Annotated in this window: 63 protein-coding genes and 1 pseudogene (1 of these 64 cut by a window edge); 12 read left to right on the forward strand and 52 right to left on the reverse strand. The window is 66.0% G+C overall.

The window, feature by feature from the left end; genetic code table 11:
- Nucleotides 1-140 precede the first annotated feature (140 nt).
- Entirely contained in the window at nucleotides 141-1,010 is an 870-nt protein-coding gene (locus tag CH249_RS17295; protein ID WP_032393912.1) for a 1,4-dihydroxy-2-naphthoate polyprenyltransferase, read from the forward strand.
- Here the strand turns inward: CH249_RS17295 and CH249_RS17300 are convergent.
- From CH249_RS17300 to CH249_RS17315, 4 genes are all read right to left on the reverse strand, one after another.
- Entirely contained in the window at nucleotides 1,007-1,387 is a 381-nt protein-coding gene (locus tag CH249_RS17300) for a phage holin family protein (RefSeq protein WP_032393911.1), read from the reverse strand. The genes CH249_RS17295 and CH249_RS17300 overlap by 4 nt on opposite strands.
- A 32-nt stretch (nucleotides 1,388-1,419) precedes the next feature.
- Nucleotides 1,420-1,929 carry a Clp protease N-terminal domain-containing protein gene (locus CH249_RS17305; RefSeq protein WP_094646867.1) on the reverse strand — a complete coding sequence of 170 codons (510 nt, stop codon included), beginning with the start codon at nucleotides 1,927-1,929 and terminating at the stop codon, nucleotides 1,420-1,422.
- Nucleotides 1,930-1,935: 6 nt separating this feature from the next.
- The gene (locus CH249_RS17310; RefSeq protein ID WP_032393909.1) at nucleotides 1,936-2,151 is read right to left on the reverse strand and encodes a hypothetical protein; all 216 of its coding nucleotides are present in this window, start codon (nucleotides 2,149-2,151) and stop codon (nucleotides 1,936-1,938) included.
- Between the two features lie 65 nt (nucleotides 2,152-2,216).
- Complete coding sequence (locus tag CH249_RS17315) at nucleotides 2,217-2,558, reverse strand: nitroreductase/quinone reductase family protein (protein WP_094646902.1); 342 nt, start codon at nucleotides 2,556-2,558, stop codon at nucleotides 2,217-2,219.
- Nucleotides 2,559-2,836: 278 nt separating this feature from the next.
- Between CH249_RS17315 and CH249_RS17320 the strand changes: the two genes are divergently transcribed.
- Genes CH249_RS17320 through CH249_RS17330 form a run of 3 tightly spaced genes read left to right on the forward strand, consistent with a single transcriptional unit; the run spans nucleotide 2,837 to nucleotide 6,974 of the window.
- Nucleotides 2,837-4,171 carry an HNH endonuclease signature motif containing protein gene (locus CH249_RS17320; protein ID WP_179273074.1) on the forward strand — a complete coding sequence of 445 codons (1,335 nt, stop codon included), beginning with the start codon at nucleotides 2,837-2,839 and terminating at the stop codon, nucleotides 4,169-4,171.
- Between the two features lie 26 nt (nucleotides 4,172-4,197).
- Nucleotides 4,198-6,657, forward strand: a complete 2,460-nt coding sequence (gene pepN / locus CH249_RS17325; RefSeq protein WP_094646865.1) for an aminopeptidase N — start codon at nucleotides 4,198-4,200, stop codon at nucleotides 6,655-6,657.
- 5 nt (nucleotides 6,658-6,662) lie between these two features.
- Nucleotides 6,663-6,974 (forward strand): hypothetical protein, encoded by a 312-nt coding sequence (locus tag CH249_RS17330; RefSeq protein WP_082074079.1) that lies wholly within the window; start codon nucleotides 6,663-6,665, stop codon nucleotides 6,972-6,974.
- Nucleotides 6,975-6,980: 6 nt separating this feature from the next.
- Here CH249_RS17330 and CH249_RS17335 read toward each other — a convergent pair whose 3' ends face one another.
- Both CH249_RS17335 and CH249_RS17340 read right to left on the reverse strand, forming a co-directional pair.
- The gene (locus CH249_RS17335) at nucleotides 6,981-8,063 is read right to left on the reverse strand and encodes a PLP-dependent cysteine synthase family protein (protein ID WP_094699010.1); all 1,083 of its coding nucleotides are present in this window, start codon (nucleotides 8,061-8,063) and stop codon (nucleotides 6,981-6,983) included.
- Nucleotides 8,060-8,413 carry a DUF4229 domain-containing protein gene (locus CH249_RS17340; RefSeq protein ID WP_094646901.1) on the reverse strand — a complete coding sequence of 118 codons (354 nt, stop codon included), beginning with the start codon at nucleotides 8,411-8,413 and terminating at the stop codon, nucleotides 8,060-8,062. The genes CH249_RS17335 and CH249_RS17340 overlap by 4 nt, the downstream gene beginning before the upstream one ends.
- A gap of 199 nt (nucleotides 8,414-8,612) precedes the next feature.
- On the opposite strand from CH249_RS17340, the gene CH249_RS17345 reads away from it, so the two are divergent.
- Nucleotides 8,613-8,828: a BldC family transcriptional regulator gene (locus tag CH249_RS17345; RefSeq protein ID WP_008713732.1), complete on the forward strand. Its 216-nt coding sequence runs from the start codon at nucleotides 8,613-8,615 to the stop codon at nucleotides 8,826-8,828.
- 135 nt (nucleotides 8,829-8,963) lie between these two features.
- Nucleotides 8,964-9,161, forward strand: coding sequence for a hypothetical protein (locus tag CH249_RS17350; protein WP_032393904.1), 198 nt, complete (start codon nucleotides 8,964-8,966; stop codon nucleotides 9,159-9,161).
- Between the two features lie 12 nt (nucleotides 9,162-9,173).
- Here the strand turns inward: CH249_RS17350 and CH249_RS17355 are convergent, their stop codons facing one another.
- From CH249_RS17355 to hemL, 7 genes are all read right to left on the reverse strand, one after another.
- Nucleotides 9,174-10,583, reverse strand: a complete 1,410-nt coding sequence (locus CH249_RS17355; RefSeq protein WP_094646900.1) for a MinD/ParA family protein — start codon at nucleotides 10,581-10,583, stop codon at nucleotides 9,174-9,176.
- Between the two features lie 595 nt (nucleotides 10,584-11,178).
- Complete coding sequence (ccsB, locus tag CH249_RS17360; RefSeq protein WP_032393902.1) at nucleotides 11,179-12,144, reverse strand: c-type cytochrome biogenesis protein CcsB; 966 nt, start codon at nucleotides 12,142-12,144, stop codon at nucleotides 11,179-11,181.
- Between the two features lie 3 nt (nucleotides 12,145-12,147).
- Complete coding sequence (locus CH249_RS17365) at nucleotides 12,148-13,767, reverse strand: cytochrome c biogenesis protein ResB (RefSeq protein ID WP_032393901.1); 1,620 nt, start codon at nucleotides 13,765-13,767, stop codon at nucleotides 12,148-12,150.
- Complete coding sequence (locus tag CH249_RS17370; RefSeq protein WP_032393900.1) at nucleotides 13,764-14,582, reverse strand: cytochrome c biogenesis CcdA family protein; 819 nt, start codon at nucleotides 14,580-14,582, stop codon at nucleotides 13,764-13,766. Before CH249_RS17370 ends, CH249_RS17365 begins: the two co-directional genes overlap by 4 nt.
- Nucleotides 14,579-15,175: a TlpA disulfide reductase family protein gene (locus tag CH249_RS17375; RefSeq protein WP_094629718.1), complete on the reverse strand. Its 597-nt coding sequence runs from the start codon at nucleotides 15,173-15,175 to the stop codon at nucleotides 14,579-14,581. Before CH249_RS17375 ends, CH249_RS17370 begins: the two co-directional genes overlap by 4 nt.
- A complete protein-coding gene (locus CH249_RS17380; protein WP_032393898.1) occupies nucleotides 15,168-15,830 on the reverse strand; it encodes a histidine phosphatase family protein in 663 nt (220 codons plus the stop codon). The genes CH249_RS17375 and CH249_RS17380 overlap by 8 nt, the downstream gene beginning before the upstream one ends.
- A gap of 35 nt (nucleotides 15,831-15,865) precedes the next feature.
- Nucleotides 15,866-17,185 (reverse strand): glutamate-1-semialdehyde 2,1-aminomutase, encoded by a 1,320-nt coding sequence (gene hemL, locus CH249_RS17385; RefSeq protein ID WP_032393897.1) that lies wholly within the window; start codon nucleotides 17,183-17,185, stop codon nucleotides 15,866-15,868.
- Between the two features lie 117 nt (nucleotides 17,186-17,302).
- Between hemL and CH249_RS17390 the strand changes: the two genes are divergently transcribed.
- The gene (locus CH249_RS17390) at nucleotides 17,303-17,809 is read left to right on the forward strand and encodes a pyridoxamine 5'-phosphate oxidase family protein (RefSeq protein WP_032394174.1); all 507 of its coding nucleotides are present in this window, start codon (nucleotides 17,303-17,305) and stop codon (nucleotides 17,807-17,809) included.
- Nucleotides 17,810-17,855: 46 nt separating this feature from the next.
- Here the strand turns inward: CH249_RS17390 and CH249_RS17395 are convergent, their stop codons facing one another.
- Genes CH249_RS17395 through CH249_RS17410 form a run of 4 tightly spaced genes read right to left on the reverse strand, consistent with a single transcriptional unit; the run spans nucleotide 17,856 to nucleotide 21,607 of the window.
- Nucleotides 17,856-18,440 carry a hypothetical protein gene (locus CH249_RS17395; RefSeq protein WP_094681909.1) on the reverse strand — a complete coding sequence of 195 codons (585 nt, stop codon included), beginning with the start codon at nucleotides 18,438-18,440 and terminating at the stop codon, nucleotides 17,856-17,858.
- 42 nt (nucleotides 18,441-18,482) lie between these two features.
- Nucleotides 18,483-19,181, reverse strand: coding sequence for a dethiobiotin synthase (gene bioD, locus CH249_RS17400; RefSeq protein WP_045200999.1), 699 nt, complete (start codon nucleotides 19,179-19,181; stop codon nucleotides 18,483-18,485).
- Nucleotides 19,178-20,311: an 8-amino-7-oxononanoate synthase gene (locus CH249_RS17405; protein ID WP_094646863.1), complete on the reverse strand. Its 1,134-nt coding sequence runs from the start codon at nucleotides 20,309-20,311 to the stop codon at nucleotides 19,178-19,180. The genes bioD and CH249_RS17405 overlap by 4 nt, the downstream gene beginning before the upstream one ends.
- A gap of 24 nt (nucleotides 20,312-20,335) precedes the next feature.
- Nucleotides 20,336-21,607: an adenosylmethionine--8-amino-7-oxononanoate transaminase gene (locus CH249_RS17410; RefSeq protein ID WP_373453492.1), complete on the reverse strand. Its 1,272-nt coding sequence runs from the start codon at nucleotides 21,605-21,607 to the stop codon at nucleotides 20,336-20,338.
- 87 nt (nucleotides 21,608-21,694) lie between these two features.
- Here CH249_RS17410 and CH249_RS17415 point away from each other — a divergent pair, with 87 nt between their 5' ends.
- Genes CH249_RS17415 through CH249_RS17425 form a run of 3 tightly spaced genes read left to right on the forward strand, consistent with a single transcriptional unit; the run spans nucleotide 21,695 to nucleotide 25,302 of the window.
- Entirely contained in the window at nucleotides 21,695-23,038 is a 1,344-nt protein-coding gene (locus CH249_RS17415; protein ID WP_094681910.1) for a serine hydrolase, read from the forward strand.
- 46 nt (nucleotides 23,039-23,084) lie between these two features.
- A complete protein-coding gene (locus CH249_RS17420; RefSeq protein WP_045198931.1) occupies nucleotides 23,085-23,291 on the forward strand; it encodes a hypothetical protein in 207 nt (68 codons plus the stop codon).
- A gap of 43 nt (nucleotides 23,292-23,334) precedes the next feature.
- The gene (locus CH249_RS17425; protein WP_094646861.1) at nucleotides 23,335-25,302 is read left to right on the forward strand and encodes an acyl-CoA dehydrogenase; all 1,968 of its coding nucleotides are present in this window, start codon (nucleotides 23,335-23,337) and stop codon (nucleotides 25,300-25,302) included.
- 13 nt (nucleotides 25,303-25,315) lie between these two features.
- Here the strand turns inward: CH249_RS17425 and CH249_RS17430 are convergent, their stop codons facing one another.
- The 17 genes from CH249_RS17430 to CH249_RS17505 form a co-directional block, all read right to left on the reverse strand.
- Complete coding sequence (locus CH249_RS17430; protein ID WP_094681911.1) at nucleotides 25,316-26,113, reverse strand: cyclase family protein; 798 nt, start codon at nucleotides 26,111-26,113, stop codon at nucleotides 25,316-25,318.
- Nucleotides 26,113-27,291 (reverse strand): sorbosone dehydrogenase family protein, encoded by a 1,179-nt coding sequence (locus CH249_RS17435; RefSeq protein WP_094681912.1) that lies wholly within the window; start codon nucleotides 27,289-27,291, stop codon nucleotides 26,113-26,115. The genes CH249_RS17430 and CH249_RS17435 overlap by 1 nt, the downstream gene beginning before the upstream one ends.
- A 163-nt stretch (nucleotides 27,292-27,454) precedes the next feature.
- On the reverse strand, nucleotides 27,455-28,630 hold the full coding sequence (locus tag CH249_RS17440) for a PQQ-dependent sugar dehydrogenase (protein ID WP_094681986.1): 1,176 nt from the start codon (nucleotides 28,628-28,630) through the stop codon (nucleotides 27,455-27,457).
- A gap of 117 nt (nucleotides 28,631-28,747) precedes the next feature.
- Entirely contained in the window at nucleotides 28,748-28,951 is a 204-nt protein-coding gene (locus CH249_RS17445; protein WP_094646896.1) for a heavy-metal-associated domain-containing protein, read from the reverse strand.
- A 20-nt stretch (nucleotides 28,952-28,971) separates the two neighbouring features.
- Complete coding sequence (locus CH249_RS17450) at nucleotides 28,972-29,253, reverse strand: metal-sensitive transcriptional regulator (protein ID WP_032393890.1); 282 nt, start codon at nucleotides 29,251-29,253, stop codon at nucleotides 28,972-28,974.
- A 16-nt stretch (nucleotides 29,254-29,269) separates the two neighbouring features.
- A complete protein-coding gene (locus tag CH249_RS17455; protein WP_256980464.1) occupies nucleotides 29,270-29,521 on the reverse strand; it encodes a hypothetical protein in 252 nt (83 codons plus the stop codon).
- Nucleotides 29,518-29,943, reverse strand: coding sequence for a hypothetical protein (locus CH249_RS17460; RefSeq protein ID WP_045200992.1), 426 nt, complete (start codon nucleotides 29,941-29,943; stop codon nucleotides 29,518-29,520). The genes CH249_RS17455 and CH249_RS17460 overlap by 4 nt, the downstream gene beginning before the upstream one ends.
- Nucleotides 29,944-29,995: 52 nt before the next feature.
- Nucleotides 29,996-30,436, reverse strand: a complete 441-nt coding sequence (locus CH249_RS17465; RefSeq protein ID WP_094681914.1) for a hypothetical protein — start codon at nucleotides 30,434-30,436, stop codon at nucleotides 29,996-29,998.
- 71 nt (nucleotides 30,437-30,507) lie between these two features.
- Nucleotides 30,508-30,681: a hypothetical protein gene (locus tag CH249_RS28000; protein WP_155290783.1), complete on the reverse strand. Its 174-nt coding sequence runs from the start codon at nucleotides 30,679-30,681 to the stop codon at nucleotides 30,508-30,510.
- Between the two features lie 97 nt (nucleotides 30,682-30,778).
- On the reverse strand, nucleotides 30,779-31,417 hold the full coding sequence (locus tag CH249_RS17475; protein WP_094629728.1) for a hypothetical protein: 639 nt from the start codon (nucleotides 31,415-31,417) through the stop codon (nucleotides 30,779-30,781).
- On the reverse strand, nucleotides 31,414-32,388 hold the full coding sequence (gene hemB, locus CH249_RS17480; RefSeq protein ID WP_094629729.1) for a porphobilinogen synthase: 975 nt from the start codon (nucleotides 32,386-32,388) through the stop codon (nucleotides 31,414-31,416). Before hemB ends, CH249_RS17475 begins: the two co-directional genes overlap by 4 nt.
- Nucleotides 32,389-32,437: 49 nt before the next feature.
- On the reverse strand, nucleotides 32,438-34,000 hold the full coding sequence (locus CH249_RS17485) for a bifunctional uroporphyrinogen-III C-methyltransferase/uroporphyrinogen-III synthase (RefSeq protein WP_032393884.1): 1,563 nt from the start codon (nucleotides 33,998-34,000) through the stop codon (nucleotides 32,438-32,440).
- Entirely contained in the window at nucleotides 33,997-34,167 is a 171-nt protein-coding gene (locus CH249_RS28005; protein WP_156516050.1) for a hypothetical protein, read from the reverse strand. Before CH249_RS28005 ends, CH249_RS17485 begins: the two co-directional genes overlap by 4 nt.
- Nucleotides 34,160-35,137, reverse strand: a complete 978-nt coding sequence (gene hemC, locus CH249_RS17490; protein ID WP_094681915.1) for a hydroxymethylbilane synthase — start codon at nucleotides 35,135-35,137, stop codon at nucleotides 34,160-34,162. The genes CH249_RS28005 and hemC overlap by 8 nt, the downstream gene beginning before the upstream one ends.
- On the reverse strand, nucleotides 35,134-36,546 hold the full coding sequence (locus CH249_RS17495) for a glutamyl-tRNA reductase (protein ID WP_032393882.1): 1,413 nt from the start codon (nucleotides 36,544-36,546) through the stop codon (nucleotides 35,134-35,136). The genes hemC and CH249_RS17495 overlap by 4 nt, the downstream gene beginning before the upstream one ends.
- A complete protein-coding gene (locus tag CH249_RS17500) occupies nucleotides 36,543-37,373 on the reverse strand; it encodes a redox-sensing transcriptional repressor Rex (protein ID WP_094681916.1) in 831 nt (276 codons plus the stop codon). Before CH249_RS17500 ends, CH249_RS17495 begins: the two co-directional genes overlap by 4 nt.
- 156 nt (nucleotides 37,374-37,529) lie before the next feature.
- On the reverse strand, nucleotides 37,530-37,811 hold the full coding sequence (locus CH249_RS17505; protein WP_032393880.1) for a glutaredoxin family protein: 282 nt from the start codon (nucleotides 37,809-37,811) through the stop codon (nucleotides 37,530-37,532).
- A gap of 205 nt (nucleotides 37,812-38,016) precedes the next feature.
- Here CH249_RS17505 and CH249_RS17510 point away from each other — a divergent pair, with 205 nt between their 5' ends.
- Nucleotides 38,017-38,952 (forward strand): HAD family phosphatase, encoded by a 936-nt coding sequence (locus tag CH249_RS17510; RefSeq protein WP_256988370.1) that lies wholly within the window; start codon nucleotides 38,017-38,019, stop codon nucleotides 38,950-38,952.
- Nucleotides 38,953-38,971: 19 nt separating this feature from the next.
- On the opposite strand, the gene CH249_RS17515 is transcribed toward CH249_RS17510, so the two are convergent.
- The 10 genes and pseudogenes from CH249_RS17515 to CH249_RS17560 all read right to left on the reverse strand — a co-directional run.
- A complete protein-coding gene (locus CH249_RS17515) occupies nucleotides 38,972-39,460 on the reverse strand; it encodes a GNAT family N-acetyltransferase (RefSeq protein WP_032394167.1) in 489 nt (162 codons plus the stop codon).
- 22 nt (nucleotides 39,461-39,482) lie between these two features.
- A complete protein-coding gene (locus CH249_RS17520; RefSeq protein WP_094629731.1) occupies nucleotides 39,483-40,532 on the reverse strand; it encodes a lysophospholipid acyltransferase family protein in 1,050 nt (349 codons plus the stop codon).
- On the reverse strand, nucleotides 40,529-41,656 hold the full coding sequence (locus CH249_RS17525; RefSeq protein WP_256988362.1) for an NAD-dependent epimerase/dehydratase family protein: 1,128 nt from the start codon (nucleotides 41,654-41,656) through the stop codon (nucleotides 40,529-40,531). The genes CH249_RS17520 and CH249_RS17525 overlap by 4 nt, the downstream gene beginning before the upstream one ends.
- A gap of 144 nt (nucleotides 41,657-41,800) precedes the next feature.
- Nucleotides 41,801-41,902 (reverse strand): 30S ribosomal protein bS22, encoded by a 102-nt coding sequence (locus CH249_RS17530; protein ID WP_003402602.1) that lies wholly within the window; start codon nucleotides 41,900-41,902, stop codon nucleotides 41,801-41,803.
- A 204-nt stretch (nucleotides 41,903-42,106) separates the two neighbouring features.
- Nucleotides 42,107-42,343 (reverse strand): helix-turn-helix domain-containing protein, encoded by a 237-nt coding sequence (locus CH249_RS17535; RefSeq protein WP_008713658.1) that lies wholly within the window; start codon nucleotides 42,341-42,343, stop codon nucleotides 42,107-42,109.
- A gap of 127 nt (nucleotides 42,344-42,470) precedes the next feature.
- A complete protein-coding gene (gene proC / locus CH249_RS17540) occupies nucleotides 42,471-43,286 on the reverse strand; it encodes a pyrroline-5-carboxylate reductase (RefSeq protein ID WP_094681989.1) in 816 nt (271 codons plus the stop codon).
- Nucleotides 43,287-43,305: 19 nt separating this feature from the next.
- Nucleotides 43,306-44,163: a thioesterase family protein gene (locus tag CH249_RS17545; protein ID WP_094629732.1), complete on the reverse strand. Its 858-nt coding sequence runs from the start codon at nucleotides 44,161-44,163 to the stop codon at nucleotides 43,306-43,308.
- Nucleotides 44,164-44,185: 22 nt separating this feature from the next.
- A complete protein-coding gene (locus CH249_RS17550; protein WP_094629733.1) occupies nucleotides 44,186-45,028 on the reverse strand; it encodes a sugar phosphate isomerase/epimerase in 843 nt (280 codons plus the stop codon).
- A 12-nt stretch (nucleotides 45,029-45,040) separates the two neighbouring features.
- Nucleotides 45,041-46,195: a hypothetical protein gene (locus CH249_RS17555; RefSeq protein ID WP_094681917.1), complete on the reverse strand. Its 1,155-nt coding sequence runs from the start codon at nucleotides 46,193-46,195 to the stop codon at nucleotides 45,041-45,043.
- Nucleotides 46,192-46,446 (reverse strand): annotated as a pseudogene (locus tag CH249_RS17560) (hypothetical protein); the annotation flags it as partial. The gene CH249_RS17555 and the pseudogene CH249_RS17560, both read right to left, overlap by 4 nt.
- Before the next feature lie 111 nt (nucleotides 46,447-46,557).
- On the opposite strand from CH249_RS17560, the gene CH249_RS17565 reads away from it, so the two are divergent.
- Nucleotides 46,558-47,319 (forward strand): hypothetical protein, encoded by a 762-nt coding sequence (locus tag CH249_RS17565; RefSeq protein WP_179272857.1) that lies wholly within the window; start codon nucleotides 46,558-46,560, stop codon nucleotides 47,317-47,319.
- A 103-nt stretch (nucleotides 47,320-47,422) separates the two neighbouring features.
- Here CH249_RS17565 and CH249_RS17570 read toward each other — a convergent pair whose 3' ends face one another.
- The 8 genes from CH249_RS17570 to CH249_RS17605 all read right to left on the reverse strand — a co-directional run.
- Complete coding sequence (locus CH249_RS17570; RefSeq protein WP_032393874.1) at nucleotides 47,423-48,112, reverse strand: response regulator transcription factor; 690 nt, start codon at nucleotides 48,110-48,112, stop codon at nucleotides 47,423-47,425.
- The gene (locus CH249_RS17575) at nucleotides 48,109-49,281 is read right to left on the reverse strand and encodes a cell wall metabolism sensor histidine kinase WalK (RefSeq protein WP_032393873.1); all 1,173 of its coding nucleotides are present in this window, start codon (nucleotides 49,279-49,281) and stop codon (nucleotides 48,109-48,111) included. Before CH249_RS17575 ends, CH249_RS17570 begins: the two co-directional genes overlap by 4 nt.
- Nucleotides 49,282-49,418: 137 nt before the next feature.
- Entirely contained in the window at nucleotides 49,419-50,174 is a 756-nt protein-coding gene (locus tag CH249_RS17580) for a phosphoglyceromutase (RefSeq protein ID WP_094646857.1), read from the reverse strand.
- A complete protein-coding gene (locus tag CH249_RS17585) occupies nucleotides 50,171-51,313 on the reverse strand; it encodes a low temperature requirement protein A (RefSeq protein WP_094681918.1) in 1,143 nt (380 codons plus the stop codon). Before CH249_RS17585 ends, CH249_RS17580 begins: the two co-directional genes overlap by 4 nt.
- Before the next feature lie 229 nt (nucleotides 51,314-51,542).
- Complete coding sequence (locus tag CH249_RS17590) at nucleotides 51,543-51,944, reverse strand: hypothetical protein (protein WP_094681919.1); 402 nt, start codon at nucleotides 51,942-51,944, stop codon at nucleotides 51,543-51,545.
- Nucleotides 51,945-51,963: 19 nt separating this feature from the next.
- Entirely contained in the window at nucleotides 51,964-52,506 is a 543-nt protein-coding gene (locus tag CH249_RS17595; protein WP_143544540.1) for a DUF3558 family protein, read from the reverse strand.
- A gap of 158 nt (nucleotides 52,507-52,664) precedes the next feature.
- A complete protein-coding gene (locus CH249_RS17600; protein ID WP_094629795.1) occupies nucleotides 52,665-53,846 on the reverse strand; it encodes a lipase family protein in 1,182 nt (393 codons plus the stop codon).
- A gap of 53 nt (nucleotides 53,847-53,899) precedes the next feature.
- Nucleotides 53,900-55,387: the 3' portion of a CocE/NonD family hydrolase gene (locus tag CH249_RS17605; protein ID WP_179273076.1), read on the reverse strand. It continues 234 nt past the right edge of the window; 1,488 of the gene's 1,722 nt are visible here — the last part of the coding sequence; its start codon lies off the right edge, out of view; it ends in the stop codon at nucleotides 53,900-53,902.

Below are 55,387 nucleotides of genomic sequence, written 5' to 3' on the forward strand. Positions count from 1 at the left end.
CCTCCGCCCGCCCCCACGGTGCCCCTGCCCCAGATTCCTGGTGTCCAGATGCCCGTGATCCCGCTGCCGGTATTGCCGCGCCTACCGTTCTGACCGGCCGCGTTCTCACCCGTCGGACAGATACGGAAAGATCGTCGCTCATGGCCACCACTGCGCAATGGATCGAAGGTGCGCGACCGCGCACACTCCCGAATGCGATCGCCCCCGTCCTCGTCGGCACCGGTGCGGCCGTGTCGCTGGACGGAGGAGTGTGGTGGAAGGCGCTGCTGGCGTTGGTCGTCTCGTTGGCTCTGATCGTGGGCGTCAACTTCGCCAACGATTATTCCGACGGAATCCGCGGCACCGACGACGATCGAGTCGGGCCCCTGAGACTGGTCGGCTCGAAGGCCGCGTCCGCCGGGGCCGTCAAGAAGGCCGCGATCGGTTGCTTCGCCGTCGGCGCTGTGGCCGGACTGGTCCTGGCTGCGACCAGCGCGTGGTGGCTGATCGTCGTCGGACTGGTCTGCATCGCCGGAGCCTGGTACTACACCGGCGGCTCGAAGCCGTACGGCTACAGCGGTTTCGGCGAGATAGCCGTGTTCGTGTTCTTCGGTCTCGTCGCGGTCCTCGGCACCCAGTTCGTACAGGCCGAGCAGATCGACTGGGCCGGAGTACTGGCAGCAGTGGCAGTCGGCTCGTTCTCGAGCGCGGTCCTCGTCGCGAACAACCTTCGCGATATCCCCACCGACACCGAGTCGGGAAAGCTCACCCTCGCAGTGCGATTGGGCGACGCCCGCACCCGCTACCTGCATCTCGCGCTACTGGTGGTGCCGTTCGCGATGACCGTCGTTCTGATCGCTCGCACCCCGTGGGCACTCGTCGGCCTGCTCGCACTGCCCTTCGCCGCTCGCGCGAACTCCCCGGTACGCAAGGGAGCTCACGGATTCGAGCTGATTCCGGCACTGCGTGATTCGGGCCTGGCGATGCTCGTCTGGGGCGCGAGCACCGGCGTGGCATTGGCCTTCGCCTAACGCTTGTCCGGCACCAACGCACCCAGCAGAAAGTTCACGATCGAGATGATGATCGCACCCCAGAACGCGGCGGCGAACCCGACGATCTCGAGACCGTAGCCGGTCTGCGACGACAGCCAGCCCGTCAACAACAGCATCAACGCGTTGATCACGAGGGTGAACAGCCCGAGCGTCAGAATCAGCAACGGCAAGGACAGCAGCTGCACCAGCGGCTTGATGAACGCATTGACGATCGTCAACACCGCCGCGATACCGAGCAGCACCACGATGTCCCACCCGTCGCCGCGCCCCGAACTGGTGACAGTGATGCCATCCACGAATTCTTTGGCAACCCAGATGGCAACGGCGTTGATCACGAGCCGAATCAAGAAGTTCATGGCGCCATCGTAGGGTCGCAGACGGCCGAGAGCTACGACGTCCGAACGAGCGAGACGATCGATCGCAACTGCTGGAGCGAACCTTGCTGCCGCACCAGTTCGGTGAACGAAGGATCGGCACCGCGAACCAAGCCGAGAAGAACATGTTCGACGCCGATCTCGCGGTCCCGTCGTTCGACGGCTTCCTTCAGCGACAGCTTCAACACTTCCTTCGCCGATGGGGCGAAAGGGAGATGATGCGGTGACGCCTGTGCGCCCTCCAGCGCACCCGAACCGAGAGCGGAGTCGATCGTCGAGACAACAGCGTCCAGGTCGATTCCCAGGAACCTCAACGCACGCGCATCCTGAGACTGCACGTTCGCGAGCACTTCGTCGACGGTGAACCCGGCCTCGCCCAGCGCCGTCTGCAATGGCTCGTCGGCGACGGACAGCACGCCGAGAAACAGATGTACAGGCTCCACTCGGGGCGAGTGCAGAGTCCCTGCGTGACCCTGAGCGCTGATGACGACAGATCTGGCCGACTTGGTGAATCGCTCGAACATTGTTGCCTACCTTCCCTTTCCGCCGTGCTTCTTGTGGACGGCCTGCCTGCTGACTCCGAGCGAGTCGGCGATTGCCTGCCAGGCCCAACCGTTGCGTCGAGCGTTCTGGACCTGAACGGCCTCCAGGCGCTCGAGCAACCGCCGAAGAGCGGCTACCGCACGCAGCCCCTCCCCCGGATCGGAACTGGCGGCTGCGGCGGCAAGTGCAGTGGCTTCGGTCATGATGTCAATCTAAGTTGACAGAAGGCAGCTGTCAACCCCAGTTGACGCGTTGGCATACGGTGCAGTCAGCGATCCAAAGCGATGTCGACAGTCACCCGCCCGCGATCGTCGCGGGTCGCCGTCGCCAGGCCGGAGTAGTGAACGCCGCCGAGGTCGACGTCGACGCGACCGCCGTCGTTCGTGAAGTTTCGCCACCAGTTCTTCTTGTCCGGCATGGCCACCCTCACTTTCAGGTGATCACCTTTCCGGCCGATAGCCAGCGGTAGCGAGATCTTCTTGCCGGACCTTCGGCCGATGTACGTCAGGATCCCCATCGAACGTCCGAGAACCCTGTCGAGCACGGGCGCTTTCATCACGACCATGAAAACCCTGTTGAACGCTGCTGCCGATTTCTGGAAGGTGTTCACTTCGCCTCCTCCGGAGTCCCCCTGCACGTGAGGAAAAGCGTAGCGGCGTTGCTGCTCTACGGCATCGTCACTGCGAGGACACACCGCCCTCCATCGACTCGGCCACTACGTCCAGGGCTTCGAGGACTTGTGTGATTGCGGTAGTCGACCTCGTCGGATGCTCGAACAGGACGGCAGAACTTGTCGGTGGCCGGTTCTACACTTCTCGGCATCGGGTCGAATACGTGTTCGGCCCTTCGTCGCTGGGGGGTGACATGGGGCTACGCGAGTCGACGTGGATGGCTGACGATCACTCTGCTCTCGCCGACGTCCTCGGTGCGCGGAGAAGGATAAACGCTGCTCTCGCATCGGAACTGTCGCTCATGGACGATTACGTTCGCGGCCGAACGGCATGCGCATCCCCGTGGGACACCGGAGTGACAGAAAAGGATCTCTACAGCTCGGCGATCTGCGAGCTGGCAGCGGCTCTGTCGTCCACCTTCGCATCGGTCAACAACAGGGTGCAGATGTGGCGCCGATTGCAGCCGTCGGTGAAGCGTCGATTCGTCGACGGTTCGCTCGACATGGAGCGGGTCAGGACGATTCACGATCACTTGCTCCACGCTCGTCCGAGCACGGTGGTCGACATCGAAGCCGAGGTTCTCAAGGTCGCCGGAGAGATGGCACCCGGTGCCCTGGGGCGCGAGATCGATCGGCTGCTCACCGAGGCCGATCCGGAGTGGGACCGCGACGTGCGCAAGCGTGCCGCGCGCACGGAGAAGAGAATCCGGTTGCGGAGAAGAGCACGGGGCCTGTCCAGCCTGACCGCGGTGATGACCGACGGTCAAGCCGACGAACAGATTTCACGAATCGACGCCGTGATCGCGCGACTGCACCCGGAGGACCCTCGATCCCCCGATCAACGACGAGGCGAAGCACACACTGCCTTGATGCGTGGCGAAACACTGGTCTGCCAGTGCGCGACGTGCCTGATCGCTCGTGGTGACACCGCCACTCGCGAGTCCGAGGACCCGCAGCCAACTGGCACGACCGACGCTTCGGCCGGCGACACAGCCCACGAGACATCCAGCGCGAGTACTGAATCCGCGCCGCAGGGGCCTGTTGGTCCGATCGGGCAACCGCGACCGGCCACAGCACCACCCGAGAACACAGCACGACCCGACCAGGCGTCGCCGCTCGGTGATAGACCGCGCCCGCGACCGGGAGGAGGGACGCTAATCGAACGTTGGCGGGCCGTCGTCGAGCGCAATCCTCTCGGCGAGCACGCGCTCTACCCCGACGGACACGGAGGCATGACGGTTCCGCCGCCGGGGGCACTGTCTTACAAACCGAGTAGGGCACTCGCGGCGCGGGTACGAGCCGACCATCCGTACTGCCTGCATCCCGGCTGCGACGTGCCTTCGGATCGGTGCGATCTGGACCACATCGTCGAGTTCGACCGGCAGAATCCGAAGCGAGGTGGCTGGACGATCCCGACGAACATCGGCCCGCGCTGTCGGCTTCACCACAACCTGAAAACACGCAAACTCTGGCACACCGAACTGCTGCCGGAGGGGGTGTTGCACATCGTCGATCCACTCGGACGCCACTACTTCACTGCGCCGACTCTGTGATGATTCCATCGCATAGGGTTGGTTCGGTGAGCACCGCGAATCTGACCCGGACCGAAACTCGCAGGCGATCGCGCCACATCAGCGGGGTGAATTATCGCGTTCACCTGGACCTTCTGCGCGCGGAAGACATGGACCTCGACACCTTCGAGACCGTGACGACCATCGAATTCGACGCGACGACCGCTGCGACATGGGTGGATTTCATCGGTGCGACAGTCGACGAAGTCACCGTCAACGGCATCGACGCGGCGGTCGATTACGACGGCTCCCGCATTCAACTGGTCGGGCTCACCGAGCACAACATCGTTCGGATTCGCGCGCACGGACGGTACAGCAGGACTGGCGAGGGACTGCACCGATTCGTCGATCCCGTCGACGACAACGTCTATCTCTACACGCAGTACGAACCGGCCGATGCACGCCGGGTGTTCGCGAACTTCGAGCAACCGGATCTCAAAGCCCCCTTCACCCTGACGGTCACGGCTCCGCCGACGTGGATCGTGCTGTCGAACCGCGAGGGAATCACTGCCGACTCGGTCACCACCTTCGTACCGACCCTGCCGATATCGACGTACATCACCGCAGTTGCGGCAGGCCCGTATCACTGCGTCCAATCGTCCTGGACGCGAGGCGAACTCACCGTCCCTCTCGGTGCGTACTGCCGGGCGTCTCTCTCCGAATACTTCGATGCCGAGGACATCTTCGACATCACGAAGCGGGGGCTGGACTTCTTTCACGACAAGTTCGACTACCCGTACCCGTTCGGAAAGTACGACCAGATCTTCGTCCCCGAATACAACCTCGGCGCGATGGAGAATCCCGGCCTGGTCACGTTCACCGAATCGTATGTATTCCGTTCTGCGGCAACCGAAGCCCAGTACGAGGCCCGCGCAAACACGATTCTGCACGAGATGGCGCACATGTGGTTCGGCGACCTCGTCACGATGCAGTGGTGGGACGACCTGTGGCTCAAGGAATCCTTCGCGGACTTCATGGGTGCGTACGCGTCGGCCGAGGCGACCCGATTCACCGATGCCTGGGTCAGTTTCGCCAACCGACGAAAAGCGTGGGCATACCTGCAGGACCAACTGCCGACCACCCACCCTATCGTCGCCGACATCACCGACCTCGAGGCTGCGAAGCTCAACTTCGACGGCATCACCTACGCCAAGGGGGCGAGCGTCCTCAAACAACTCGGAGCCTTCGTGGGTGCAGATGCCTTCTTCGCCGCTTCCCGCAACTACTTTCGCACCCACGCTTTCGGCAACACCACGCTGACGGATTTACTGAGCGAGATGTCCGCAGCGAGCGGACGCGACCTCGATACCTGGGCTGCAGCATGGCTGCAGACCACCGGCGTCTCGACGCTCAGCTACACCGGCGATGCCGTCGAGCAGACAGAACCGCGGCCTCACCGAATCGCCGTCGGGCTCTACGATCTCGACGAGGCGGGGAATTTGACGAGAACGCACCGCCGAGAACTCGACATCACCGATGCACGAACGCCGGTCGACTTTCCCGATGCCGCACTGGTGCTGCTCAACGACGACGACCTGACGTACGCCAAGATCCGATTCGACGAGCGCTCGATCACCACCGTGCGGAACCACCTCGATCGCATCGTCGATCCCCTCGCCCGGGGCCTGGTGTGGTCGGCGCTGTGGAACTCCACCCGCGACGCCGAGATGTCCGCACTCGAATACATCGACATCGCAACCAGATTCGCGCCCAACGAGCCCAAGATCGGCCTTCTGTCGGCGGTCACCGCGAACGTGGCGTACGCCCTCGAGCACTACCTCCCGGAGGACCGACGGGACGAACCGACCCGGCAGTGGCTCGAGGCGTCGTGGACGCAACTGCACGCGAGCGAGCCGGGGAGCGACGCCCAGTTGGTGTGGGGGCGAGCCACCGCGGCCGCCGCCCAACTCGACGGTTCCCGCGCTGCCGAACTGCGCGCACTTCTCGACGGCACAGCGACGGTGCCAGGTCTACGTCTCGATCCCGATCAGCGCTGGTCGTTCTGGTTGGCCCTGGCCGCAACCGGGAACGCGACCGCAGCCGAGCTCGACGCCGAGCTGGCCACCGACAACACCTTGTCGGGACGCACCGCACACACCGCGGCGTCGACGGCGATACCCGATGCCGAGGTCAAGGCGAGGGCGTGGACTGCCATCACCGAGCGCGACGATGCGTCCAACGACGTTCTCGACGCCTTCATCACCGGTTTCGGGGCCGGGCACCGACCGGATCTGACCCAGCCCTACGGCAATCGTTACTTCGAGACCATCTCCTCGTTGTGGACCTCGCGCAGCATCGAGATCGCCAGGCGAATCGTGGTCCGTCTGTTCCCGCAGCAGTCGTCGACGGAGGCCGCGGACAGCTGGCTCGCCGAGCACGAGTGGGCACCGGCTGCCCTGCGGCGCTTGGTGATCGAGCAACGAGACCACCTGGCGAGAAGCCTCCGAGTGCAGGCGCGGCTAGGGTGATGGCCATGTCCACCAACGACACTCGCCGCTCGCTTGCCACTTCTGCGCTCGCTGCCGGCGGTCTGCTCGGCGGCTTCGCCGTTGCCCGGCAGTCTCACAATCGTCAGCTCGGCGGAGCGGTGCTCGCAGCCGTCGGGGTGGTATGCACGACCCGTTGGCAGAGATCCTCGGGTTCGGTCCGTGCCGGCGCCTTGCTCGGGACCTACCTCGTCGCGTTCGGTGCCTCGCACCCGCTGGCCAAGAAGATCGGTGCCTGGCCGGCGGTCGCCGCGGTGTCTGCCGCAACTGCAGCGGCATCGATGGCGGTGAGCAAGTAGGTCCGCTCAGAGCACCCCGGTACGAACGAACTGTTCGAGCGCTGCTGTTGGTTCGTCGAGATCCATGCCCTGGTTCGAGACCCATGTGTCGTCGAAATAGGTTTGCGAATACCGATCTCCGCCGTCGCACAGCAGTGTCACCACGCTCCCACTGCGGCCGGCGGCGATCATTTCCGCGATCAATCCGAACGCACCCCAGATGTTGGTGCCCGTCGATCCGCCCACTCGTTTGCCGAGTGCGTCCGAGGTGAATCGTGCGGCGGCCACGGAGGCGGCGTCGGGTACTGCGATCATTCGATCGATCACCTGGCCGACGAACGAGGGTTCGACGCGCGGTCGACCGATGCCCTCGATGCGTGAAGACTGCCCTGTTTCGTAGCCCGCGTCTCCCGACTCGTAGCCGCCGATGAACGCGGAGTTCTCGGGGTCGACCACGGCCAGTTGCGTTGCATGCCTTCGATATCGGATGTAGCGGCCGATGGTGGCACTGGTCCCTCCGGTCCCCGCACCGACGACCACCCAGTCGGGAATGGGGCACTCCTCGAGCCGAAGTTGGTCGAAGATGGACTCGGCGATGTTGTTGTTTCCGCGCCAGTCGGTGGCTCGTTCGGCGTGCGTGAACTGGTCCATGTAGTGACTGTCGGGCTCGGCCGCGAGTCGATGCGCTTCGGTGTACATCTCACCGGGCTTGTCGACGAAGTGACATCTTCCGCCGTGAGACTCGATGAGTGCGACTTTGGCGGGACTGGTACTGCGTGGCATCACGGCGACGAACTTCAGTCCGAGCAGTCCGGCGAAATACGCTTCACTGACGGCAGTGGAGCCCGACGAGGCCTCGATCACCGTGGTGCGTTCGGTGACCCAGCCGTTGCAGATCGCGTACAGGAAGAGCGACCGAGCCAGCCGATGCTTCAGGCTGCCGGTGATGTGCGTCGACTCGTCTTTCAGATACAGCGAGAATCCCCAGGCCGCGGGGAGGGGGTATCGCAGCAGGTGCGTGTCGGCGCTGCGCTGGGAATCGGCCTCGATCAACCGGACCGCGTTGTCGACCCACTCCCGGGATCCCGAATGATCGACCGACCTGGTCACTTCTTGCCGTCTTCACCGCGCAGCTTCGACTGCAGGTCCGCGCGCGCGGCGCGCCTGTCCTCGTCGACGGCTGCGATGGACTCGTTGACGCGGATGCGCATGTTCTTGAACAGGAGCAGCGAGAGAGGTAGTGAGATCAGCACCGAGAAAATCGCGGCCACGAGTACCGGGACCTCGACGCCGAAGAGTAAACCGACGCCGACGATGACGGCCGCGATCACGACGACGAGCGCCAGTCGCGCGAAGGTGTAGACACCGAGGTTGACGGCGAGTGACTTCTTCGCCGACCTTTCTGGCGCGGCATTTCCGCTGGTTGAATCGTTGCTCTCGGCATTCGTCGCGTCGCTCACGGGTCCCAATCTACCGGGCTCGGCAGCCACTCCGACCCACCCCCAGCATGACCGATTTGTCCATTACCTCCCCTTTACCAACCTTGTATCAGTCGAGTACCTAGGGGTTCGAGTGCAACCATGGGGATCGAACGCAGCAGACCGATATCTCCGGTTCGACGCATATGCACCGAACCGCATCGTAGGAGGACACGACAAGATGAGCGCACCCACATTTCACAAGGCTCAGGACTCACTGCTCACTCCGGGTCAGGTAGCCGCGCTTTTCCACGTCGACCCCAAGACAGTGACGCGCTGGGCACATGCCGGCCGCCTCGGATCCCTCCGCACTCCGGGCGGGCACCGTCGATTCCGCGAGACCGAGGTCATGCAGTTGCTGACCTCACTGACGACGGAAGCCGGCACACACCACTGATCGGCTGGCTCTGGGGCCGATCCACCCGCAGTATCCGCACCCGTACGAACTCATCGAACATTCTCAGGAATCTTCGACGCTCGACGGGTGCGGAGGTGGTTGCATCACAGCTACTCTCGTAGTAGGAGGTGCGTCGTGATCTATCTTTTGGCGTTGATCGGCTTGGTGGCAGTAATCGTGCTGTTCTGGAAGGCATTCGGACCCAGTACGCAGGCTCCACCCACCCGCACTGTGGGACCCGATGACGATCCCGATTTTCTGTGGCGGATCAACCGTGAGGCTCGCCGCGGAGGGAAAGACGGAACCGAGGCCGGCACCGAACCCAGCGAATAGGTCCGGTGGTTCTCAGTTGCGTTGGGCAGCGGTGGGCGCGTCGGGGAATCCCGCCGCTACCGCCGCCGCGACTTCCAGCAGTGCCTTTCGTGTGCGCCCACGAAGACGATCGAGTTCGATTTCCGCCCCCTCCTCGAGATGCGGGTCGAACGGGATCGTGCGAACCCGAGCGCAACGCTGCTCGAAGTGTTCGACGACTTTCTGCAGGTCGACCTTTCCGGCCCTCTGCCGAACGCCGTTGACGACCGCAACCGATGTGGCGACCAGCTCCCGGTAGCCGTGCGCATCGAGCCAATCCAGCGTTGCCGACGCGCTGCGCACACCATCCACCGACCCCGAGCTGACCACCACCAGAGTGTCGGCTCCCTCGAGAATTCGTTCCATGGCCGAGTGCATCAGACCGGTGCCGCAATCGGTGATGACGATGCTGTAGAACTTCTCCAACAGCGACACCGCGCGATCGTAATCCTCACCGCTGAATGCCTCCGAGGCTGCCGGATCCGAATCGGATGCCAACACCTCCAGTCGATGCACGTTTTGCGACGTGTATGCCCTCACGTCGCTGTAGCGGTCCAGAGAATGTATGTCGCGCAACAGATTACGGACGGTGGAGGTCGTCTCGAGCGGCACCTTCTGACCCAGCGTTCCGCGATCGGGGTTGGCGTCGATCGCGATCACCCGATCACCTCGAATCTCGGCGAAAGTCGAGCCGAGGGTGGCCGTCGTCGTGGTCTTGCCGACACCGCCCTTCAGCGACAGCACCGCGACGCGATGGCATCCGACAAGAGGCCGATCCACCTGCGCGGTCAGGGCCGAGCGTCGCTGCTGGGCGGCACTGTTTCCGACATCCACACGACCACCCGTCATCAGATACAACGCCCGACGCCACCCTCCCAGCGGCGGCGCATTCCCCGATCGGACGAGCAACGAACTGCCCAGATCGAGTGAGGAGACCGGCTGCTCCGCCGACCGACTCTGGTCGAAGGCCGCCGGTGCCGGTGCCGGTGCGACCACCATCGCATCACCCGGGGCTTGCCTGAGCTGCTGTGGCTGACCAGGATGCGGCTGATTCGGATGTTGCCGACCGGGCCACTGGCCGGGCTGAGGTCCCCATTGCGTCTGAGGGTTCCACTGATTCTGGGTATGCCACTGACCCCCCGCCACCGAGTGCTCCTGCGGATCGCCGTGGTTCTGCGGTGCCCAATTGTGTTGCGGCCCAGCCTGATTCTGCGGAGCCAACTGATTTTGCGAAGCCCACTGGTTCTGGGGCCCCGGGTTCTGAGGGGCCCAGTTCTGAGGCACCGAATTCTGAGCAGCCCAGTTCTGCGGAGCCGAGTTCTGAGCAGCCCAGTTCTGCGGAGTCGAGTTCTGAGGCAACGGGCCCGAAGGCAACGGGCCCGAAGGCACCGGGCCTGACGGCATCGGACCCTGCGGCGGGGGTGGTGCCGACGCGACGGGCGGGCTCGCCTCGGGGGGCGTGTGTGGAGGAGTCGGTTTCACGGTCGGCGCCACGGGAGCCTTCGGCGCTTGCACCGGTGTCGTCGGTGTTGCCGTCGCGGTCTTGCCTTCCTCGGCCGGGGTCGCGGCGACCCCGGCATCCTTGCCGTCACCTTCTACCGGCCCAGACAGGTCTTTCGGTCGGGAAGCGCGCGGTGCAGGATTCGGCGGAGGTGTCGGCGCGGTCTCGGGTTGCGGCGCGGGCGGGTTCGAGATGCTTTCGGGCGGCATGGTGATGGGGGTCGATCGAAAGGGCTCGCGCGGCGGTGTGGGTGTGGCCTCCGTCGTCGCTGCGACGGCGATCGGTTCGGACCCCGTGGGCGGCGCTGCATGATCTTCCGGTACATCGTCGTCCAGTGGCCGGACGGGTTGCCAGTTGTCCTCGTGCCGATCGGCCATGACCGATTCCCCCCAGTTCGCGTCCCACATCGAAGATCCGAGCTCGGATGTGTCCCCCATCGAGCCGGATCGGACGCTACCAGCTGGAGGTCCAGCGTGGAGGCTGTGGAACGAGCGAAGGTCAGTTCAGTCCCGCGTAGCTGTGCAGTCCCGAGACCACCATGTTGATGATGAAGAGGTTGAAGAGCATGGCGGTGAATCCGGCGATGTTGATCCACGCTGCGCGGGTGTTGCGCCATCCGGAGGTGGCGCGGGCGTGCAGGTAGGCGGCGTAGATGATCCAGGTGATGAACGACATGGTCTCTTTGGGGTCCCAGCCCCAGAAACGTCCCCATGCGGCTTCGGCCCAGATTGCGCCGAGGATGACGCCTGCTCCGAAGAGCGGGAAGGCGACGATCGTCGTCTTGTAAGCGAGTCGGTCGAGAGCTTGGGCGTCGGGCAGCTTGGAGGCGAATTTGCCCCAGAACCCGACGCTTTCCTCTCCCAGGGGCTGCTTGATGCGGAGCAGGAACAGCAGGCTCGCGACGCCGGAGACCAGCAGGATGCCGCTTCCGACGCTGACGATGGTGACGTGGATGGGCAGCCAGTACGAGCGCAGAGCGGGGACGACCGGTGCGGCGTCGGCGTAGAGCTTGGTGGCGGCGAAGAACATCAGCACGATGATGGGCGCGAGGACGAACACGAGCATCGGGCGCATCGTCTTCTTGCGCAGCACGATCACCGAGGTGAGGGCGGCGGCTGCCGTGGCCATGGTGACGAACTCGTACATGTTGCCGAGCGGGAAGCGGTGGGTGGCGAAGCCGCGGAGTACCACCGAGGCGACGTGCAGGGCGAGGGCTGGGGCGAGCAACGCGAAGCCCATGCCTGCGAGTCGTTCGGACAGCGGTCGCTTCGGTGTTTCGACGACGCGTCCGGGTCGGCTGTCGGCAATGGGGGCACCGGCACCGACGAGTTCCTTGGCTTGTACTGCCGTCGCCTTGGCGGAGGCGTACTGGGCGATGAGCAGGACGAATGCGAGCACGTAGATGGTGAACGCTGATTCGAAGGACCAGTCGCTGTACTGCGAGAGGGTCTCGTTGATCGGCATCGGTCAGTTCTCCTGTTTCGAGGTATCGCCGAGCAGGCGGGTGCACAGGCGGTCGAACTCTTCGCCCCACCCCGCCTGATCGGTGCGTGCAAGTCCGCCGAGGTCTACTACAGTACGTCGTGCCTGGGCGTCGGCGGTGAGTCGGACCCAGATTCTGCGACGTTTGATCACCAGTGAGACGAGCAGTCCGCCCATCATCGTGAGCGCGAAGACGAGTACCCAGGTCTGAGCCGGGTCGTGCGAGACCTGAAGGTTGACGAATTCCTTCGCTCCGTCGAACGTGACGATCGTTCCGTCGCTGAGGGTCGCGGATTCTCCCGGCATCAGGTTGACGCGGTCCTGCTTCACGAGTCTGCCCTGGGCGATCATTTCCTGATCGAGCGAGAAGATGGACTGTGGCAGTCCGGTGTCGAGTCCGGTGTCGCCCTTGTAGATGTCGATGGCGACGGCGGGGTCGTTCATGGCGGGGAAGCTCGACGACAGCAGGCTGCCGTGGAACGACGCCGTCGGCGCGAACAGACCCTCGATGGCGATCTGATTCTTGCGCCGGTCGAGAGGGTCGGGATACAGGCCGCCGGGCGGGTCGACGCGCAGCACTCCGCTGGAGAGGAAGGTCGTGGCGTCCGTCGGCTGCCATTGGATGGTGTCGGTGCGGGTTTCGCCGTTGGGGAACGTCACGGTGAAGGTGGGTGCGTAGCCGTGCCCTTGCAGGTAGACGCGGTCCCCAGCGACGCGCAGCGGGTGGTTGACCTGAAGTTGGTCGTCGCGCCAGACGTTGTTCGTGAGGTCCTGGCCCGCCTGGTACTCGATGTTGGAGGTGAACATCTCGGCCTGGCCGGTGTCGAGGTAGTCGGCGGTGAAGTCCTTGACGCGCACGCACAGTGGCTCGAGGTCGGTGCCGTCGACGAGGTTGCCTGCGCGGAACGAGTCGTAGTTCGCCGGGGTCGAGGTGCAGAAGCCCGGGCCGTCGTCGGCGATGACGATGCGGTTGCCCTCGTAGCCGAGCAGCTTGCCCATGGCGATGGCGGCGAGCAGTCCGACGAGGGAGAGGTGGAAGACGAGGTTGCCGAGTTCGCGGACGTAGCCCTTCTCCGCCGACAGCGTCACTGCTCCGCTGTCCTCGGTTCTCTGGGCGACGCGCCAACCGCGCAACTGAGTGCGCACCTGTGCGGCGATCTCCTCCGGCGTTCCGTCGACGTCGTAGCGGGTGTGGTGCGGCAGGCGGGAGAGGTTACGGGGCGCGCGAACCGGCTTGGTGCGCAGTTGCTTCGCGTGCTCGATGCAGCGCGGCAGGATGCAGCCGATCAGCGAGATGAACAACAGTGCGTAGATCGCGGTGAACCAGAAGCTGCCGAAGACGTCGAACAGTTCCAGCTTGTCCATGATCGGGCCGAGGGTCGGGCGGTTGGCGATGTACTCGTCGACCTTGCCCGCGTTGAGGCTGCGCTGCGGCACCAGGGCACCGGGCACAGCGGCGAAGGCAAGTAGGAACAGCAGAACCAGCGCGGTGCGCATGCTGGTCAGGCCGCGCCAGGTGTTGCGAACCAGGGCCACTCCCCTGCCCAGCACCGATTGCTTGTGCGGCGGCGACGCTTCGGTGCGCTCTTCGGTGTCGGCGGTCATATCGGCAACACCACATCGGAGACGAAGGCGTCGCGCACCCAGCCGACGAACTGATCCCAGGCACCGGTGACCAGTGCAATTCCTACTGCTATCAACATGATTCCGCCGAACACCTGTATCTGTCGTGCATGTGTACGTAGCCAGCCGACGCCTCGCAGCGCGCTGACCGAACCGAACGCGAGGATCACGAACGGTAAGCCGAGACCGAGGCAGTAGGCCACGATCAGGACGACGCCGCGCGCTGCCGTCGTACCGTCGGTACCTGCGGCCAACGAGATGACGCCCGCGAGCGTCGGCCCGAGGCACGGGGTCCATCCGAGTGCGAAGACGCCGCCGAGCAGCGGTGCTCCGGCCAGTGAGCCGATCTGTTTCGGCTCGAAGCGCACATCGCGCTGCAGGGCCGGGATCAGTCCGACGAATACCAGGCCCATGGCGATGGTGACGACGCCGCCGATCCGCATGAGCAGTTCGCGGTTGATCGCCAGGACGGAGATCGCTCCGAACACCGACGCGGTGGCGAGAACGAAGACGACGGTGAATCCGAGAACGAACAATCCCGCCGCCCCGGCGACGCGCAATCGACCGCTGCGCACCTTCGTCTGCACAGCTGCCTCGTCGGCGCTGACGGCCGGAGCGTCGGCTCCGACAACTCCGGCGAGGTACGACAGGTAGCCGGGCACCAGGGGCACCACGCAGGGCGACGCGAAGGAGACGAGCCCGGCCAGCACGCAGGCCCCGAGGGCCAGGATCAGTGGCCCGGAGGCCGCAGCTTCCTGGAAACTCGCGCCGATCCCGGCCAGGTGAGTCACGTTCACTGCTGCACTGGCTCCTCGGCTGCCACGCGTTCGACGACGGGTTGCAGGTCCTCGGCGAGCAGCTCACGCAGGAACACTGCTGCGACGCGGTGCTGCCGGTCGAGCACGACGGTCGTCGGAATGACGGAGGTGGGGACGCCGCCGAGCGCGGTCAGGGTGCGCATGGGCGGGTCGTAGATCGAGGAGTAGCTGACGTTGTTGCTGACCACGAAGTCCTGTGCGGCGGTCTGCGACTCGTCGCGCACGTTGATGCCGAGGAACTCGACGCCGAGGGACTTGGTGGCCTCGTAGACGTCTTCGAGGTCGTCGGCCTCACCGCGGCACGGTCCGCACCATTGGCCCCAGACGTTCAGAACCACGACGTCACCGTCGTAGTCCGACAACGAGGTCGTCTTGCCCTCGGTCATCAGATCCGGCCCGGACAGTTCGCCGATGGTGCCGCGTTCGTCGGGCTCGTAGAAGATGTCGGTCTGCCCGCCGGGTGAGACGAACTGGAAAGTGCCGCCCTGCGCCACCGCGTCGGTGCCGGTCGAGCATCCTGCGACAAGAGCGATGGCAGACGCTGCACAGACGGCGAGGAAAAATCTACGCACCGGTGATCCTCGGATCGGATGCTCCCGCGGGCTCGGAGTAGACGAGGTCAACGAGCTGATCGCCCTCGTAGACGAGCGAGGTCAGCGACGCGAGCCCGCACTGACGATTGCGCGGGTCGTGCCAGAGCCGGTCGCCCTGCAGGAACCGGCGCAGCGTCCACACCGGGAGCTGGTGGCTTACGCACACGGCCTCGTGCCCGACGGCTTCGACGCGGGCCGCGTTGACGGCGGCGAGCATGCGGTGCGCGATCTGCAGGTACGGCTCGCCCCAGGAGGGGGTGAACGGGTCGCGCAGCTTCCACCAGTGCCGTGGTCGGCGCAGGGCACCGTCACCGACGGCCACGCGGAGGCCCTCGAATTCGTTGCCTGCTTCGATGAGGTTCTCGTCCTCGGCGATCGACAGACCGTGGGCCGCTGCGATCGGCGCGGCGGTCTGCTGCGCGCGCAGCAGAGGTGATGCCACGACGTGGGTGATGTCGTGGCCTGCGAGCGCATCGGCCACTGCCTTGGCCTGCGACTGGCCGGTCACCGACAGCTTGAAGCCCGGCAACCGCCCGTACAGGATGCCCTTGGGGTTGTGCACCTCGCCGTGCCGGAGGACGTGCACGATGGTGCGCGTCGTCGAGTGCGGATGTGTTGCGGGGGCCTCGGTCACGTCGGGGTCCTGTTTCTCGCTAGTCGGGTGGTGAATCAGTTCGTTGCGGTGGCGGCAGCTGCGGCTTTCGCGGCGGCCGGGGCCGCGTCGGCGATGATCTCGAAGGCTCGGTCGTCGAGGGCAGCGGAGACGAACCAGGCCTCGAATGCACTCGGCGGCGGGTACACCCCGCGGGAGAGGAAGGCGTGGAAGAACGCCGGATATCGCCACGTCTGCGCGGCCTTGGCCTGCGCGTAGTCGGTGACGGGTCCATCGGCGAAGAACACACTCACCATAGTGCCCGCGAACTGCACGTGATGGGTGACGCCTTCGGCGGTGAGGGCGTCGCCGAGCAGTGTTCCGAGTCGCTGCGAGTTGGTCTGCAGCTTCTCGTAGACGGCTGCGTCGGCCAGTTGCAGACTGGTCAGTCCGGCCGCGACGGCGACGGGGTTACCGCTGAGCGTGCCTGCCTGGTACACCGGTCCGGCGGGCGCGAGATAGGCCATCACGTCCGCTCGACCGCCGAATGCCGCGGCCGGCAATCCGCCGGACATGACCTTGCCGAAGGTGTAGAGGTCGCCTGCGATTCCGTCGATGCCGTACCAGCCGGATGCGCTGACGCGGAAGCCGGTCATCACTTCGTCCATGATCAGCAGTGCGCCGTGCTCGGTCGCGAGGCGGCGCAGTCCCTCGTTGAAGCCGGTGACCGGCGGGATGGCGCCCATGTTGCCTGCGGCTGCCTCGGTGATGATGCACGCGATCTGGCCCGGGTTGGCCTCGAAGGCCGCGGTGACGGCGGCGAGGTCGTTGTAGGGAACGACGATGGTGTCCGACGCCTGTGCGCCGGTGACGCCGGGCGAGGTCGGCAGTCCGAGCGTGGCGAGCCCCGAGCCTGCGTCGGCCAGGAGGGCATCGACGTGGCCGTGGTAGCAGCCGGAGAACTTGACGATCTTGGTGCGGCCGGTGAAGCCGCGAGCCAGACGCACCGCGCTCATGGTGGCCTCTGTGCCCGAATTCACAAGACGAACCTGGTCGACGGGGCCGACGCGACGCACGATTTCCTCGGCGAGTTCGATTTCGCGGAGCGTGGGTGCACCGAACGACAGGCCGGTCGCGGCTGCCTTCTGGACGGCTTCGACGATGGCCGGGTGGGCGTGTCCGTGGATCATCGGACCCCAGGACGAGATGAGGTCGACGTACGAGTTTCCGTCGGCGTCGGTCATGGTGTATCCGCTGGCCTGCGTGATGAAGCGGGGCGTTCCGCCGACCGACGCGAAGGCACGTACCGGCGAGTTGACGCCGCCGGGAATGACCGCGCTCGCGCGGGCGAAGAGTTGGGCCGATACGGGGGCGTCGTTGCCGGGGGAAACAGTCACGACTTCCAGTGTCCCAGGTTCGGTGAAATCACCAACTACAGGGCGTAATAATCCGGAAAGCGGGGGATCGGCCTGTTTCGGTGGTTGAACGGCGAGTGCGCCGGGTAATCGGTGCCGATGACCAACACCGATGGCGTCAGCAAAGTCGCCGAATTGATGTCCGAAGCCGGGCTCTGCATGTTCACCACCGTCGGCCGAGACGGTCACCTCATCTCGCGCCCGATGGCGCTGCAGGAAGCCGAGTTCGACGGCGACCTGTGGTTCTTCGCCGCTCACGATTCACGGAAGGTGAGCGACATCGCGGCGAACCCGACCGTCAACGTCTCGTTCCAGTCCGGCGAGGGCTGGGTGTCGTTGTCCGGTACGGCCGCGGTGGTCGACAACACCACCAAGGCCGAGGAACTGTGGAACACCCGAGCGGCCGCGTGGTTCGAGAAGAACCCCGATTCGCGCGAGGTCGACCTGATCCACGTGGCCGCTGAGGGAGCCGAGTACTGGTCCACCCCTGGGTCGAAGGTCTCGAACCTGTTGGCCTACGCCAAGGCCAAGATCACCAACGAGCGACCGGACCTCGGCGAGCACGACGTCGTCGAACTCGAATTACCGCACAATTCGACCGGTTAGTACCGATCGTGCCGGGCTCGCCCCGGACGGCAGCAGCTTCTCGCTGTCAGTTCGTGCGGTGGTGTCCGTTGTCCGTGCGTGGGTCGACGGTGTCGCGAACCTTCTCCCCGGTGCTACGCGGGTCGGCGCTGGTGTGCGTGGCGGCATCACGATCAGCGGCGTTTCGTGTCCCGGAGTCGTGCCGGCCGGGGAAGGTCTCGCCGATGTCTGCCCCGCGGTGATGCGCTCGATCGTGATCATCCGACCGGCCGTCGTTGTCCGTGTGTGCGGCCTCGGCACCCGATCGGTGATCGACGTCCGGATCGAGTTCGTTCGCGCGAGCGAATTCGGCGTCCAGCTCATCGCGCGACTTCGCCGCAACACCCTGATGTGACTGAGCCTGCTGCGCGAGCTTGTCGGCCTCGGCTGCTTTGACATCCGCTTCTGCCCGGGCCCGGCGTGCCTTGGCCTCGCTTTCCCTGGCCAGCAGTTCACGCTCTTCGACGATTGCTGCGTCGTTGGCTGCCTTTTCGCGAATCTCGTTCGCTTCCAACCTCTTACGTTCCTTGCCCTTGCGTGCGACGACGACGGCGATGGCAACGACGACGAGTACGACTACTACTGCGACGATGATCCATACGGTGGTGCTCATTGGCGGACTCCCATGTTCTCGACTGCCGGACCGGCAGTCGATCTATGCCGGGTACCCGAGTAAAGACTCGACAAACTCACCGAAGGCACCGACCGCCACGGCTTCGAAAGCGCGCAACGGGAGCAGACCCGCCTCCTCCGGGATACACGCGATGAGCCCGACACCCGTCACGAGCGGCAGCTCGTCGAGGTTGACCCGCGCGGCCAGGCTCGGTGCGGCGGGCCACGACCCGATCACCAGACCTGCGCAGTCGACGCCGGCCGCCCGCGCTGCCGCAACGGTCAGAGCACTGTGGTTGAGCGTTCCCAGCTCCGCACCGGCCACGATCACGATCGGCGCAGACATGGCCTTGGCGACGTCGAGCACGGTGAACCCTCCTGCGCCCAAACGCACCGCCACTCCCCCTGCGCCTTCGACCAGCACGAGGTCGTTGGCTGCGTCGAGCTCGCGCACGGCTCCGATCACAGCGTCGAGTTCGAGCATCGGCCGACCCGATCGGCGGGCCGCGACGTCCGGGGCCAGCGGCTCGGGATACCGCGCCAGCTCCACTCCCCGAACGCCCGAAAGGCGTTGCACCACATCGATATCGGCTTCGTCAGGGTAACCGTCTCCGACGCCGGTCTGCGCCGGCTTGCACACAGCGACGGACCGCCCGCCTGCCCGCGCTGCCGCCGCGAGTGCCGCGGTGATCACGGTCTTGCCGACGCCGGTCGACGTTCCGGTCACCAGCAGAACCGTCACCACACAACCGCCGCATTCGACACCGCCGCGAGGACCGACGCGGCACGATCGATGTCGGTGTCGGTGAGATCGGCGCGCGCGGTCAGTCGCAGTCGAGAACCGCCGGCCGGAACCGACGGCGGCCGGAAGCATCCGACGCGGACGCCGAGCTCGAGGCAGTCCGCCGCCGCGCGCACTGCCCGCTGTGCGTCGCCCATGATCACCGGAACGACCGCCGATGTCGTCGGTTCGACGCCTGCTGCGGCGGCGAGTTGTGTTGCACGTATACCGATCGAGTGCACCCGGTCGGGTTCGCCCCGCAGGACGGTCAGCGCGGCCGACGCCGCTCCGACGGAGGCGGGTGCAAGTCCGGTGTCGAACACGAACGTGCGTGCACCGTGCATCACCTGCGTGCGCACCGCTGCCGGCCCGAGCACCACTCCACCCTGCGATCCGAGGGCCTTGGACAGCGTTGCGGTGATCACCAGGTCCGGCGCTCCGGCGAGGCCTGCTTCGTGGACGGCTCCCCTGCCACCGTCCCCGCGTACACCCAATCCGTGCGCCTCGTCGACGACGAGCACCGCGTTCCGTCTCCGGCACACCGCGTACAGCTCGGCCAGAGGCGCGAGATCGCCGTCGGCGCTGAACACCGAATCGGTCACCACGAGGGCCCGCTGTTCGCGACGCTCGCGCAACAGCTGGTCGACGTGGCCGGTATCGCAATGTCGAGCGACGGCCACCCGGGCCCGCGACAGGCGGCAGGCATCGATGAGCGAGGCGTGCGACGCGGCATCGGAGATCACCAGCGCGTCTCGGCCCGCCAGTGCCGTCACGATCCCGAGATTGGCGGTGTAACCGGAGGAGAACACCAGTCCGGCCTCGGCTCCGACGAACTCCGCGAGATCCTCCTCGAGGCGCTCGTGTGCGGTCGTCGTCCCGGTGACCAGCCGCGATCCGGTGGATCCGCCGCCCCATCGGCGCACAGCGGCGCAGGCTCCGTCGATTACGGCCGGATGCCTGGACAGTCCGAGGTAGTCGTTCGACGCCAGATCGAGGATGTCGTCCTCGGCGGTGCGGGCGATCACGATGCGCTCGAGACCGTCCTCGCGTCGGGCGTGCGCGGTGGCGTCGAGCCAGTCCAGAGCGGTCATGGCAGCACCATACTTGAACGCCGTTCAAGTACGGTCGCGCGCCACCGCCACCAGGGCTTCGGCGATGGTAGCCACCTCCGCATCGGTACAGATGAACGGCGGCATCGCGTACACCAGACGCCCGAACGGCCGCAGCCACACTCCCGCGTCGACGGCCGCTGCCGTGGCCCGTGCCATGTCCACCGGACTGTGCATCTCGACGACGCCGATGCCGCCGAGAACGCGAACATCGGCGACTCCCGACAGCGACCGGGCCGGCGCGAGGCCGGCGGCCAGTCCCGATGCCAGAGCCGCGACCTCGGCGCGCCAGTCACGCGAGAGCAACAGATCCACCGAGGCCACCGCGATCGCGCACGCGAGCGGATTGCCCATGAACGTCGGCCCGTGCATCAGGCCGCCGGCCTCGCCGGCCGAGACCGTCTCGGCCACCTCGGTGGTGCACAGCGTGGCCGCCAGGGTCAGATATCCGCCGGTCAACGCCTTGCCGATGCACATGATGTCGGGCGCGACACCGGCGTGGTCGGCTGCGAACAACTCCCCGGTTCGGCCGAAGCCGGTGGCGATCTCGTCGAAGATCAGCAGGACGCCGTACTCGTCGGCCAGGCGGCGTAGTTCCACGAGGTAGCGCGGGTCGTGGAACCGCATTCCACCGGCGCCCTGCACTATCGGCTCGACGATGATCGCCGCCAGTTCGCTCGCGTGTTCACCGAGTATCTTCTCGAATTCGGCGACGTAGTCGGCGTCGAACGCCACGGGCGGGGCCGGAGCGAACACCTGCTTCGCCAAAACATCGGTCCACAGCGTGTGCATCCCGCCGTCCGGGTCGCACACGCTCATCGGAGCGAAGGTGTCTCCGTGGTACCCGCCGCGCCAGGTCAACAGCCGCGTGCGGCCGTTCTCGCCGCGCCCACGCCAGTACTGCAGCGCCATCTTCACCGCAACCTCGACCGAGACCGAGCCGGAATCGGCGAGGAACACCTTGTCGAGCCCGGCGGGGGTGATGTCGACCAGCAACTCGGCCAACCTGGCCGCCGGAGCGTGTGTCAGTCCGCCGAACATGACGTGGCTCATCCGGCCCAGCTGATCGTGCGCGGCGGCGTCGAGCACAGGATGGCGGTAGCCGTGCACTGCCGCCCACCACGAACTCATGCCGTCGATGAGCTGCCGACCGTCGGCCAACGTCAGCCGCACGCCCGACGCACTGTCGACCACCAGCGGCGTCGCACTCGCCGGAAACCGGCTGTAGGGGTGCCAGAGATGGTCGGAGTCGAGTCGACGGACGTCTTCGGAAGTCAGCACGCCAGAGCACACTGCCACAGCACCCGACCGGCCGTCCCGAGACTGGCGAGGTGGCGAAATGTCCGAATCCATTAGCATCGCAGCATGACGACGCGGACCGTGACGAGACTCGTGGGGGTGGTCGTGGCCGCAACGCTGACGCTTCCCGCCTGCGGGGGCACGTCCGCAGCGCCCGTGCCCACCACGACCGTTCCGGACTTCGCCGTCGACACCTCCACCCCCGTCGGTGCCCTCAACGAACGCATCCTGCGATGGATCAACGCCGAGGAGGCACCCGACCCCGCCGAGGTCGACGCCGTCACCGGACCCGAGCTGGCCGAGGCCGTCGCTCCGCTGGGTGGTCTCGCCGGGCCACTCGAACAGCTGCGCGCAGGCACCCCGAACGTGGCCACGGGGTTCGAGGCCGGTCCCGATTCCGGCGTTCTGCGTTTCACCACCGCAGGCATCCCGGCCACGATCACGACGTCGATCGGTGCGGACGGCAAGCTCGACGGCTTCCTGGCCCGGCCGGACACGCCCACGATCTCGTCGTTCGACGATCTCGACGCGGCACTGTCGAAGGTGGCTCCGAACTACTCCTACAGCGCGTCACGGCTCAACGGCGGTGACTGCGAGTCGATCTACTCCACCGATGCGGACTCGGTGCTGCCCCTCGGGTCGGTGTTCAAGTTGTACGTCCTCGGCGCGCTCACCGACGAGATCGAGGCAGGCACCGTCCGCTGGGACGAGCAGCTCACCGTTCGCGACGCCACCAAGAGCGCGCCGTCCGGCGAACTGCAGAATCTGCCCGACGGCACGAAGGTGTCGGTCCGCGACGCGGCCGAGAAGATGATCTCGTTGTCCGACAACACCGCAACGGATCTGTTGATGGATCGCCTCGGCCGCGACCGGGTCGAGCGCCAGCTCTCGGTCATGGGTCATCACGATCCGTCGGTGATGACGCCGATGATGGACACTCGGCAGTTCTTCGTCATCGGGTTCGGCGATCCGAACATGCGGGCCGAGTGGTCCGCGGCCGACCCCGACACCCGGGCCGAGCTGCTGGCGCAGGCGGACGCGAGGCCGCTCGAGATCGACTTCGAGAACTTCCTGGACAACCCGGCGTCGGCCGACGGGGTCGAATGGTTCGCCAACGCGCAGGACGTCTGTGCCGCGATGGGTTACCTGGCGACGAGCGATTCGGCCGAGGAGAACCGTCGCATCCTGGCGATCACTCCGGGGGTGCAGCTCGATGCGGCGCTGTGGCCGTATTCGGGGTTCAAGGGCGGCAGCGCTCCCGGCGATCTGGCGGCCGCGTTCCTGGCCACCGATGCCTCCGGTCAGGACTGGATCGTCACCGAGCAGTTCCGGGCCGACGGCGCGATCGATCCGATCCCGTCCAGCTACGCGTTCCTCGTCGCCCAGCAGGCTTTCGCACTGCTGAAGTGAGTGGGATTTGTAACATCGGTGTTACTGCTGCATTACACTCGCGGTCGTGGAGGCACAACACGAACCAGCCCAATACGCGTGGCCGGAGGGCTTCAAGGAGTTCCTGGTCGGTGAGTTCACCGACTTCAGCCCCCTGGTGAACAGGGCTCTGGAGGACAACTGCGCGTCCCTGTTCCACGACGGTCCGTACGCGAAATCGGGCTTCTGGCGCACCGTCCGCGCGGTGTGGAAAGAATTCGTCTGGCCGGTCTGAGTTTCCGGCCTTCACAGGCGGCTGCAAAAGGTTACCGTCGAGTATGGCAACCACAACGGATCACCTTCGGAACACTCTGGACGGCCGCTGGCGAGATGTGAAGAACGAGGCGCGCAGGCAGCTTGCCCGCGACGAGTTCCGTCCGCACTACACGCCGAACACCGTCATCGCCCGCACCAAGGCGATGGAACAGCTCAAGCTTCTCGCCGCTGCAGGCGCTGCCGACAACGGCTTCAAGAAGGAACACGGCGGCACCGGCGATGTCGGTGCAGCGGTGACGATGATCGAGATGCTCGCGATGAGCGATCTGTCGCTGATGGTCAAGGCCGGCGTCCAGTGGGGGCTGTTCGGCGGTGCCATCGAGAATCTCGGCACCGAACGCCACCACGAGGCCTACGTCCCCAAGATCATCAGTCTCGACCTGCTCGGCTGTTTCGCCATGACCGAGACCGGACACGGCAGTGACGTGCAGTCGCTCGAGACCACGGCGACGTACGACCCGAAGACCGACGAGTTCGTCATCAACTCCCCCACGCCGTCCTCGCGCAAGGACTACATCGGTGGTGCCGCCGAAACGGCGACGGTCGCCGCGGTGTTCGCCCAACTCATCACCGCAGGCCCGGGCGAGGAGCCCGAGAGCCACGGCGTGCACTGCTTCTTCGTTCCACTGCGCGACGAGAACGGTGACGACCTGCCCGGTGTCACCACCTCGGACTGCCAGTACAAGGGCGGTCTTCCCGGAGTCGACAACGGCCGCCTGATGTTCGATCACGTCCGCATCCCGCGAGACAATCTGCTCAACAAGTACGCCGACGTGTCCGACGACGGTACGTACTCCTCCCCGATCGAGAACAAGTCTCGACGGTTCTTCACGATGCTCGGCACGTTGATCCGCGGACGTGTCACGGTCGGCGGCAGTGCCGCGGCGGCTGCCCGTGTTGCCCTCGACATCGCGACGCGATACGCGTTGCAGCGCAGGCAGTTCTCCGCGCCCGATTCCGATCAGGAGGTCCTGATCATGGACTACCTGGTGCATCAGCGTCGACTGTTCCCACTCATCGCCAAGTCCTACGCCCTGCAGTTCGCGCAGAACGAGCTCGTTTCGAAGATGCACGAGCTGCAGACCTCGGACAATCCCGACGCCGAGGAGCAGCGCGAGCTCGAATCGAGGGCTGCCGGCCTCAAGGCGGCGAACACCTGGCACGCCACCGCCGCGATTCAGGAAGCGCGCGAAGCGTGCGGCGGCGCAGGCTATCTGGCCGAGAACCGGCTGATCTCGCTCAAGGCCGACACGGACGTGTTCACCACGTTCGAGGGCGACAATCATGTGTTGACGCAGCTGGTCGCGAAGGAGCTGCTCACCGCGTACGCCGACGACGTCAAGTCCATGAGCCCGGTCGAATGGGTCAAGTTCGCCGCCGACATGGTGGGCGACCGCGTCGTCAAACGCACTGCGGCCCAGGCGATCATGCAGACCATCCTCGATCGGCGTCAGGACAACGAGGAAGAGGGCTCGCTGTTCAACCGCGGCACCCAGGTCAAGATGTTCGAGGATCGCGAGGAGTACCTGCTCTCCACCGTCGCCCGCCGGCTGCAGTCCAAGTCCAAGGAGACCAGCCCGTTCGAGGCGTTCAACGCGGTGCAGGATCACGTTCTGCATGCCGCGAGCGCGCACATCGATCGGATCATCTTCGAGGCATTCATCGCCGGCATCGAATCGTGTGAGGACCCCACCACCAAGGATCTGCTCGACGAGGTCTGCGACCTCTACGCGCTGTCGGTGATCGAGGCGGACAAGGCCTGGTTCATCGAACACCGCTACCTGTCCACCGAGCGATCCAAGGCCGTCACCCGCGCCATCAACGAGCGGTGCCGCACCCTGCGTCCGCACGCCGAACTGCTCGTCGACGGTTTCGGGGTGCCGGAGGCGTTGGTCGGTGCTGCGATGCTCGGTGAGCCCGGGGCCGGAACCGAGGAAGAGCCGGCCGCGAACCCCAGTCACGCGCACTGACGCGTAGCCGGGTTCAGCCGGGAGTCACTGCGAAGACCCGGCAGGGACCGCCGGTCGCGCCTGCGTGCTTCGGTGCGCCGACGACGACCGTCGCCCCTGCCGGGGGCACCGCGTCCAGATTCGCCAGTGCCTCGACTCCGTATCGGCCTGCCCCGAGAACCGCTGTGTGAGCCGGGTATTCGCGGTCGTTCATCCGGTCGAGGCTCAGGGTGTCCACTCCGATTCCGACGATGCCCCGCTCGCGTACCAGCAGCTGCGCCGCGTCCGCGCCGAAGCCGGGGGCCGCACGTTCGGCCAGCCTGTTCTGCCAGCCACTGTGCATCACCACCAACGCGCGGTCCGGAATCCGGCCGTGCTCGCGCTCCCACTGCGCGATGTCCCCGATCGTCACCACGGCCTCGGGGTCGGACGCGGCCCGGGCGGAGATGTCCACCACCACCAGCGGTGCGATCAGATCCTCGAGGGGCAGGATGTCGGCCGTCGCGCCGCCCCGAATGCGGTGCGCCGGGGCATCGATGTGCGTTCCCGTGTGCTCCCAGTACGAGAGTTCGTTCACCAGGAACCCGCCCAGTTCGTAGGCGGCGACCGGCCGCATCGTGAACGGTTCGCTGCCCGGCCACACCGGGAACGTCGGGCTCAGGGTGTGGGTCAGATCGACAAGGCGGCCCGCCGGAATCGCCGAACCGATAACGGGTTCGGCGCGCACCGCCCCGGCCGTCGCAACGGTCAACGCGGCGGCTCCCAACGATCCGAACAGCGCCCTACGGCCGATTCTGCGGTGAACGGTCTCGATGACCTCGGGGCCGCACATCAGTCGGCAGCGGGGGTGACCAGCAGGACCTTGTCGTCCGATCCGTTGTCGGTGGTCAGGAGGAATGCGCCGTCGTCGCCGAAGCTGGTGAGCGAGCGCAGTCGACCGTACGTACCCACCAGGGCGTCGGCCTCGTCGACGTATTCCGTGCCGTCCTCGGACAGCTTCAGAAACGTCAGCTTCTCGCCCTGCTGACTCGAGATCACCGCGGCCCCGTTCCAGGAACCCCATCCCGCGCCGTTCGCGAAGGTCAGACCGGGCGTGGCGATGGTGGGACTACCCGAGCTCCACACGGCGGCGAGTGCACCGGGCACGCGGGTCGGATCGGTCATCGGTACCGACTCGTCGTAGATGAACGGGAGTCGATCGGGGCGGTAGCCGTAGTTGCCGCCGGGCACCAGCAGGTTCAGCTCGTCGTCTCGGGCCGTGCCCTGCTCCACCTCGTAGATCTGACCGGTGCCGGGTCGGATCGCCAGGCCCTGCACGTTCCGATGTCCCAGAGTGAAGATGCGATCCGGGGCGTCGGCGGCGGCGGTGCCGTCTGCATTGATATGTAACACCTTGCCGCCCAACGAGTTCCGATCCTGCGGAACCGTCGGCGTCGCCGTGTCTCCGGTGCCGACGTACAGGGTGCCGTCGGGGTGGGCCAGGATGCGGCAGCCACCGTGACGACCGCCGTCGGCAACGGGAATGTCGTCGACGAGGGTGCCGGTGCGGGTCAGAGCGGTCCACTCCGGATCCACGGTCCACGAGAGCACGGCGATGTGGTTCTCGCTCGCGCCTCCCGCACTTCCGGTTCCGGCGCTACCGGTACCGCCACTACTGCCGCCCTGCACACCCTGGCACGTGTAGATGGTTCTGGATGCGGCGAAATCCGTCGCGAGAGCTATGCCCATCAGGCCCGTCTCGCCGGACGCGTACAGGTCGTCGAGGTCCGCGGCGAGTTCGCGGGTGGCACCGCCGACGTCGCGGATCACGAACCGTCCCGAGCGTTCACCCGTCAGCACCGTTCCGTCCGGTGCGACCACCGCATCCCACGGCTTGGCGAGTCCGTCGAGCACGGTGGTGACCGTCAGATCGGGGAGCGGGTCGGCCTGCGCCGTCGCGCTGGTCGTACCGGCAAGCGTCAGGAAGACGCTGGCAGCGATCACTCCGGAACTGGACACCAGCTTGTTCATCCACACTCCTGACGACGATCCGCGACCGGCCCGATATGACCGGTATCACATGATCTTAAACACACTCTTCGGGCAAACCGCCGACTCATGACGCGATTCGGTTCCCGGCAGCAGAACGAATCCACGGCAATCCCCGGTCCCACGTAATGGCGGCAACCCCTGGTCAGCCGACCTCGGGGGTGACGAGCAGCACCTGGTCGTCGGAGCCGTTGTCGGTGGTGAGCAGGAAGCCGCCGTCGCTGCCGAAGGGGGTCAGCGACCGCAGCCTGCCGTACGTGCCCTCCAGCGCCTCGGCCTCGGCGACGTACTCGGTTCCGTCGTCCGACAGTGCCAGGAAGACGAGCTTCTCGCCCTGCTGACTCGAGATCACCGCCGCACCGTTCCAGGAACCCCACTGCTCACCGTCGGTGAACGTGACGTCGGGGGTGGCGATGGTGGGATCACCCGAACTCCACACTGCGGGCAGGGCACCGGGAACCCGGTCGGGGTCGGTCATGGGTACCGATTCGTCGTAGACCGACGACCGTCGATCGGGGCGGTAACCGTAGTTGCCGCCCGGCACCAACAGGTTCAGCTCGTCGTCTCGGCTCGTCCCCTGCTCGACCTCGAAGATCTGGTCGGTTCCGGGACGGATCGCCAATCCCTGCACATTGCGATGACCGAGAGTGAAGATCCGATCCGGGGCATCGGCTGCGGCGGTGCCGTCTGCGTTGACGTGTAACACCTTGCCGCCCAGCGAGTTTCGATCCTGAGGAACAGTGGGGCTCGCCGTGTCCCCGGTGCCGATGTACAGCGTGCCGTCGGGATGGGCCAGGATGCGGCAGCCACCGTGACGCCCGCCGTCGGCAACGGGAATGTCGTCGACGAGGGTGCCGGTGCGCGTGAGGGCCGTCCACTGCGGGTCCACGGTCCACGACATCACGCCGATGTGGTTACCGTCGTCGCCGCGCACACCCTGACAGGTGTAGATCGTTCGCGACGCAGCGAAATCGGTAGCCAGTGCGATCCCCATCAGTCCGGTCTCACCGGCGGCGTAGAGATCGCCGAGGTCCGCATTCAGTTCACGCTGGACTCCGGCCGAGTCGCGGATGACGAACCGGCCGGAGCGCTCCCCCGTCAGCACCGTTCCATCGGGAGCGACCACCACGTCCCACGGTTTGTCGAGGCCATCGAGCACGGTGGTGACCGACAGGTTCGGTAGCGGCCCGGCAGGCGCGGCCGGGGAGGGAGCAGCGTCGGAAGAGCTCTGCGACGCGGTCGCGGACGACTCGCTCGGCTCTGCGCTACTGCCCTGGTCGGTGGTGTCCGCAGAACAGGCCGCCAGCAGGGCGACGCTCATGGCGAGGACGGCTGCGCCGGTGACAGGTTTCTTCACGAGCGCTCCTGACGATGTTCGATGAGTCCCATTTTTCCGGTATCACCGTTTTCGCGACTTCCGAACCACCGACCGAGTGTGTCAGGACACCAGTCGATACCCGGCTTCGGCGACTGCGGCGTCCACCGCCGCGGTGTCGAGCGTCGAATCGCTGCTCACCACGACCGCACCGGAATCCACATCGACGTCGACGCCGGTGACTCCCGAGATCTCCGATACCTCTTCCGTCACCGATGCGGCGCAGTGCTCGCACGTCATGCCCTGGACCGAATATGTCGTCTGCATCTTCACTCTTCCCTCTCGAGTCAGGAACGAACCAGGCGCGCGATGGCCTCGGAGGCCTCTTTCACTTTCGCGTCCGCCTCGGGTCCGCCGTGTTTCGCGGCTTCCACCACGCATCCAGCGAGGTGGGCGTCGAGCAGCTTCAACGACACCGACTGCAGAGCTTTGGTCACCGCGGACACCTGGGTGAGAACGTCGATGCAGTAGCGATCGTCTGCGACCATTCTCGATATCCCGGCCACTTGGCCCTCGATACGACGCAATCGCTTCAGCAGGTCGTCCTGCTCGGCGCTGTAGCTGCTCATGTCCGCCATGATACCCCTACCCGGTAGGGGGTGCGCCTCCGGACACGAGTCGCCGGACGCCGTCGACCGTCAACAGTCCGGCCACGATGGCGGCAAGAGCGGCCAGCGCGATCCAGGACCCCGAGTAGAACGTCCCCGAATACGCCGGGGACACCTCCGGAACCGCGGGAAACTGCGTGGTGCGCACCCCGGCGTTCCAGCACGCCACCGCTCCGATCACCGCGAGCAGAGCCAGCACCAACTCCGCCCACCCGAGGGACTTCCTCACAGGTACTCCCGCTTCGCCGTTTCGAGAGCCGCGCGCAGACCGTCGTCGTCCTTCGCCCACGCCTGCACCAGTCCGCCGCCCACCAACCGCAGCCCGATGCCGTGCCGCTTGCGCGGGACGCCCGACAGCTCTCCGAGTACCCGCGCGGTCTCCCACTTCTTCGGCTCGTATTCGCCGTCGGCGTACTCGGCTGGGGGCAGAATGTCGTCGATCTCGTCGAGGTCGACGGTCTCGGTTCCCTGTCGCAGCCGACGGGTGGTGAGTTCGACGCTGACGTGCATCCGCGCGGCGCGGAGCTGGACGTACGTGAAACCGACGAGAATCAGCGAGAAGAGAGCGAGAGCGAACCAGTGGACCACCGGTCCTGATGCGAGCTCGACCGCGAGTACCACGAGGCAGAACACCGGCCCCCAGGCCAGCATCCGCCACCGGCCACCGGGCTCGTGGAAGAGCACGGTCTCGTCGATGGGGGTATCACTGCTCACGGATGAACCACTCCCGTGCCGACGGCCGGTAGACCAGGACCGCTGCGACCACCAGCGCGACGGTGATCACCAGCAGCACGAACGGGAACACCAGCGCGGCGAAGGTCAGCAGCAGCGCGGTGGCTCCGGACAGCGCGACAAGGGCGCGTCGGAACCGGCGGTCTCCGCTCCGGACCAGGCCCGACATCAGGCCGACGGCCAGCCCGACCACACCGAAGATCACGCCGAGTCCACGAAAGACCGTCAGGAAGGAATCGACCTGTTCGTCCGTCGCACCGCCGGTGGTGAACGACGCGCGGATCTGGTCGGCGGGGAGCGTCAGGGCGATCATGCACACGACGATCAGCAGCACCGCGGAGGTCAGCCACAGCCAGTAGGCGGCGGAAACCACTCGGGGCCGGACGATCGGTGTGTCGGTGTCTGCGCTCACGCCAGACATCCTGCCACCGGGGGTGAGCTGTGCGTTCGGCCGGCAGAGATTTCCGCGCCGACGCGACGTGCTCAGCCTGCAGAAATTCCCAGTGCCATGATCGCGATGGCGGCCGAGACGGCGAGCAGCAGCCCGAGCAGGGCCCAGCCGGGGCGACCGCTCTCGGCGGGACAGGGCTCGCGATCGACGGCCGGTGCTGCGGTCGGCTGCGTGATGCTCGCTGCTGCAGGGGTGTGCTCTGCCATGTCGGTTCCGATCACTCGAGACGATATCGACAGTGATGCTAGTCACACAGCCCGTACCGCAGCCCCGAACACGCCCGAAATTATCGAGTTCTGAAAACTACCGCCGTCCCGAAGCGACGAAGTATTCGTTGGATTCCCGACGGTGCATCAGGTAGATCGCCCCGGCGGCCAGCACTCCCTGGCCGATGCCGAGCACACTCATCACGATGTTCATCGCTCCTGCGCTCGACGCAATGGCGAACAGTTCGAGGATCATGGTGAACACGGTGAACGATCCGATGATGGTGAGCAGCATGCGCGCCCACATCTTGCCTGCGCGCATCCGCTTGACCCAGAACAGGAACAGCGCCCCGAAACCGAGTACGACGAACACCGTGACGACGAGCATCACCGTCACCATCGACTGCGTGGACTCCACCGTCATGTCGGCGGCTGCGTCCTGCGCTGCGAGGTCGTCGAGGAGGGACTGCGCGAATTCCTCGCGCGCCCCGAACAGCGTCCACACCGAGAACAGCGCCGAGAGCGCCCCGATCAGCGCCACTCCCCACCACAGATGGCGTGCGGTCTCGACGTCGACGGGCGCCGGACGCGGGGTCGGCTCGAGCTCCGGTCCTGTCTGCGGGAACCCGTGCTCGAGCTCCCAGCGCTGCCAATCCGGCTGCGGCGGTGGGTTACCCGGCCTGTTGCTGTCTGGGTTGGTGCCGTCCGGGTTGTTGTTCGGAGGAAATTCGTTCACAACCAGCCCGCCACTTCGGTAGCCCAATAGGTCAGTACGACATCGGCACCGGCGCGTCGAATGCCGACGAGCGATTCCAGCACCGCTGCGTCGCGGTCGATCCACCCGTTCTGAGCGGCGGCGGTGATCATGGCATATTCCCCGGAGATCTGATACGCCGCAACCGGAACCGGTGACATCTCGGCGACGTCGCGAAGAATGTCGAGGTACGACATCGCCGGCTTGACCATCACCATGTCGGCACCCTCGGCGAGATCGAGTTCCACCTCGTGGGTGGCCTCGCGGCGGTTCGCCGCATCCTGCTGGTACGTCCGGCGATCGCCCTGCAGCGAGGACCCCACTGCTTCGCGGAACGGGCCGTAGAAGGCCGAGGCGTACTTCGCCGAATACGCCAGCTGACCGACCTCGACGTGGCCTGCAGCGTCGAGTCCGGCGCGGATGGCCCCGACCTGCCCGTCCATCATTCCGCTCGGTCCGAGCAGATGCGCACCGGAATCCGCCTGTGCGACGGCCATGTCGACGTACCGCAACAGGGTGGCGTCGTTGTCGATGGAACCGTTTTCGCCCAGGACTCCGCAGTGCCCGTGGGAGGTGAACTCGTCCAGGCAGGTATCGGCCATGATGACCGTCGAATCCCCGAGGTCGGCCTTCAGCCGCGCCAGGCCGCGATTGAGGATTCCGTCCGGGTCGGTTGCCCCGGAGCCGGTTTCGTCCTTGTCCTCGGGTCTCGGTACTCCGAACAGCATGACGCCGCCGACGCCTGCCGAGACGGCCTCCTCGGCGGCAGCACTGAGCGAATCCAGCGTGTGCTGGAACACTCCCGGCATCGAGCCGATGGCCCGCGGCTCGGTGATGCCGTCGGCCACGAACATCGGCAGCACCAGATGCCGTGCCTCGAGCGAGGTCTCGGCCACGAGTCGACGCAGTGCCGGGGTGCGGCGCAGGCGTCGGGGACGGTCGGTGGGGAACAAGCGAACTCCTTACGGACCGGGTGTGCTGAGCGTGAGATCGGCGGCCGAGTTACCGGCGGCGCGACTTCTTGCGCGGCGGGGGCAGTGCGCCCTCGGCCCGCAGGCGGGCCGCGTGCTCGGCGAGAGCCTCGACCAGCGGTCCGACCTGTGCCGACTCGGGCTGCACATCCACGCGCAGACCGAATTCGACGGCCGTCTCGGCGGTCTTGGGGCCGATGCACGCCACCAGGGTGCGAGCGTGCGGCTTTCCGGCGATGCCGACCAGGTTCCGGACGGTGGAGCTCGACGTGAAGCACACTGCGTCGAAGCCGCCGGTCTTGATCATCTCGCGGGTCTCGGCGGGGGGCGGTGCCGCCCGAACGGTGCGGTAGGCCGTGACGTCGTCGATCTCCCAGCCGCGTTCGCGCAGCCCCTCGGCGAGCGTTTCGGTGGCGATGTCGGCGCGCGGCAGAAGGACTCGGTTGACCGGGTCGAAGACCTCGTCGTACGGCGGGAAGTCCTCGAGCAGTCCGAGCGAGCTCTGCTCACCCGATGGCACGAGTTCGGGGTTGATGCCGAACGAGCGCACCTTTGCCGCGGTTGCCTCACCGACACAGGCGATCTTGACGCCGGAGAACGCGCGAGCGTCCAGGCCGAACTCCTCGAACTTCTCCCACACGGCACGAACGGCGTTGGTCGAGGTGAAGACGACCCACTGGTAGCGACCGTCGACCAGGCCCTTGACGGAGCGTTCCATCTGGGCCGGGCTGCGCGGGGGCTCGACGGCGATGGTCGGAACCTCGATGGGGATGGCACCGTGGGTGACGAGGCGATCGCTCATCTCCCCTGCCTGATCCTTGGTGCGAGGCACCAGCACGGTCCAGCCGTAGAGTGCGCGAGATTCCCACCAGGACATCTTGTTTCGACCCGAGACGACCTTGCCGACGGTGACGACGAGGGATCCGACGAGCTCGGATCCGGCGTCGTTGAGGGTGGCGAGGGTGGCCTCGACGGTGCGCTGCTGACGGGTGGTGCCGCGGACGGTGATGGCCGCGGGTGTCTGCGGTGCCAGGCCGTGTTCGACGAGGGCACTGGCGGTTTCGGCCAGGTGACCCGATGTTGCGTGCAGTACCAGCGGGCCGGGGGCCGCGGCGAGAGCTGCCCAGTCGACCTCGCCTCGGACGTCGGCCTCGGTGTGACCCGAGCCGAGTGCCATTCCGGCGTAGCTGGGCACGGCCGATCCTGCGGGCAGGCCGGGGAGCACCTCGAACGGCACGTGCGTGCGTGCGACGGCGCCGACCTCGGCAATCACCGAGTCGGTCGTGAGCGGATCACCGGAGACCAGGCGAACCACGTCGTGGCCGTTCTTGGCTTCGGCGAGAAGGGTTTTGGCGACCTCGGCCGGTTCGCCGAGTGCCGGACGAACCTCGACACCGTTCTCGCCCGTCTCCGGGTCACGCGGAACGTCGGCACCGACCAGGGCGGTGACGCCCTTGTCGACGTCGGGATCGGTGAATGCGAGCTCGGCCGCTCCGAGCACTTCCCGTGCCCGGACCGTGAGCAGAGCCGGGTCACCCGGCCCGGATCCCACGAACAGGATCCGTCCGTTGGTGTTCTTGCGGACTGGGCTCATCGGTTGTTCTCCAGTGCTGTCTTGTGTGGGTACTGCAGTTCTATCGGGGTTGCGGTGCCCCGTTTCGGAATCAGTCGAGCGGTGGCGATCGACTCTCTTCGCACCACGGGACGGGTCGCCTTGCGTTTGGCGCGTCCGCGGACGGGTGCCGTTATGGCCCTAGACATGAGATCCACCCCGTAGACGAGAATCGGCCTGTGCCGGTTCGGTGACCGAAACGAGTTCGCGCGCACCGAGATCGAGCAGTTCGCGGGCCAATTCCCGGCCCAGCTCCTCGGCTCGCTCGGGTGATCCGACGATCGACGCGCGGATGGTGTCGCTGCCGTCGATGGCGGCGACGCAGCCTCGCAGGGACAGTTCGTCGAAGATTCGGCCGTCCTCGTCGATGGATTCGACGACCTCGGCGATCGCGCCGACCGGGGCGGTGCAGCCGGCTTCGAGTTCGGCGAGCAGTCCGCGTTCGGCTGCTACCGCGGCGCGTGAGTGCGCGTCGTCGAGGGTGGCGATGGCCGCCGCGAGATCGGTGTCCTCGACGCGGCATTCGACGGCGAGCGCACCCTGGGCGGGTGCCGGAAGCAACTGAACCGGGTCGAGTGCTTCGGTGACCAGGTCCAGTCGGCCGATGCGGGCCAGTCCGGCGCGGGCGACGATGACGGCGTCGAGCTCACCCGACGCCACCTTCCCGATCCGCGTGTCGAGGTTGCCGCGCAACGGCTGAACGTCCAATCCCTGTCCGAGAGCGCGCAATTGAGCGATACGACGCGGGGCGGACGTGCCGACCTTCGCGTCGGCGGGCAATTCACCGAGTACCAGTCCGTCACGGGCCACCAGGGCGTCGCGCGGGTCCTCGCGAGCCGGGATGGCGGCGATGGTGAACCGGTCGTCGGCCGCGGTCGGCAGATCCTTGTACGAGTGCACCGCGATGTCGACGGTGCCGTCGGCCAGTGCCTCACGCAGCGCCGCGGTGAAGACGCCGACGCCGATCGTCTGCACGGGAGCAGCAGACAGGTCGCCTGCGGTCTTGACGATCACCAGTTCCGCTTCGACTCCGGCTGCCGCGAGGGCCACCCGAACCGTGTCGGCCTGGGTGGTCGCGAGAAGGCTTCCGCGAGTACCGATCTTGACGACGGCGGTCATTCGGCACGCTCCTGACCGGTGGTTCCGCCGGGGTAGGAGTCCGAGCGTAGATCGGTGCGGCTGGCGGTGAAATCGTCCACCAGTTCCAGCGAGCCGATCTCCATGGGCGTGGCGACGGCATCGACCGAGCCGGGGCTCAGCTCGAACAACTCCCGCAGCGCAGCGGCATAGGAATCTCCACCCGGTGTGCTGGCGAGCTGCTTGACCCGCACGGTGGGCGAATGCAGCAGCTTGTCCACGACGCGGCGCACGGTGCGCGCCACCTCGTCGCGCTGCGGCGAGTCGAGCCCTGGCAGTCGCGATTCGAGACGGAGCAGCTCTCCCTCGACCACCTCGGCAGCGCGCTGGCGCAGCGCCGTGACGGTGGGGGTGACCTCGGCAAGTCGTTGTCCGGCAAGGTAACCCGAGAGTTCACTGGATACGATCTCGCGGGCGGCCGACGCGTCGTTGGCTGCGGCACCGGCAGCAGGATCGCGCTGCAGGGACTCCATGTCGAAGACGGTGACGCCCGGCAGACCCGACACCGCGGCGTCGACGTCGCGCGGCAGACCGAGGTCGCAGATCACCAACGGTCGATCCGAGCCGCGGCGGGCGAGCGCGAGGTGGGCGTCGGCGATGGAGACCACGGCCCCCACCGCTCCGGTACAGGTGAGGAGGATGTCGGCCTCGGCGACTGCGTCGGCCAGGTCCTCGATGGCGACCGAGGTTGCTGCGATCCCGTTGGAGACGGCGTTCTCGGCCAGGTGGTCGGCTCGCTCGCGGGTGCGGTTGACCACGGTCAGCGCGCCGATGCCTGCGCGGCCGAGGTGGGCGACGGCGAGGCCGCCCATCGCTCCGGCTCCGAGGACGACGGCCTTGCGGCCGGCGAGGGAGCCGTCGAACTTGTCGGCGGCGCGGTCGAGGGCGACCGAGACCACCGAGGCTCCGGCGGCGTCGATGCCGGTTTCGCTGTGCACGCGCTTGCCCACGCGCAGGGCCTGCTGAGCCAGTTCGTGCATCACGCGGCCCGAGGCCTGCTGGCCGTCCGAGGCGGCGTAGGCCGAACGGATCTGGCCGAGGATCTGCTGCTCGCCGATGACCATCGAGTCGAGGCCACTGGCCACGGCGAAGAGGTGCTCGACGGCGGCTTCGCTGTAGCGGACGTACGCGTGCTTGGTCAGGTCCGCGATCTCGAGCCCTGAGTGTTCGCCGAGAACTTCGCCGACGGCGGTCAGCGCGCCGTGGAAGGCGTCGACGACGGCGTAGATCTCGACCCGGTTGCAGGTGGACACCACCATGACCTCGGAGATGCTTCCGCTGGCCATCAGCTTGTCGGTCAGTTTCGGGCGATCGGTGTCCGTGATGGCGACACGCTCGAGAACTGCGACGGGAGCGCTACGGTGCGAAATCCCGACGAGAAGGACACTCACGGTGCAATCACCGATCCGTTTCTTGTCGAACTGTTGACTGGGCTTGGATTGCCGGCGATGCGCGGGCCGTGACTGCGGCCGAGGCGTGCCGTGGACGTGAGCGGGGGCGGCGATACCGGCTGCGGCCGGGGGGCGGTGACGATGGCCGGACCGTCGATGTCGGTCGGTCCCGAGACGTTGCGGGAGCTGTTGAAGGAGAGCACCTGCATCTCCACTGCCAGGTCCACGCGCCGCACCTCGACATGCTCGGGGACGTCGAGAACCATCGGCGAGAAGCTCAGGATGGATTCGACGCCACCGGAGACGAGTTGCTCGGCGACGCTGTGCACGGATTCGTCGGGGGTGGCGATGACGCCGATGGTGGCTTCGAGTTCACGGCAGGCGACCACGAGTTCGTCGACGTGCCGGACGATCAGTCCGTCGATGTCGATGCCGACGCGCGCCGGGTCGTTGTCGAACAGTCCGACCATCGTGAAGCCGCGTCGGGCGAATCCGCCGTAGCCGGCCAGCGCCTGTCCGAGGTTGCCGACTCCGGCCAGGACGACGCGATGGCCGCGATCGAGTCCGAGTGCGCTGTCGATCTTGGCGCGCAGGCGCGCCACGTCGTAGCCGACTCCGCGAACGCCGTTGGGGCCGAGAAAGGACAGATCCTTGCGGAGTTTGGCCGATCCGACGCCTGCTGCGGTGGCCAGTTCTTCACTGGAGACGATGAGAACGCCCTCGTCTGCGAGGATGGAGAGGACCCGCAGGTACGTCGCCAGACGGGTGACCGTAGCCTGAGGGATGACCCGCTCTACGCCGCTGGGCGACGGGCGCTCTTCGGTCACGTCTGGGGCTCCTCGTCCGAACGGCGTCGATGCCGGTCTTCACGCTGATCCTGCGTTCGTGTCTATTTCACGGACGCTGTTCACACCACGGTAACTGCTTGTGAACGAATGAACAAAGTTGCGCACACCGGCCCTCACCTGCACACGCGAGAGCAATCACACGTTCTTAGGGTGCCCTGCCCGGGTGAGATCGGCTCGCAACCGCGGCACGTCTACCTCCCAGTAACTGTGTTCGATGCCGTCGAGGAGCACCACGGGCACTCGATCCCCGTACTCCGCACGCAGGTCAGGCGATTCCGCTGCCGCCTCGTCGACGTCGACGACGGTGACCGGCACGTCGAATTCGCGGCACACCTCGCTCAAGACCTCGAACGCGTGCGTGCAGGAATGGCAGCCTGCGCGGGTGAGAAGAGCCACGCCGGTGGGAGTCGTCTGCATGAATCCACTGTGACACGAGCTCGGCGGAGACGAAGGTCACAGTCCCCGGTCCGATCGGGGGCCGAACGACGGGCGCGCAGTACTGCCCTTCGCCTGCCGTCCGGACGACCCCGACTAGGCTTGCGGCGAGCGACTCGACTGGGAGGTGGACATGGTGAGCGACGGGGGAACAGACCTGCCGATCGAGAACACGCCCGATATCGACATGGTCGATACCAACGATCCGAGCGAGGACAAGCAGTTCAAACGCCGCATCCGCAGGATTCGCAATCCATTCGGTCCGACCGACGCCGAGGTCCGCGCCAACGTGGCAGGCCAGGCCAGTGCCGATGCCGCCCTGGCGTTGCAGATCGAGTCCGAGGCGGCCGTTCCGCGGGATCTGACTGCTGCCGCCTTCTTCGACGTGGACAACACGATGGTGCAGGGCGCGTCGATCATTCACTTCGCTCGCGGGTTGGCCGCGCGAAAGTACTTCACCAGCGGCGATCTGGCCCAATTCGCTTGGCAGCAGGTCAAATTCAGGGTCAGCGGCAAGGAGAACAGCGAGGACGTGGCCAGCGGCCGCGAGAAGGCGCTCTCGTTCATCACCGGCCGTCCCACCTCGGAGCTGACCCGGCTCGGTGAGGAGATCTACGACGAGTTGATCGCCGACAAGATCTGGGCCGGTACCCGGGCTCTCGCGCAGATACACCTCGACGCCGGTCAGCAGGTCTGGCTGGTGACGGCCACTCCTCTCGAACTGGCCCAGATCATCGCCAAGCGCCTCGGCTTGACCGGGGCTCTGGGAACGGTCGCCGAGAGCAAGGACGGGGTGTTCACCGGCCGTCTGGTCGGCGACATCCTGCACGGCATCGGTAAGGCGCACGCGGTGCGTTCGCTGGCGGTGCGGGAAGGTCTCAACCTCAAGCGCTGCACTGCGTACTCGGACAGCCACAACGACGTGCCGATGCTCTCCCTGGTCGGCACCGCCGTGGCGATCAACCCCGATACCGACCTGCGTGAGCTGGCCAAGAACCGGGGTTGGGAGATCCGCGACTACCGCACCGGACGCAAGGCAGCCAAGATCGGAGTGCCCACGGCGTTGGCCCTGGGAGCGGTGGGCGGTGGGCTCGCCGCGGTGATCGGCCGTCGCAAGTCCTGATCCATCCCGGTGACGACAGTCAGAGCGTGAGCTGCATCAGCGTCAGGTCCAGCCAGCGACCGAACTTCACGCCCACCTGCGGCATCTGCCCGACGGTGACGAACCCGAGTTTCTCGTGCAGTGCGATCGAGGTGGTGTTCTCGGATTCGATGAACCCGACGAGCACGTGAACCTCGCTCGCCTGCGCCCGCTCGATCAGTTCGCTCAGGAGCGCACTGGCCAGTCCGCGACGGTAGAAGTCTCGGTGGATGTACACCGAGTGTTCCACCGAATGCCGATAGCCGCTCTTGACCCGCCACTGCCCGTACGACGCGTATCCGGCCACCCGTCCGTCGACCTCTGCGGTGAGGACCGGGTATCCCGCGGCGATCCGGCCCTCGAACCAGGCCGTGCGATCGGCGAGATCGACCTGTTCCTCGTCCCAGATGGCGGTGGTGTTGGCGACCGCATCGTTGTGGATGTCGAGAATCTCGGGTAGATCGGCAGCGGTGGTGTCGCGGATATGCACTGCCACAGGGTAACCCGAGCGTCTAACCCAGGAAGACGTTGCGCCTCTTGGCAAGCAGTCGATACAGCGTGTGCTGGATGGTCTCGCGGACGTGGTCGGTCAACTCGAACAGCACCATCGGATCCTCGAACGCGGTGGAGTCGTACCCGTCGGTGGGGATCGGTTTGCCGAATTCGATGTACCACTTGGACGGCATCGGAATCAGACCCAGCGGACCGAGGTGCGGAAAGAAGGGCGTGACCGGAAAGTAGGGCATTCCCATCAGTCGGGCCAGCGGTGCGATGTCGCCGATCTTGGGGTAGATCTCCTCCGAGCCGACGATGGAGCACGGGATGATCGGCACACCCGTCCGCAATGCAGCCGAGACGAATCCGCCGCGGCCGAATCGCTGCAACTTGTAGCGCTCACTGAACGGTTTGCCGATGCCCTTGAACCCCTCGGGGAACACCGCGGCGACCTCGCCGGTACGCAGCAGACGCTCGGCGTCGGGGTTGCAGGCCAGCGTGTGCCCGGCCTTGCGGGCGATCGTGCCGACGCCGGGCATCTCGAATGCCATGTCGGCGGCCAACATTCGCAGGGGCCGGTGCGCCGGGTGGTGATCGCGCACGGCGACCGACGCCATCAACGCATCGACGGGCACCACGCCTGCATGGTTGGCAACGACCAGTGCGCCGCCGTCGGACGGAATGTTCTCGATGCCTTTGACCTCGACGCGGAACCACTTGTCGAACAGCGGCCGCAGCAACGGAAGCCAGATCGCGTCGGCGAAGTGCGGGTCGTAGCCGAACTCGTCGACGCTGTAGTCACCGGCCAGCCGCCTGCGTACGAACTCGGCGACCGAGGAGATCTGGTCGACGATCGTGGACTTGGTGTCGTCGATCATCGACAGCAGTGGAGCCGGTATCGACGGCGTCACGGCCGATGCGGCGGCAGGCGCCGGGTCCAGCAACGGCGTCGGCTCTCGGGGATCGGTGTAGGCGGAGGGGTGCCGCTCACGCGAGCCCGCAGCCGCTCGGGCCGAGCGTCCCGAGGTGCCGCCGTGCAATGGAATCACTTTGGCCACTTCGCTCACCCGTCCCCTCCCGAACTACGCACCGCTCCGGAACGCGGCAGTGCTGCCAGTGCACGCGCCGTGGACGCGCCTGTCTCGACGGCCGAGACCAGTCGATCCTCGACGCTGTCCACCCATTCGGTTCTGATGACCGGCCGCAGCGCTGCGCCTCGGACGAAGTCGTCGAATGCCTGAACCGTGGTCCACCGCGGCTCGAATCCCAGGACGGACCGCATGCGGGTGGTGTCGAGTCCGCAGCCGAAGTGGAAGTAGTCGAGTTGCTCGGTGGTGAACTCGCGCATCATGCCGCCCATCAGGGCGCGGCCGACGCTCTTGAAGAGCGGGAACGGTACCGGCACCTGAACGCGGCCGGCTCGGCGAATCGCCTGGGAGAGCATGATCGTGCCGTCGGCTCCGATGTTGAACGTGCCCGCCGACCCGCCGAGAGTGGCGCGCTCGAGCGCAGCCAGGGCGTCCTCTTCGTGCAGCAACTGCATGCGGGCGTCGCGACCGACGATGCTGGGGATCAGCGGCGAGGTCATGTAGCGCGAGATGGTGCCGTTCAGTCGCGGACCGATCAGCGGTGCCATGCGCAGGATCGACACCGCGATGTCCGGTCGTCGACGGCCGAGGCCACGTAGGTATCCCTCGATGTCGATCGTGTCCCGCGCGTACGCACCGCCCGGGGGGCGTCGGGCACTCATCTCCTCGGTGAATTGCACGGGGTCCTTCGCGCTGCAGCCGTACACCGAGGACGACGAACGCAGCACGACCCTCTCGACGGTCGGTGACTTCTGGCAGACCGCGAACAGCTGCATCGCGCCGATGACGTTGAGGTCCTTCATCGTCGCGCGGCCACCGGATTTCGGAGGCTTGGCGACGGTCGCTGCGTGCACGACGGTATCGACGCCTGCATTGCGAATCACTTTGCCGATCAGCGGATTACGAATGTCGGCGCGGACGAATTCCGCGCGACCCATCCGGCGCAGCAGATCCTTGCTCGGAGACACGGCGTCGACGGCGATGACGCGCTCGACGTTCGGATTCTGGGCCAGCCTGGTGACGAGGTAACCGCCGAGGAATCGACTCGCTCCGGTCACGAGGACCACTCGGGGCGCGGTCGATCCACGATCGCTCGGACTCACTGCGCACCCCCAACGTCGGTTCCGCTGCAAAGCCTACTGGATCAGCAGGTGTCCGGGTGGGTGAGAAGCAAAGCCCGTTCTTCGAACGGAAGAAGCCCGCCACCGACGGTGACGGGCTTCTTCGTGAAGCAGATGACGGCAGGCTTATTTGCCGAGTTTCCTGCGCTGCACGCGGGTACGACGAAGCAGCTTGCGGTGCTTCTTCTTCGACATGCGCTTGCGACGCTTCTTGATCACTGAACCCATGCGGGTGTCCTCACGTTCTTCTCTAGCGTTTTCGCGCACGCCGTTTGCGTACGCCTACCTGACAACCAAGCCCTGGGGCTGCGGTCACCGAGCTGGCGCTGGGGCCACGTACTCGCCCACGGCTACACACCAGCTGGCTGGCACGACGAGCGCCAATCTTACCGGTGTGAACCAGGACTTACGAAACCGGCCCCACGTGCACTACTAGCCTGCGTCGAAGTACGAGGTCTCGAGATAGTCGTGGACCGCCTTGGCGTGCACACGAAAAGATCGACCCACTCGTACAGCGGGCAATTCTCCGCCGTGCACCAGCCGGTACACGGTCATTTTCGAAACCCTCATCAGCGTCGCCACTTCGGCGACCGTGAGGAACTGCGTTCCGGCCAGAGCCGGTTGACCGTCCGGGGACGAACCCTTGGACGGCTTGTTTATAGACGCCATCAATCCACATACCTCCGGCACGTCTCATGCGGCAGGCTTCCCCTCCTGCCGAACAGACACGCACGTGCTGCCCCCGAGCCTATAGGGACAGATGGGGTTACTGCGACGGGAGTGGGGAAAAGATTTTTTATTCTGCTGTGATGCCCATCTCAACGGATCGGGCATTCGCGGCACCGAGGGCATCGAAAAACGCTGCTCGGAGGCCGTTTCTCTCCAGTTCGCGCACCGCAGCGGCGGTGGTTCCGCCCGGAGAAGTCACGGCGTATCGGAGCTCGCTCGCGCTCTCGTCGGAGCGATCGAGCATCGCCCCCGACCCCACCATCGTCTGAACCACGAGCGCCGATGCCACGTCGCGGCTCAATCCCAGGCCTACTCCCGCGTCGATCATGGCCTCGGCCACCAGGAAGAAATAGGCCGGGCCGGAGCCGGACACGGCCGTCACGGCGTCGAGCTGATTCTCCTTGACCACAACCACCTTGCCGACGGCCGAGAGGATCGAGCGCACCAGTTCGAGGTGCTCGGTGCGGGCGTACTTGCCCGGTGCCAACACGCTGACGCCCTCCCCCACCAACATCGGGGTGTTGGGCATGACCCGAACGACCGGGAAACCGGCGGGGAGCTTGGGCTCGAACTTGGCGGTGGGGACGCCTGCGGCCAGCGAGACGATGAGTTGTTCGCGATCGCCGTCGAGTTCGATCTTCGTGATCTCGTTCAGTGCCGCTTCGACGTCGGCCGGCTTGACCGCCAGCACGATCACGTCGGCACCCTCGGATGCGTCGCCGACGGTGGTGGTCAGTACTCCGAATTCCTCGGCGATCTCCTTGGCGCGGGCCTCGGACTTCTCGGCGACCACCAGATCGCGCACAGCGTGGCCGGACTCGAGGAGTCCCGCAATCAACGCCTCGCCGATCCGTCCGCCGCCGATCACTGCAATTCTCGTCATGGACGCCAAGCCTGCCATGTCAGTTCGAGCGCGGCACCATCGCCAACTGTCTGCTCTGCACCACGACGGCACCGGTCGAATCCAGCACCACGTGGTCCTCCTCGAACCAGGTGCTGCCGATGACGGTGCTGGTCGCCGCCACGCGCAGCCACCCTGGTGCCGGACGGCGTCGCAGGTAGGTCGTCAGCTGCACGGTCGGAGCCCAACCGAACATTCCGCGGTTCATGGTCACCGGGGCCGAGATGTCTCCGGTCATCAGCGCGAACAGCACGGCGGTGTCGACGTCGGCCTCGTCGCCCGCGAAGGGGCGCACCCACAATCGAATCTCCGCCTCGCCCTGCTGACCGGTCAGGAACGACGCCGACGATGCGTCGATACGCATCTCGCAGCCCTTGGCGACGTGCACGATGGACGCCATCGGATGATCGCCTGCCACCGCGAGTGTCTCGGCGGGAGGTTCGACGGCCATCGACGACAACGACGTCGGTGTCTCGTGGTGGGGTTCGTCGGAGTCCGGACGACCGAGGGTCACCACCGCCCGCACGGCAACGCGTCCGGCCTGGGTGAGCTCGACGTCGACGTGGGAGACCTGGCGACCGCGCTTGCGCACGATGGTCGTCAGCGCTACCTCACCGGGATCGGGTGCGGCCAGGTAGCTGACGCTCACTGCGAGCGGCTGGATCTCGGCCTGCTCGGGGTCGGTCCTCACGATCTGCTGACGCGCTGCTGCGGCGCAGACCGCGAGCATCGCGCCGCCGTGCACCTTGGGACCGATGGTCCAGGTGGAGTCGATCGCGCCCGCGAACGATGCGGTGTCGGCGTCGACCTCGAGCGCGGTCAGGGTTGTGGCGGCCTTGAAGGGGCTGGCGGAACTCATTGACGACAACTTACCGGCGGCCTCAGGACAGATGTGCGCGGGAGAACTGCAGTGCTTGTCCGAGCATCGACGATCGTTCGGGGACCGTGCGCGCGTTCTGCGTGTTGATCTCGATCACTGCCTGACCCTCGAAGCCGCGGCGCACCAGTTCGGTGCACACCTCGACACATGGCTGGCTGCCGTGACCGGGGATCAGATGCTCGTCGACCGATGCGCCCCGGCCGTCGGCCAGATGCAGGTGCGCGATGCCCTCGCCCATCCGGTCGAGCATCTCGAGCGCGTCCGAGCCTGCGGTGGCGGTGTGCGAGAGGTCGAGCGTGTAGTGATCGTGGCCGACGTCGGTCGGGTCGTACGACGGCGAGAACGCCGACAGGGCTGCGCCCGGACCACCGCGTCGTTCGAGTCGCTGTGCGGATTTCTCCTTGCGCCCGAAGAAGCGGTCGGCCCGCATCGGGAACATGTTCTCGACGGCGACCACCACGTGGGAGTTCGCTTCGAGTTCGGCGACCTGATCGGCGAAGCCGTCGCTGTACTTGCGCTGCCACCGGAACGGTGGGTGCACCACGACCGTCGCCGAGTCCAGCTTCTCGGCCGCCTCGACCGAACGGGCGAGTTTGGCGACCGGATCCGATCCCCACACTCGCTGCGAGATCAGCAGGCACGGCGCGTGGATGGCCTGCACCGGCACCGAGTACTCCCGCGAGAGCGCGGCCACCGCGTCGACGTCCTGGCTGACCGACTCGGCCCACACCATCAGCTCGATGCCGTCGTACCCGAGCTCCGCCGCGTACCGGAACGCCGCCTCGGTGTTCTGCGGGTAGACCGAGGCCGTGGACAGTCCCACCCGAATTCGCTGCGCACCCATCGGCGTGCCGGCTCAGCCGGTACTGAGCTGGAAGGCGAGCGGACCGAGCGTGACGAAGACACCGACGGCGATCGCGATGACGATCGACATCAGATCGTCGGTGCGCCGCAGAATTCTCACCACTGCGACGAGCCCGACGATGACCAGCACCGACAGCACCAGCGCGACCCACGGCAGCACGTCCCACAGTTGCTCGAAGCCCTTGAACAGCAGCGCGCCGACGGCGATCGACACCACGGCCTGACCGATCAGCACCAGCCATTGCCGGACGGCACCGCCCTTGCCCTTGACGGCCGCTGCCCGTCGATCGGTGCGCGAGGCCGCAGTCGCGCTGTCGGCCTCCGCGTCCGGTGCGTCGTCGGTTGCCGTGTCGGTCTCGACGTCGGTCGCGGTCTTCGGCTCGTCGTCGATCCCCGGCTTCACGAGATCGACGACCTCGGTGGCGGCGGACGTCTCGACCCCCGCCGACTCAGCTGTGGTGTCCTCGACGCGCGCGAGGCGCGGAGACACCACGGTCTTGGTCAGGTCGTCGACGTCGACGACCGCTGCTCGCGGAGCGACATCGGTGTTCGGCTCGGCCACCTCGACCTGCCGCGGTGCGCGGAAGCCAACCGGCTTGCGGGTCCGACTCTGCTCGGCCGCGGTTGATCCGTACGGAAGCCGATCCGACGTCGGCGTCGCAGCCGACGTCGGTGCCACCGGGTGCCTGGCGCGTTCGGTGTCGTCGTGCGAGCGGTTCAGCAGGTCACCGGCAACCGTGGTGGAACCGGACAACAGTTCCGGCTCCGGCTGCTGCTTCTCGCGCTTGCCTGCCGGTTGGAACGGGGTGGGGCGAGTGCTCTGCGGCCGAGCCGGCTGTGGCCGCGAGGAGACGGCGGCGGGTGCAGCGTCCTCGGCCGCATCGTTGCTCTGCGGCGCTGCCGGAGCGACGTCGGACGTCTCGGGCTCGGGCTCGTCGGGGGCCGGGGTCTCGACAACCGGGGCGCTGCGGTTGCCGGGCTCGTCACGAACGACGGGGATCTCACCGGTCAGCTCGGCGACGGAGATGCCGCCCTTGACGCCACGGCGACGGCGACCGCCCGCGCTCAGGTTCGTCTTCTGACCGTTTCGGGCCAAGAGTTCGGCAACCGAGATCTGTCCGGTGTCCTCCGGGTTGGTGTCGCTCATCTCGAACTCCCCACCAGATCGCCGTCGGTTTCGGGGTCCAGCTTCCTCAACATCAAACCTTCCTTCAGCGCCCACGGGCATATCTCGAGTGACTCCGTTGTCGATGCCCGCATGCTCGCCTCCGCGACCAGAGCCCCGGCCGCCAGTTGTGGCGACCCGTCGGCGCTGACACCTACCGATTCTGCACGGTCGGCCGCCATGATCCGCGATACGAACGCTACGAGTTGCCTCGAGGAGTTGACTCGAGCCGCGTCTGCACCGACGTCGAGCACCCCTATTCGCACATGCCCACGGTACTGGGTCTACCGTCGTCGTTTGTGACAGCAGGTCGTGAGCAGCAGCCGTTCGCTGCAGAGGTCGAGATGGATTTCCCTCGAGAATGGGTCGAGTTCCCCGACCCCGACAATTCGGAACACCTCATCGTCGCGGATCTGACGTGGTTGTTGTCCAACTGGACCTGCGTGTTCGGGACTCCGGCATGTCAGGGAACCGTCGAGGGCAGGCCCGACGACGGGTGCTGCTCCCACGGCGCGTTCCTGTCCGACGACGACGACAAGCGCAAGCTCGACGAGTCGGTGAAGTTGCTCACCCCCCAGGACTGGCAGCTCATGGACAAGGGTCTCGGCAAGAAGGGGTACGTCGAATACGACGATCTCGACGACGAGCAGTCACTGCGTACGCGGCGCTACAAAGGTGCCTGCATCTTCCAGAACCGACCCGGGTTCGAGGGCGGAATCGGGTGCGCGCTGCACTCGATGGCACTGCGCAAGGGCATCGAACCGCTCGAGGTCAAACCCGACGTGTGCTGGCAGCTGCCGATCCGGCGTACTCAGGACTGGGTGACGCGGCCGGACGGCTCCGAGATTCTCAAGACCACGATCGGTGAGTACGACCGACGCGGCTGGGGCGAGGGTGGTCTCGATCTGCACTGGTACTGCTCGGGCTCACCCGACGCGCACGTCGGATCGAAGCAGGTGTTCGAGTCCTACAAGCCGGAGTTGACCGAGCTGCTCGGCAAGGCTGCGTACGACGAACTGGCATCGCTGTGCAAGCGTCGCCGGGGTCTCGGTCTGATCGCGGTGCATCCCGCCACTCGTGAGGCGGAGCGGCTGCGCCGCACGTGAGCGAAACTTCGTAGCCCACTACGAAGACCGGAGTGGAGCCCGCGGAACGACCGCGGGCTCAGCGCTCACATGCCGCAGGCTCAGCGCTCACCTGCCGCGGGCTCTACCCCTCGAGCTTGTAGCCCAGTCCGCGCACGGTCACCAGGTGTTCCGGCTTGGCCGGATCGGATTCGATCTTCGAGCGCAGTCGCTTGACGTGCACGTCGAGTGTCTTGGTGTCGCCCACGTAGTCGGCTCCCCACACGCGGTCGATCAACTGCCCGCGGGTCAGCACTCGACCGGAGTTGCGCAGCAGATACTCGAGTAGGTCGAATTCCTTGAGCGGCAACGTGATCTGCTCGGATCCGACCATCACCACGTGGCGTTCGACGTCCATGCGCACCGGTCCGGCTTCGAGCACGCCGGTGTCGACTCCACCGTCGACCTCGGCGTCGGAGCCGCGCCGAAGAACTGCGCGGATGCGGGCGATGAGTTCGCGTGCCGAGTACGGCTTGGTGACATAGTCGTCGGCACCGAGTTCGAGCCCCACGACCTTGTCGATCTCACTGTCGCGTGCGGTCACCATGATGACGGGAACCCCTGAGCGCGAACGCAATTGCTTGCACACGTCGGTTCCGCTCATGCCGGGGAGCATGAGGTCGAGCAACACGATGTCGGCTCCTGCGCGATCGAATTCCGCCAGTGCCGACGGTCCGTCTCCGACGACGGTGGCCTCGAAGCCTTCCTTGCGGAGCAGGAAGGCCAGTGGATCGGCCAACGACTCTTCGTCTTCCACGATCAGAACGTTGGTCACTGATTCTCTCTTTCTGTAACCGAAGCGTCGTCTTCTTCTTCGAAGTACGCAGGGATCTGGAGGGTGAAGGTGGATCCGGTGCCCAGCTTGCTCCACAGCGAGATGCTGCCGTTGTGGTTGGCTGCGACGTGTTTGGCGATGGCCAGGCCGAGGCCTGTGCCACCGGTGGCCCGCGACCGAGCTTTGTCGACGCGGAAGAATCTCTCGAAGACGCGTTCCTGGTCTGCTTTGGCGATGCCGATGCCGCGGTCGGTGACGGCGAACGCCACGTTGTCTCCGCGCAGAGCTCGGCTCACCGAGACGGGCGAGCCGTCCGAGGAGTAGGCGATGGCGTTCTGGATGAGGTTGGCCAGGGCCGTCACCAACAGCGCTTGGTCTCCGAGGACCTCGAGGCCGCTCGGGTGGTCGGTGGTGACGGAGATTCCGGCGTTCTCGGCAGCGAGCTTGGATCGATCCATCGCCTCGTTGACGACGGTGTCGACGTCGACCACCTCGAGGTCGGGTAGCTTCTCGGCTCCCTGGAGTCGCGAGAGCGCGATCAGTTCGGTCACCATGTTGCCGAGCCGTTTGGATTCGGCGACGACCTTGCCGCCGAAGTGCCGGACGGAGTCCGGATCGTCGGCCGATTCGAGCAGCGCCTCGGCCAGCAGGCTCATCGCGCCGACGGGGGTCTTCAGTTCGTGGCTGACGTTGGCGACGAAGTCCCGACGCGTCGCCTCCATCCGGACCTGCTCCGAGTCGTCGTCGGCGAACAGCACCACGAAGCGCTTGTCTTCCTTGCTCAGCAGGCGCGCGACGCAGCGGACGGCGATCTTGTCGCGGCCGGTTCTCGGGTTCTTCGAGCTGAGGTCGACCTCGACGGGGTTTCCGTCGGCCAGGACCTTGAGAACGGTCTCCCAGGCACGATCGTCGATCAGACGGTTACGCACCAGTCCCAGCTCCTCGGCGCGCGGGTTGAACAGCACCACGTCGTGAAACTGGTCGACGACGGCGATGCCGCTCTCCGATGCGAGGACGATCAGGTCCAGTACCTGCGACATCGTCAGGCCGGAGCTGGCTCGGCGACGCTCCGAGTGTCGAGTGTTGAGGTACGGGATCAGAACACCGCCGACGAGGTATCCCACGAAGGCCGCGGCGATAGCCAGTAGTACGGCCGATGCGACACTCACACCGGAATCGTACGTTCGATGGACAGCTCACATACGCAGGGTGCAGGCATTTCCCTGGTCGTCATAGTCCCCGTCGGCAGTGTTCTTCGATCGTTCACCTGCAGTTACGACAAAACGTCGGTTTGCGGGAGGTGGCGCTACTTGCCGCCCTGGTTTGCCACGGCAGCTGCGCCTGCGGCCGCTGCTTCCGGATCGAGGTAGGTGCCGCCCGGGTTGGTGGGCTTGAGCTTTCCGTCGACCTCCTCGAGGTCGTACTGCAGCGGAATGCCGGTGGGGATGTTCAGTTCGGCGATGTCCGCGTCGGAGATCTCGTCGAGGTACTTCACGAGAGCGCGCAGCGAGTTGCCGTGCGCGGCGACGAGGACGTTCTTGCCTGCCTTGAGGTCGGCGACGATCGTCTCCTCGAAGTACGGGATCAGGCGCTCGACGACGTCGGCGAGGCATTCGGTCAGCGGAACGCTGTCCAGATGGGCGTAGCGCGGATCGGCGTCCTGGCTGTGCTCGCTGCCGATCTCGATGGGCGGCGGCGGGGTGTCGTAGCTACGACGCCACAGCATGAACTGCTCGTTGCCGTACTTGTCCTTGGTCTCGGCCTTGTTCAGTCCCTGTAGTGCGCCGTAGTGCCGTTCGTTCAGACGCCAGTCGCGGACGACGGGTATCCAGTGCCGGTCGGCCGCGTCGAGTGCGAGGTTGGCGGTGCTGATCGCGCGACGCAGCAGCGAGGTGTACAGCAGGTCGGGCAGGGTGCCCGCCTCGGCGAGGAGCTGGCCCGCTCGCTTGCCCTCGGCCTCACCCTTCTCGGTCAGTCGCACGTCCACCCAACCGGTGAACTGGTTGGACGCGTTCCATTCGCTCTCGCCGTGACGAAGCAGAATCAAGGTTCCGATACTCATGTGGTCAGTTTCTCATGCTCCGGCTGCGCCGGCCCGCGTACGACGAGCACGCCGACGACGACGATCATCACGACGGCGGTGAGGGTGATCGGGATGGGAATGACGGGGTCGAACAGCACGAGCACGGCACCGGTGGGGACGACGACGTTGACCACTCGATCGGCGTGGGCACGGATAGCGATCAGCCAGACCCCGAACACGAACACCGCGATCGGGATCGTGACCGTGAACGACGCGGCGGTGTCGCCGAGCTTGCTGTGCTCGGTCAGTACGTCGATCTCGACCTCGATGCCGGCCGAGAACGCGCCTGCTGCCGCGAAGATGAAGTAGTGGGCGTAGCCGTAGATCACCGAGTTGCCGAATTTTCCGATCGCTCGGTGATGCGGGGGCCAGAAGTAGACCCACCACAGGCTCGCGGTGACGACGAGAGTGAGGACGGAGATCGAGATCAGTGGTGCGAGGGCGGTCTCGTCGTGAATTGCCTCGATGATCGCGTTGGCCGACGCGAGTAGGGATTCGCCGAGCAGAATCAGTGTGAACAGTCCGTAGCGTTCGGTGATGTGGTGCGGATGCCACGGTGTCGTGCCCTGCCGCTCGGCGATCAGCGGTACCGACATCTCGACGCCCGCGAGTACGACGAACACGACGATCGCGGCGGTGCCGTCGAGCAGCAGTACCCAGAGAATCCACAGAACCTGCACTCCCGCAATGCCTATCGCATAGGTCAGCGCGGTCTGTCGATGTTCGGGGCTTCGCGATGCCCGCAGCCACTGAGTCACCATCGCCACGCGCATCACCACGTACCCGATCACCACGATGGTGAAATCCTGGTCCACGAACGCCGATTCGATTCCTGCGGAGAGCACCAACACCCCGGCCATCTGTACGACGGTCAGCGTCCGATACAGCCAGTCGTCGGTGTCGAAGGACGTCGCGAACCACGTGAAGTTCATCCACGCCCACCAGATCGCGAAGAACACGAGCGCATAGCCGAGCAAACCGTCGGCGATGTGGTTCTCGGTGAGGTCGTGATGGAGTTGAACCGACGCAATGCTGACGGCCACCACGAACACCAGGTCGAAGAACAATTCGAGTGGGCTCGCGGAGCGATGCGGCTCGTTCGGATCACGAGGTCGCATCGGCACCAAACGGGCAGCGGAAGGGTTCACGATCGCAGACTAGGTCATCCCATTCGTGAGCGTTGTCTCTATTGTGTTGCGATAGTTCGGCATTACGGACATTTCAGACATTGGTCGACGCTTCGGCGTGGGTATCGTCGGCACCTCACACCCCTTTTCGCGACTGCGCGCTGGGGTTCGAGTCCTGGCTGGTGTGTGAGGTCGACAGAAAGGGTGTGAGGTTACCGGCTCACTCCCCCAAGTCCGCCCCGATCGCGCCGATTCGAGCTCCCACACTCTCATCGAGCTCCTCGGTCTCGACGAAATAGCGACGAAACACCGAGCGCATCAATTCGATGACTTCGATATGTTGCCTGATCGCGACAGCCGCCGACCGCTCTTCCCCATCGGCAAGTCGCTTGAACTTTCGACCCAGCTGCTGAGCCGAAGGAAGCGTGCCGAATGCGTCGAAGTCGACGAGGAACTTGGTCTTCACCAGCATTTCGGCAAGATGGTCGATGTATTCGGCGCAGACCCGGTAGCACTGGGCAGCAACGCCCTCCGGGATTTCCATCAACCCCGCCTCGGCACGTTCCGAAAGGTTCTGCCAATACTGCATCGACTCGAACAGGTCTCCGTTTCCAGATGTCATCGAACCTCTATCTTTCGATCTACCGTGCCCGCGCCGGTAGGTTTGCCCGCAAGGATTCCGTGACTCGACCGATTTCCGAACAAGGTTCGCCCTTCGCCTCGCGCCCGGCCCTACCGTCGAGAATGAAGTACACGATTCCTCCGACCACTTCGTACGCGACACCGCAGCTGACCTCGTCGTAACTCGCAGTTCGCCGAAACTGCACAGCACCAGCACTATCGGGTGCCGTGAAGTCACCGAACTGCTCGTTCGACTGCAGATAAGCCAGATCGTGGTAAGAGGAGAACACTCCCAGGAAATACCACGACCCCGGATCGGGGTCCGTCCAGATACACGTCTTCCAGTCGGTGGACAACGGCGCGTCTCCGAACAGGTTCGTGCTCTTGCTGTCCACATCCAATCCCGCTGCCTCGATGGCGTCGTTCGGGATGGTGCAGGGATCCCATGGCTCGTCTTCCACCGGTGTCGCGACCGCCGAGCTCGTCGGCTCTGCAACCGGCGCGCTCTTCGTCGCCCCGCCGCATCCGGAGACCGACACCATCACGCCGACCAGACCCGCCACCCACCACCGCGTTGCCCTCACCTCTGGTTGGACGCGGCGAATGTCGGTTCGGTTCCGCGACGACCTCACACACCTACTGACGAGTGCGCGCCCCCGCTCACTTCAGAGTGGGGGCGCGCAGTCGTCAGAAAAGGTGTGAGGTCACCATCGAGCAGAGGTCAGCCGCAATTCGACGGAGCCGGCTCCCCTCGGAATCGCGCGTCCACGTAGGCGTAGGCCTCGGGCAGTCCGACGAGCGATCCGCTGAAGTGTTCGGCGAGTGGGTAGGCCCGGAACTGCACCGTTGCGCCCGCTGCGCAGTAGCGGTCGACCGTCTCTTTCACCGGTGCGAAGGGAGTGATGAAGTCGTTGATCCCATGCCAGATGTACACCGGGGCGGTGGGAACGCCCTCGTAGTCCACGAGGCTGTTCTTCTTCAGAACCGCCTGCGCAGAAGGCAGCGAGGCAATGTCGACGTTCGACAGGTCCCGGGCGCTCTTGAACGCTCCGCCGATGATGATGGGACGCCTGCATTCGTTGCTCACGCGATCTCGCAGGGCCAGGCCCGCCGCATTGAGGTTCTCCGAGACGGGGAACTCGGTGGGGTATTCACGTTCGAGTCCGAGGGATGCCGCCAGCGCCATTCCGAAGGCCGGATGCGGAATCGCGCTGTAGCCCAGGTTCTTTGCGATCAAGCCCAGGTCGGCGGGAGTTCCGCCGTGCACACTGGCCACGATGTTCAGCTCCGGCGCGTAGGTGGGTGCCATGGCACCGGCCCACGACGTCGCCAGGGCACCTCCCGAGTAACCCAGCAATGCAACAGGACTGTCCTTCAGCGGCAACTGCTCGAAGTTCTGCACGGCTCGAACCCCGTCGAGCGTCAACCGACCTTCGTATTCGGCAGCGCCGTAGGCACCGGTCGGTCCGAGGTAGTCCGGCACCGCAACCGCCCAACCGCGGGCGACCATACCGAGGTACAGGCTCGGCGCTTCACCGATCTCGTAGGTGAAAAGTCCGTGCGACGGGGCACATTTGACGCCCAGAGCATTGATGACGGCCTGGTAGGACACCAGTGGGGTTCCCGCGCCTCTACCTCGGGGCATCAGCACCGTGGTCACTGCGGCAACCGGTGCACCTGCGGAGTTGGTGGACCGGTACTTCAGTTGCCAGATGTCGGTGTTGGGGTACATCCAGGCGTCCGCACGACGGCTGGCCAGGATGTCACCCGGCGCGTGATCGGCGATGTCGGCCGGTGCCGCATAGAAGACGTCCGGATCGGGGGCCGTCGGCGCGGGAGCCGCCGACGCTGTTGTGCCCGTTGCGAACAGGTACACGCAGAGTGCCACCAGGATGGACCCCAGGGTCGAGAGCTTTCGGATCACGGTGCGCCTTTCGGAGTGAGCAAGATCGAAGATCACGGAACTACGGGAAGAGAGAACTGGTTGATCGGATCCGTCGAGGACACGACGACGTCCGCTGGGCCCGGCCCACCCGCGAAGGACGGATCCGACGCGGTGATCTCGACGGCGATGCGGTGTCCGAGGTCGAATCGATGGACGATGCTCGGTAGCGAGATGGTCACCGGCTCGCCGGATCCGGTGAGTACGGCAGGTGCAACCAGTCCGTGGATCGGACTGCGCGCACCGTCGGGTGCTACGTCGAGCACGGTGACGAAGACGGTCGCGGGACCGGACACCGTGGGACTGATGGACAACGTCGGTGCGCCGACGACATCGATGGGTTCGGTCAGTGGCGGGGTCGTCCAATTCGCGGCAGAACCGGGTAACGAGACCCGCGGCACGGGCAACTCGCCCGGGAGATTCGGCAGTCCGAACGTGGTGGGCATCGACGCACCTGCGCCCCGAATCGTCTGTTTCCAAACACCATTCGTCGAATCACCCTCGGACAGCGATCCATTCGACAACTGGAACGTGCGTCGGGCACCTACCGGAAATGTCTCGGATTCGACGTACGCGGGCGACGCGACGCCGCTGTAGGGCACCCAATCTCGGAAATAGGTGAATGCCGGCCCCGGGTCGACGTCACGATCTTTGAGGTGTCGGTCGAGCCAGTTGCCCACCAGTGCCGCTTCGTGCTGAGTGAACGGGTCGGGTGCCTTGATGTCGAACTCTCCCGGATAACCCTTGCGATCGTTGTGTCCCCACGAGTGCCAGATCATCGACGTCTCGACGCCACGCGAACGCAAGGTCTCGTAGGTGGCGGCCGCCTCGTCGAGGCTGAACAGTGAATCCTTCTGGCCCTGCGTGAGCAACACCGGGACATCGACGCGATCGAGGTAGTCCACCGGCGATACGTGACGCATCGCCGCCAGAGTTTCCGGGCCGGGTTCGCGATTGGCAGCGAAGGCGGACGCGGCGTCGCACACCCACTGGGCGTAGTTCGGGCACCCCTGCGCCCGTGCCGGATCGACTGCGTATCCGCCCGGGCCGGTCAGAATTGCGCCCGCCGCCAGAAACGCCGACCCGAACACGCTCTTGACCGGTCCGACGGATCTGCGGCCCGCCCCGTCCGGTGCCATCGACCGCGCCAGATCGTTCCAGGTGATCATCGACGCCACGGTGTCCAATCGTGGATCGACCGATGCAGTGGCCAATCCTGTTGCGCCGGCGTAGGAACCGCCGAGGTAGCCGACGCGCGGGTCACCGGGTCCGTCGAGTCGAACCACGTCGAGTGCCGGAGCGGCCACCGTCCGTGCGGGGTCGGTGAACACTCCGCCGCTCTCGCCTGCGAGGTAGCCGACGAGAGCCGACGCGGCCATCCCGTCGTAATCAGGATCGGCGAAGTAGATCTTGCACGTCGAGCCGCCGAAACCCAGGGCCGAGTAGGACAGCACCACGTAGCCGTGGGTGGCGAATCTGGCAGCGGCACCTGCCTGGTCGTC

It is taken from the genome of Rhodococcus sp. 05-2255-3B1 (assembly GCF_002258545.1).
Taxonomy (GTDB): Bacteria; Actinomycetota; Actinomycetes; order Mycobacteriales; family Mycobacteriaceae; genus Rhodococcoides.

What these genes read in the sequence shown, in the direction of transcription:
- CH249_RS17295 (WP_032393912.1), top strand. Translation starts at nt 141, where the DNA reads ATGGCCACCACTGCGCAATGGATCGAAGGTGCGCGACCGCGCACACTC.
- CH249_RS17300 (WP_032393911.1), bottom strand. Translation starts at nt 1,387, where the DNA reads ATGAACTTCTTGATTCGGCTCGTGATCAACGCCGTTGCCATCTGGGTT.
- CH249_RS17305 (WP_094646867.1), bottom strand. Translation starts at nt 1,929, where the DNA reads ATGTTCGAGCGATTCACCAAGTCGGCCAGATCTGTCGTCATCAGCGCT.
- CH249_RS17310 (WP_032393909.1), bottom strand. Translation starts at nt 2,151, where the DNA reads ATGACCGAAGCCACTGCACTTGCCGCCGCAGCCGCCAGTTCCGATCCG.
- CH249_RS17320 (WP_179273074.1), top strand. Translation starts at nt 2,837, where the DNA reads ATGGCTGACGATCACTCTGCTCTCGCCGACGTCCTCGGTGCGCGGAGA.
- CH249_RS17330 (WP_082074079.1), top strand. Translation starts at nt 6,663, where the DNA reads ATGTCCACCAACGACACTCGCCGCTCGCTTGCCACTTCTGCGCTCGCT.
- CH249_RS17345 (WP_008713732.1), top strand. Translation starts at nt 8,613, where the DNA reads ATGAGCGCACCCACATTTCACAAGGCTCAGGACTCACTGCTCACTCCG.
- CH249_RS17355 (WP_094646900.1), bottom strand. Translation starts at nt 10,583, where the DNA reads ATGCCGTCAGGCCCGGTGCCTTCGGGCCCGTTGCCTTCGGGCCCGTTG.
- ccsB (WP_032393902.1), bottom strand. Translation starts at nt 12,144, where the DNA reads ATGCCGATCAACGAGACCCTCTCGCAGTACAGCGACTGGTCCTTCGAA.
- CH249_RS17365 (WP_032393901.1), bottom strand. Translation starts at nt 13,767, where the DNA reads ATGACCGCCGACACCGAAGAGCGCACCGAAGCGTCGCCGCCGCACAAG.
- CH249_RS17390 (WP_032394174.1), top strand. Translation starts at nt 17,303, where the DNA reads ATGACCAACACCGATGGCGTCAGCAAAGTCGCCGAATTGATGTCCGAA.
- CH249_RS17395 (WP_094681909.1), bottom strand. Translation starts at nt 18,440, where the DNA reads ATGAGCACCACCGTATGGATCATCGTCGCAGTAGTAGTCGTACTCGTC.
- CH249_RS17405 (WP_094646863.1), bottom strand. Translation starts at nt 20,311, where the DNA reads ATGACCGCTCTGGACTGGCTCGACGCCACCGCGCACGCCCGACGCGAG.
- CH249_RS17415 (WP_094681910.1), top strand. Translation starts at nt 21,695, where the DNA reads ATGACGACGCGGACCGTGACGAGACTCGTGGGGGTGGTCGTGGCCGCA.
- CH249_RS17425 (WP_094646861.1), top strand. Translation starts at nt 23,335, where the DNA reads ATGGCAACCACAACGGATCACCTTCGGAACACTCTGGACGGCCGCTGG.
- CH249_RS17430 (WP_094681911.1), bottom strand. Translation starts at nt 26,113, where the DNA reads ATGTGCGGCCCCGAGGTCATCGAGACCGTTCACCGCAGAATCGGCCGT.
- CH249_RS17435 (WP_094681912.1), bottom strand. Translation starts at nt 27,291, where the DNA reads ATGAACAAGCTGGTGTCCAGTTCCGGAGTGATCGCTGCCAGCGTCTTC.
- CH249_RS17440 (WP_094681986.1), bottom strand. Translation starts at nt 28,630, where the DNA reads ATGAGCGTCGCCCTGCTGGCGGCCTGTTCTGCGGACACCACCGACCAG.
- CH249_RS17445 (WP_094646896.1), bottom strand. Translation starts at nt 28,951, where the DNA reads ATGCAGACGACATATTCGGTCCAGGGCATGACGTGCGAGCACTGCGCC.
- CH249_RS17450 (WP_032393890.1), bottom strand. Translation starts at nt 29,253, where the DNA reads ATGAGCAGCTACAGCGCCGAGCAGGACGACCTGCTGAAGCGATTGCGT.
- CH249_RS17460 (WP_045200992.1), bottom strand. Translation starts at nt 29,943, where the DNA reads ATGCTGGCCTGGGGGCCGGTGTTCTGCCTCGTGGTACTCGCGGTCGAG.
- CH249_RS28000 (WP_155290783.1), bottom strand. Translation starts at nt 30,681, where the DNA reads ATGGCAGAGCACACCCCTGCAGCAGCGAGCATCACGCAGCCGACCGCA.
- CH249_RS17485 (WP_032393884.1), bottom strand. Translation starts at nt 34,000, where the DNA reads ATGAGCCCAGTCCGCAAGAACACCAACGGACGGATCCTGTTCGTGGGA.
- CH249_RS28005 (WP_156516050.1), bottom strand. Translation starts at nt 34,167, where the DNA reads ATGTCTAGGGCCATAACGGCACCCGTCCGCGGACGCGCCAAACGCAAG.
- hemC (WP_094681915.1), bottom strand. Translation starts at nt 35,137, where the DNA reads ATGACCGCCGTCGTCAAGATCGGTACTCGCGGAAGCCTTCTCGCGACC.
- CH249_RS17505 (WP_032393880.1), bottom strand. Translation starts at nt 37,811, where the DNA reads ATGCAGACGACTCCCACCGGCGTGGCTCTTCTCACCCGCGCAGGCTGC.
- CH249_RS17510 (WP_256988370.1), top strand. Translation starts at nt 38,017, where the DNA reads ATGGTCGATACCAACGATCCGAGCGAGGACAAGCAGTTCAAACGCCGC.
- CH249_RS17530 (WP_003402602.1), bottom strand. Translation starts at nt 41,902, where the DNA reads ATGGGTTCAGTGATCAAGAAGCGTCGCAAGCGCATGTCGAAGAAGAAG.
- CH249_RS17535 (WP_008713658.1), bottom strand. Translation starts at nt 42,343, where the DNA reads ATGGCGTCTATAAACAAGCCGTCCAAGGGTTCGTCCCCGGACGGTCAA.
- proC (WP_094681989.1), bottom strand. Translation starts at nt 43,286, where the DNA reads ATGACGAGAATTGCAGTGATCGGCGGCGGACGGATCGGCGAGGCGTTG.
- CH249_RS17545 (WP_094629732.1), bottom strand. Translation starts at nt 44,163, where the DNA reads ATGAGTTCCGCCAGCCCCTTCAAGGCCGCCACAACCCTGACCGCGCTC.
- CH249_RS17550 (WP_094629733.1), bottom strand. Translation starts at nt 45,028, where the DNA reads ATGGGTGCGCAGCGAATTCGGGTGGGACTGTCCACGGCCTCGGTCTAC.
- CH249_RS17555 (WP_094681917.1), bottom strand. Translation starts at nt 46,195, where the DNA reads ATGAGCGACACCAACCCGGAGGACACCGGACAGATCTCGGTTGCCGAA.
- CH249_RS17565 (WP_179272857.1), top strand. Translation starts at nt 46,558, where the DNA reads ATGGATTTCCCTCGAGAATGGGTCGAGTTCCCCGACCCCGACAATTCG.
- CH249_RS17580 (WP_094646857.1), bottom strand. Translation starts at nt 50,174, where the DNA reads ATGAGTATCGGAACCTTGATTCTGCTTCGTCACGGCGAGAGCGAATGG.
- CH249_RS17585 (WP_094681918.1), bottom strand. Translation starts at nt 51,313, where the DNA reads ATGCGACCTCGTGATCCGAACGAGCCGCATCGCTCCGCGAGCCCACTC.
- CH249_RS17590 (WP_094681919.1), bottom strand. Translation starts at nt 51,944, where the DNA reads ATGACATCTGGAAACGGAGACCTGTTCGAGTCGATGCAGTATTGGCAG.